Annotated in this window: 51 protein-coding genes, 2 tRNA genes and 1 pseudogene (1 of these 54 cut by a window edge); 18 read left to right on the forward strand and 36 right to left on the reverse strand. The window is 67.7% G+C overall.

Annotated elements, in window-relative coordinates; all coding sequences use genetic code 11:
* Positions 1–416: 416 nt before the first annotated feature.
* A complete protein-coding gene (locus ASE20_RS14065; protein ID WP_056895215.1) occupies positions 417–1,574 on the reverse strand; it encodes an acyl-CoA dehydrogenase family protein in 1,158 nt (385 codons plus the stop codon).
* Positions 1,575–1,790: 216 nt separating this feature from the next.
* On the opposite strand from ASE20_RS14065, the gene ASE20_RS14070 reads away from it, so the two are divergent.
* Both ASE20_RS14070 and ASE20_RS14075 read left to right on the forward strand, forming a co-directional pair.
* Positions 1,791–3,086: an oxygenase MpaB family protein gene (locus tag ASE20_RS14070; RefSeq protein WP_056895216.1), complete on the forward strand. Its 1,296-nt coding sequence runs from the start codon at positions 1,791–1,793 to the stop codon at positions 3,084–3,086.
* Positions 3,087–3,149: 63 nt separating this feature from the next.
* Complete coding sequence (locus ASE20_RS14075) at positions 3,150–4,595, forward strand: aldehyde dehydrogenase family protein (RefSeq protein WP_082612420.1); 1,446 nt, start codon at positions 3,150–3,152, stop codon at positions 4,593–4,595.
* A 215-nt stretch (positions 4,596–4,810) separates the two neighbouring features.
* On the opposite strand, the gene ASE20_RS14080 is transcribed toward ASE20_RS14075, so the two are convergent.
* Together ASE20_RS14080 and ASE20_RS14085 are read right to left on the reverse strand one after the other, a co-directional pair.
* Positions 4,811–5,767 (reverse strand): quinone oxidoreductase family protein, encoded by a 957-nt coding sequence (locus ASE20_RS14080; protein ID WP_056895217.1) that lies wholly within the window; start codon positions 5,765–5,767, stop codon positions 4,811–4,813.
* 31 nt (positions 5,768–5,798) lie between these two features.
* Entirely contained in the window at positions 5,799–7,451 is a 1,653-nt protein-coding gene (locus tag ASE20_RS14085) for a class I adenylate-forming enzyme family protein (protein ID WP_056895218.1), read from the reverse strand.
* Positions 7,452–7,696: 245 nt separating this feature from the next.
* Here ASE20_RS14085 and ASE20_RS14090 point away from each other — a divergent pair, with 245 nt between their 5' ends.
* Both ASE20_RS14090 and ASE20_RS14095 read left to right on the forward strand, forming a co-directional pair.
* Positions 7,697–8,299 carry a TetR/AcrR family transcriptional regulator gene (locus ASE20_RS14090; protein WP_082612421.1) on the forward strand — a complete coding sequence of 201 codons (603 nt, stop codon included), beginning with the start codon at positions 7,697–7,699 and terminating at the stop codon, positions 8,297–8,299.
* Between the two features lie 177 nt (positions 8,300–8,476).
* A complete protein-coding gene (locus ASE20_RS14095) occupies positions 8,477–9,058 on the forward strand; it encodes a TetR/AcrR family transcriptional regulator (protein WP_225869069.1) in 582 nt (193 codons plus the stop codon).
* Between the two features lie 117 nt (positions 9,059–9,175).
* Here ASE20_RS14095 and ASE20_RS14100 read toward each other — a convergent pair whose 3' ends face one another.
* From ASE20_RS14100 to ASE20_RS14180, 17 genes are all read right to left on the reverse strand, one after another.
* On the reverse strand, positions 9,176–10,252 hold the full coding sequence (locus ASE20_RS14100) for a peptidyl-prolyl cis-trans isomerase (protein ID WP_082612422.1): 1,077 nt from the start codon (positions 10,250–10,252) through the stop codon (positions 9,176–9,178).
* Positions 10,249–12,495, reverse strand: coding sequence for an MMPL family transporter (locus ASE20_RS14105; protein WP_056895222.1), 2,247 nt, complete (start codon positions 12,493–12,495; stop codon positions 10,249–10,251). Before ASE20_RS14105 ends, ASE20_RS14100 begins: the two co-directional genes overlap by 4 nt.
* A 108-nt stretch (positions 12,496–12,603) precedes the next feature.
* On the reverse strand, positions 12,604–13,944 hold the full coding sequence (locus ASE20_RS14110; RefSeq protein ID WP_082612423.1) for an MlaD family protein: 1,341 nt from the start codon (positions 13,942–13,944) through the stop codon (positions 12,604–12,606).
* Positions 13,941–15,158, reverse strand: a complete 1,218-nt coding sequence (locus tag ASE20_RS14115; protein WP_200952820.1) for an MlaD family protein — start codon at positions 15,156–15,158, stop codon at positions 13,941–13,943. Before ASE20_RS14115 ends, ASE20_RS14110 begins: the two co-directional genes overlap by 4 nt.
* A complete protein-coding gene (locus ASE20_RS14120; protein WP_082612425.1) occupies positions 15,155–16,558 on the reverse strand; it encodes an MlaD family protein in 1,404 nt (467 codons plus the stop codon). Before ASE20_RS14120 ends, ASE20_RS14115 begins: the two co-directional genes overlap by 4 nt.
* Complete coding sequence (locus tag ASE20_RS14125; RefSeq protein WP_162260997.1) at positions 16,558–17,841, reverse strand: MlaD family protein; 1,284 nt, start codon at positions 17,839–17,841, stop codon at positions 16,558–16,560. Before ASE20_RS14125 ends, ASE20_RS14120 begins: the two co-directional genes overlap by 1 nt.
* The gene (locus ASE20_RS14130; RefSeq protein ID WP_056895226.1) at positions 17,838–19,274 is read right to left on the reverse strand and encodes an MlaD family protein; all 1,437 of its coding nucleotides are present in this window, start codon (positions 19,272–19,274) and stop codon (positions 17,838–17,840) included. Before ASE20_RS14130 ends, ASE20_RS14125 begins: the two co-directional genes overlap by 4 nt.
* The gene (locus tag ASE20_RS14135) at positions 19,271–20,551 is read right to left on the reverse strand and encodes an MlaD family protein (RefSeq protein ID WP_157538441.1); all 1,281 of its coding nucleotides are present in this window, start codon (positions 20,549–20,551) and stop codon (positions 19,271–19,273) included. Before ASE20_RS14135 ends, ASE20_RS14130 begins: the two co-directional genes overlap by 4 nt.
* Positions 20,520–21,323: an ABC transporter ATP-binding protein gene (locus ASE20_RS14140; RefSeq protein WP_056895228.1), complete on the reverse strand. Its 804-nt coding sequence runs from the start codon at positions 21,321–21,323 to the stop codon at positions 20,520–20,522. Before ASE20_RS14140 ends, ASE20_RS14135 begins: the two co-directional genes overlap by 32 nt.
* A 430-nt stretch (positions 21,324–21,753) precedes the next feature.
* Positions 21,754–22,620: an ABC transporter permease gene (locus ASE20_RS14145; protein ID WP_082612427.1), complete on the reverse strand. Its 867-nt coding sequence runs from the start codon at positions 22,618–22,620 to the stop codon at positions 21,754–21,756.
* A complete protein-coding gene (locus ASE20_RS14150) occupies positions 22,617–23,501 on the reverse strand; it encodes an ABC transporter permease (RefSeq protein ID WP_056895229.1) in 885 nt (294 codons plus the stop codon). The genes ASE20_RS14145 and ASE20_RS14150 overlap by 4 nt, the downstream gene beginning before the upstream one ends.
* Positions 23,502–23,700: 199 nt before the next feature.
* Entirely contained in the window at positions 23,701–24,717 is a 1,017-nt protein-coding gene (locus tag ASE20_RS14155; RefSeq protein ID WP_157538442.1) for an acyl-CoA dehydrogenase family protein, read from the reverse strand.
* The gene (locus tag ASE20_RS14160; protein WP_056895231.1) at positions 24,717–25,856 is read right to left on the reverse strand and encodes an acyl-CoA dehydrogenase family protein; all 1,140 of its coding nucleotides are present in this window, start codon (positions 25,854–25,856) and stop codon (positions 24,717–24,719) included. Before ASE20_RS14160 ends, ASE20_RS14155 begins: the two co-directional genes overlap by 1 nt.
* Positions 25,857–25,863: 7 nt before the next feature.
* Positions 25,864–26,646 (reverse strand): enoyl-CoA hydratase/isomerase family protein, encoded by a 783-nt coding sequence (locus ASE20_RS14165; protein ID WP_056895232.1) that lies wholly within the window; start codon positions 26,644–26,646, stop codon positions 25,864–25,866.
* On the reverse strand, positions 26,639–27,460 hold the full coding sequence (locus ASE20_RS14170; RefSeq protein WP_082612428.1) for an enoyl-CoA hydratase/isomerase family protein: 822 nt from the start codon (positions 27,458–27,460) through the stop codon (positions 26,639–26,641). The genes ASE20_RS14165 and ASE20_RS14170 overlap by 8 nt, the downstream gene beginning before the upstream one ends.
* 2 nt (positions 27,461–27,462) lie before the next feature.
* Positions 27,463–28,221 carry an SDR family NAD(P)-dependent oxidoreductase gene (locus tag ASE20_RS14175; protein ID WP_056895233.1) on the reverse strand — a complete coding sequence of 253 codons (759 nt, stop codon included), beginning with the start codon at positions 28,219–28,221 and terminating at the stop codon, positions 27,463–27,465.
* 41 nt (positions 28,222–28,262) lie between these two features.
* Positions 28,263–29,456 (reverse strand): thiolase family protein, encoded by a 1,194-nt coding sequence (locus ASE20_RS14180; RefSeq protein ID WP_056895234.1) that lies wholly within the window; start codon positions 29,454–29,456, stop codon positions 28,263–28,265.
* Positions 29,457–29,665: 209 nt separating this feature from the next.
* On the opposite strand from ASE20_RS14180, the gene ASE20_RS14185 reads away from it, so the two are divergent.
* The 4 genes from ASE20_RS14185 to ASE20_RS14200 all read left to right on the forward strand — a co-directional run bounded on the left by ASE20_RS14185 (position 29,666) and on the right by ASE20_RS14200 (position 33,988).
* The gene (locus ASE20_RS14185; RefSeq protein WP_200952821.1) at positions 29,666–31,069 is read left to right on the forward strand and encodes an aldehyde dehydrogenase family protein; all 1,404 of its coding nucleotides are present in this window, start codon (positions 29,666–29,668) and stop codon (positions 31,067–31,069) included.
* A gap of 25 nt (positions 31,070–31,094) precedes the next feature.
* Complete coding sequence (locus ASE20_RS14190) at positions 31,095–31,904, forward strand: enoyl-CoA hydratase-related protein (RefSeq protein WP_082612429.1); 810 nt, start codon at positions 31,095–31,097, stop codon at positions 31,902–31,904.
* 90 nt (positions 31,905–31,994) lie between these two features.
* Positions 31,995–33,131 carry a CaiB/BaiF CoA transferase family protein gene (locus ASE20_RS14195; protein WP_225869049.1) on the forward strand — a complete coding sequence of 379 codons (1,137 nt, stop codon included), beginning with the start codon at positions 31,995–31,997 and terminating at the stop codon, positions 33,129–33,131.
* Positions 33,132–33,172: 41 nt separating this feature from the next.
* Positions 33,173–33,988, forward strand: a complete 816-nt coding sequence (locus tag ASE20_RS14200; protein WP_225869050.1) for a tyrosine-type recombinase/integrase — start codon at positions 33,173–33,175, stop codon at positions 33,986–33,988.
* A gap of 84 nt (positions 33,989–34,072) precedes the next feature.
* Here ASE20_RS14200 and ASE20_RS24760 read toward each other — a convergent pair.
* From ASE20_RS24760 to ASE20_RS14235, 8 genes are all read right to left on the reverse strand, one after another.
* Positions 34,073–34,127: transfer RNA gene (locus ASE20_RS24760), tRNA-OTHER, on the reverse strand.
* A gap of 58 nt (positions 34,128–34,185) precedes the next feature.
* Complete coding sequence (locus tag ASE20_RS14205; protein ID WP_157538443.1) at positions 34,186–34,578, reverse strand: hypothetical protein; 393 nt, start codon at positions 34,576–34,578, stop codon at positions 34,186–34,188.
* A 127-nt stretch (positions 34,579–34,705) separates the two neighbouring features.
* Entirely contained in the window at positions 34,706–35,551 is an 846-nt protein-coding gene (locus ASE20_RS14210) for a hypothetical protein (protein WP_056895236.1), read from the reverse strand.
* A 90-nt stretch (positions 35,552–35,641) separates the two neighbouring features.
* Positions 35,642–36,298, reverse strand: coding sequence for a GNAT family N-acetyltransferase (locus ASE20_RS14215; protein ID WP_225869051.1), 657 nt, complete (start codon positions 36,296–36,298; stop codon positions 35,642–35,644).
* On the reverse strand, positions 36,295–36,783 hold the full coding sequence (locus ASE20_RS14220; RefSeq protein ID WP_082612431.1) for a molybdenum cofactor biosynthesis protein B: 489 nt from the start codon (positions 36,781–36,783) through the stop codon (positions 36,295–36,297). Before ASE20_RS14220 ends, ASE20_RS14215 begins: the two co-directional genes overlap by 4 nt.
* Positions 36,780–37,250 (reverse strand): cyclic pyranopterin monophosphate synthase MoaC, encoded by a 471-nt coding sequence (moaC, locus tag ASE20_RS14225; RefSeq protein WP_056895238.1) that lies wholly within the window; start codon positions 37,248–37,250, stop codon positions 36,780–36,782. The genes ASE20_RS14220 and moaC overlap by 4 nt, the downstream gene beginning before the upstream one ends.
* A gap of 16 nt (positions 37,251–37,266) precedes the next feature.
* Positions 37,267–38,430: a gephyrin-like molybdotransferase Glp gene (glp, locus tag ASE20_RS14230; RefSeq protein ID WP_056895239.1), complete on the reverse strand. Its 1,164-nt coding sequence runs from the start codon at positions 38,428–38,430 to the stop codon at positions 37,267–37,269.
* Positions 38,423–39,811 carry a UTP--glucose-1-phosphate uridylyltransferase gene (locus tag ASE20_RS14235; protein WP_056895240.1) on the reverse strand — a complete coding sequence of 463 codons (1,389 nt, stop codon included), beginning with the start codon at positions 39,809–39,811 and terminating at the stop codon, positions 38,423–38,425. Before ASE20_RS14235 ends, glp begins: the two co-directional genes overlap by 8 nt.
* 29 nt (positions 39,812–39,840) lie before the next feature.
* On the opposite strand from ASE20_RS14235, the gene ASE20_RS14240 reads away from it, so the two are divergent.
* Positions 39,841–40,458, forward strand: a complete 618-nt coding sequence (locus ASE20_RS14240) for a 5-formyltetrahydrofolate cyclo-ligase (protein WP_225869052.1) — start codon at positions 39,841–39,843, stop codon at positions 40,456–40,458.
* On the opposite strand, the gene ASE20_RS14245 is transcribed toward ASE20_RS14240, so the two are convergent.
* Entirely contained in the window at positions 40,436–43,015 is a 2,580-nt protein-coding gene (locus ASE20_RS14245; RefSeq protein ID WP_056895241.1) for a penicillin acylase family protein, read from the reverse strand. The genes ASE20_RS14240 and ASE20_RS14245 overlap by 23 nt on opposite strands.
* 204 nt (positions 43,016–43,219) lie before the next feature.
* Between ASE20_RS14245 and ASE20_RS14250 the strand changes: the two genes are divergently transcribed.
* From ASE20_RS14250 to ASE20_RS14260, 3 genes are all read left to right on the forward strand, one after another.
* Positions 43,220–43,564: an FmdB family zinc ribbon protein gene (locus tag ASE20_RS14250; RefSeq protein WP_056895242.1), complete on the forward strand. Its 345-nt coding sequence runs from the start codon at positions 43,220–43,222 to the stop codon at positions 43,562–43,564.
* A gap of 71 nt (positions 43,565–43,635) precedes the next feature.
* Positions 43,636–44,271: an SAF domain-containing protein gene (locus ASE20_RS14255; protein ID WP_056895243.1), complete on the forward strand. Its 636-nt coding sequence runs from the start codon at positions 43,636–43,638 to the stop codon at positions 44,269–44,271.
* Between the two features lie 56 nt (positions 44,272–44,327).
* Positions 44,328–44,702, forward strand: a complete 375-nt coding sequence (locus ASE20_RS14260) for an MscL family protein (RefSeq protein ID WP_056895244.1) — start codon at positions 44,328–44,330, stop codon at positions 44,700–44,702.
* 298 nt (positions 44,703–45,000) lie between these two features.
* Here the strand turns inward: ASE20_RS14260 and ASE20_RS25165 are convergent, their stop codons facing one another.
* Positions 45,001–45,174 carry a hypothetical protein gene (locus ASE20_RS25165; protein WP_164483675.1) on the reverse strand — a complete coding sequence of 58 codons (174 nt, stop codon included), beginning with the start codon at positions 45,172–45,174 and terminating at the stop codon, positions 45,001–45,003.
* A 12-nt stretch (positions 45,175–45,186) separates the two neighbouring features.
* On the reverse strand, positions 45,187–46,458 hold the full coding sequence (locus ASE20_RS14265) for an LCP family protein (protein WP_056895245.1): 1,272 nt from the start codon (positions 46,456–46,458) through the stop codon (positions 45,187–45,189).
* A 305-nt stretch (positions 46,459–46,763) separates the two neighbouring features.
* Here ASE20_RS14265 and ASE20_RS14270 point away from each other — a divergent pair.
* Positions 46,764–46,839 (forward strand) — tRNA-Arg (locus ASE20_RS14270).
* Positions 46,840–47,227: 388 nt separating this feature from the next.
* Here ASE20_RS14270 and ASE20_RS14275 read toward each other — a convergent pair.
* Positions 47,228–48,404: pseudogene (locus tag ASE20_RS14275) on the reverse strand (IS3 family transposase).
* A gap of 661 nt (positions 48,405–49,065) precedes the next feature.
* Between ASE20_RS14275 and ASE20_RS14285 the strand changes: the two are divergent.
* The 3 genes from ASE20_RS14285 to ASE20_RS14290 all read left to right on the forward strand — a co-directional run bounded on the left by ASE20_RS14285 (position 49,066) and on the right by ASE20_RS14290 (position 51,683).
* Positions 49,066–50,142: a DUF3103 family protein gene (locus ASE20_RS14285; protein WP_082612433.1), complete on the forward strand. Its 1,077-nt coding sequence runs from the start codon at positions 49,066–49,068 to the stop codon at positions 50,140–50,142.
* A 198-nt stretch (positions 50,143–50,340) separates the two neighbouring features.
* Positions 50,341–50,910, forward strand: coding sequence for an RNA polymerase sigma factor (locus ASE20_RS24365; RefSeq protein WP_200952822.1), 570 nt, complete (start codon positions 50,341–50,343; stop codon positions 50,908–50,910).
* Positions 50,907–51,683: a hypothetical protein gene (locus ASE20_RS14290; protein ID WP_056895248.1), complete on the forward strand. Its 777-nt coding sequence runs from the start codon at positions 50,907–50,909 to the stop codon at positions 51,681–51,683. Before ASE20_RS24365 ends, ASE20_RS14290 begins: the two co-directional genes overlap by 4 nt.
* A gap of 273 nt (positions 51,684–51,956) precedes the next feature.
* On the opposite strand, the gene ASE20_RS14295 is transcribed toward ASE20_RS14290, so the two are convergent.
* Positions 51,957–52,640: a hypothetical protein gene (locus ASE20_RS14295; RefSeq protein ID WP_157538444.1), complete on the reverse strand. Its 684-nt coding sequence runs from the start codon at positions 52,638–52,640 to the stop codon at positions 51,957–51,959.
* A gap of 409 nt (positions 52,641–53,049) precedes the next feature.
* Between ASE20_RS14295 and ASE20_RS24765 the strand changes: the two genes are divergently transcribed.
* Positions 53,050–53,451, forward strand: a complete 402-nt coding sequence (locus tag ASE20_RS24765; RefSeq protein WP_157538445.1) for a hypothetical protein — start codon at positions 53,050–53,052, stop codon at positions 53,449–53,451.
* Here the strand turns inward: ASE20_RS24765 and ASE20_RS14305 are convergent.
* Together ASE20_RS14305 and ASE20_RS14310 are read right to left on the reverse strand one after the other, a co-directional pair.
* Positions 53,448–53,735 (reverse strand): hypothetical protein, encoded by a 288-nt coding sequence (locus ASE20_RS14305; RefSeq protein WP_056895251.1) that lies wholly within the window; start codon positions 53,733–53,735, stop codon positions 53,448–53,450. The two genes, ASE20_RS24765 and ASE20_RS14305, sit on opposite strands and share 4 nt — an antisense overlap.
* A gap of 109 nt (positions 53,736–53,844) precedes the next feature.
* On the reverse strand, positions 53,845–55,062 hold the full coding sequence (locus tag ASE20_RS14310) for an MFS transporter (RefSeq protein ID WP_056895252.1): 1,218 nt from the start codon (positions 55,060–55,062) through the stop codon (positions 53,845–53,847).
* A gap of 174 nt (positions 55,063–55,236) precedes the next feature.
* Between ASE20_RS14310 and ASE20_RS14315 the strand changes: the two genes are divergently transcribed.
* A complete protein-coding gene (locus tag ASE20_RS14315; protein ID WP_162260998.1) occupies positions 55,237–56,157 on the forward strand; it encodes a family 16 glycosylhydrolase in 921 nt (306 codons plus the stop codon).
* A gap of 166 nt (positions 56,158–56,323) precedes the next feature.
* Here ASE20_RS14315 and ASE20_RS14320 read toward each other — a convergent pair whose 3' ends face one another.
* Positions 56,324–57,271 carry the 3' portion of an MFS transporter gene (locus ASE20_RS14320; protein WP_056895254.1) on the reverse strand. It continues 525 nt past the right edge of the window, so only the last 948 of its 1,473 coding nucleotides appear in the window; its start codon lies beyond the right edge, outside the window; the stop codon is at positions 56,324–56,326.

Genomic DNA, 57,271 nt, shown 5'->3' on the forward strand with positions numbered 1-57,271 from the left:
GGTGCTGCCATGACTCTCATCCTCCATGGATTGAGAGCCTCCATCAGACCCGGGGCGATTCACATTGCGAATGGCTTTCTGGACTTTGGCTGGTCGGATTCACGCCTGCGCAGGCGTGGAATCAACGCATGAAACGGCAGTGATTGCACCGTGGGGGTACGCCGGGGGTAAGCGTCCAGCAGACGCGTCTCGTCGCATCCACCGAGGCGCGGACCGCTCGCCCGGCCCCAAATCGTGCGGCGAACCTGCCAAGCGTCACGACCGCCGTTGGGAAAGGGGTCCTCAGGAACGCAGCAGCATTTGCGTCGCTCGGTCGTCCCACTCTGATGCTCCCGGCGGAGCGGGCGTGCTCGATCGGGGGCACGGTGGCGGCACCCCTCTCCGCCGCCGCCACCGTCACCCGTTCAGGCAAGCGGCTACAGGCCCAGGTCCTTGGCGATGATCGTCTTCATGACCTCGCTGGTACCGCCGTAGATGCGAGTGACGCGGGAGTCCGCGTAGAGGCGCGCAATCGGGTACTCGGTGATGTAGCCGTAGCCGCCGTGGAGCTGAAGGCATTTGTCGATGACCCGTCCGGCCACTTCAGTGCAGAAGAGCTTGGCGCGGGCCGCGTCGGCGATGGAGAGAGTCCCTTCGTCGAGGGCGACGAGGGCGGCGTCAGCCATGAGCCGCGCCGCAGTCGCCTCCGCGGAACATTCAGCGAGCACGAACTTGGTGTTCTGGAACGAGGCCACGCTCTGGCCGAAGACCGTTCGATCCTGGGTGTAGGCCGTCGCGAAGGCGATTGCCGCCTCTGCCGTGGCCGCGCCGCCCAGCGCGATCGTCAGACGTTCCTGCGGAAGGTTGTGCCCCAGGTAGTAGAAGCCTCGCCCAGCCTCGCCGAGCACGTCCTCGACCGGAACTTTCACGTCAGCGAAGAACAGCTCGGCCGTGTCAGAAGCCTTCTGCCCGATCTTCGGAAGCTTCTTGCCGACAGCGAAGCCGTCGGACTTCGTGTCGACGCACAGGATGGTGAGTCCGGCCCGGCGATCATTCGGGTCGAAGGCCTGCGTGCGACACACCACCAGGACGACGTCAGCCTGTGCGCCACCAGTGATGAAGGTCTTGGCGCCGTTCAGGACGTAGTGCGTTCCATCGTCGGACAGAGTGGCCTTGGTAGCGATGTTCGCCAGGTCCGAACCGGTCCCGGGCTCGGTCATGGCAATCGCGAACATCTTCTCGCCAGTGGCGAAGCCCGGCAGCCATCGCTCCTTCTGCTCGTCGCTCGCCAGCTCCATGAGGTAGGGCAGGATCAGGTTGGTGTGCACCGAGTAGCCGCCGAAGGTGACCCCGGCCGCCGCTGCCTCCTCGATCACGATGGCGTTGTACTTGAAGCTCCGCTCGCCGCCGCCGCCGTACTCCTCGGGCACCTGCATTCCAAGGATTCCGAGTTCGCCGAGCCGGCCGTAGAAGTCGCGGGGTACCTGTCCCTGCGCCTCCCACGCATCGTGGTGCGGGGCGACCTCCTTGGCGATGAAGTCGGCGACCATCGATCGGAACGAATCATGGTCGTCGTCGTAGATCTTGCTTCGCATCCCGGCTCCTTCGAGAGTAGACAAATGACGCGATCTGTCATTCGTCGCCAGCGAGCGTAGCGTCTTTGCGCGCGGTGCGCCACAGGCCGCTCACGAGCCCCTGGCCGCCCAGTCGGCCTCGTCACATCGACCATTGCGCGACAGATTACAGAACCTGTAACCTATCCATTACACGAGACCTGTGACCTGGAGCACAGGCGACACTCGGAGGAACCCATGACTCTCATCTCGACCGAAGCCGTCACCGATGTTCCGGCCGATCTGCCGGCAGGACGAAACCTCGGTCGGACGGTCAACTACGAGCAGGCCGTCGGAAAGTTCGGCCGCGGGCCCGTCAATCACCTCACAGATCACTTCAACATCGGCGACGAGCTCGGCTACCGCGCCTTTGCCGCAATGAAGCGCGAAAGCCTCGGGCGAGACGCCTGGATGCAGGCGATCAACAAGGGCATCGACGCCGTCGACTCCGCACCCGATGAGCTCATCGAACTCTTCAACCATGTCGACGCCGTTCCGGACTGGGTCGACTGGAACCAGCTCCGGCGGGGAAGCACCGCGTACTGGCGTCCGGGCAAACTCGTGATCATGGCTCTGGCGTACGCCGCCATCGGTGCCGGCTTCCGGACCTACGGCGGATCGCGTGAACTCGTCCTCAGCCGCCGCCTCATCGATCGCGACCAGGTGGGCCGACGCCTCATCGAAACGCTGCGATGGGCAGCCAACGCCTCGAAGCCCGACGGCATGCGCCGCAACGGTGACGGATTCCGCATGACGATGGAGGTCAGGTACATCCACGCGGCCGTCCGGTACCACTGCAGCCGCGACAAGAACTGGGACTGGAACGACTGGGGCATCTCTGTCGACAACGGATCAGCCGTCTACACGATGGGCACACTCTTCAGCGAGTCGGTGATCAAGGCGCTGCAGAAGGTCGGGATCAAGTACACCGCACAGGAGATCGACGACATCGTCGCCCTGTGGCGTTACATCGGACACGTCATGGGCATCCCCGAAGACATCAACTTCACCGGCTGGTCTGACCTTCGCCGAAAGTCAGACATCATCCGGATGGTCGAGCATCCCGCCGACGACGGTTGCCGGACGCTCATGAAGTCGCTGTCGGATTACATGTGCGAGGAGACGATCGAGGGATACGAGGTCCTGCCCCCTTTCCTCGACAAGCGACTCAGCCCGGACCAGAAGCGACAGCTCACCTACGGCCTCATGCGGGGCTGGGCAGGTGACGAGATCTGCGAGCAGCTGGACATCCCGAACAACCGCCTGCGCGTCGCCGTCCCGATCATGCGTCCCATCGTCGGCACCTACGACTGGATCAACCGCCGGCGGCCTGGCTACGACCCCGAGCGAGCGGCGCTCGACGCGCTCGACGAGTTCGGCGTCGCGATCCAGCTGCATGACGGCGACACCGAGGTGGCGGCGGCCGACGACGTCGTTGCACGACTCGCCGCGAACTCGGACCGGTCGGCAGCGGCAATGCGCTCGCACCGCTGACCGGAGCCCGACAGAGATCTCGGCATTGCACCGCCGCACCCGAACCACAGGAAGTTGAGAACCATGTCCGCAGACCTCCCCGCGACCATGCGCCCTGCCGGGCAGGTGCTCGTCGACCCACCAGCGCCCGACCTGAGCGCGCAGGAACCACCGGCCAAGACGGTCGCGCGCCTCCGCGACACCTTCGCGACGGGCCGCACGCGTGGCTTCGCCTGGCGCGAGCGCCAGCTCAAGAGGTTCCTAGAGATGCTGGAGGCCGAAGAGGCCGCGATCGCCAAGGCACTGGCAGAGGACCTGGACCGCTTTCCGGGAGCTGCATGGTCGGCCGACGTCGCGACCACGCGTATCGAGGTTCGCGACTCGCTGAAGAACTTCCGGAAGTGGGCCCGTCGCGAGCGTCATCTCCTCCCCTTCGCGACGTGGCCGAGTCGCGGCTTCATCGAGCGCGAACCGCTCGGCACCGTGCTGGTGATCGGCGCCTGGAACTTCCCGTTCTACCTCACCCTCGGGCCGCTTGCCGGCGCCCTCGCTGCCGGCAACACCGTCGTCGTCAAGCCTTCCGAACTGGCGCCGGCATCCTCACGCACCATCAAGGAGCTCCTCGAGAAGTATCTCGATCCTGACGCCGTCGCCGTCGTCGAGGGAGGCGTCGAGGTGACCCAGGAGCTGCTTGCCCAAGGATTCGACCACTGCCTCTTCACCGGCTCTCCTCAGACGGGGAAGAAGATCATGGAAGCGGCGGCAGCCACCCTCACGCCGGTGACCCTCGAGCTCGGCGGCAAGTCCCCAGCGATCGTGACCGCCAACGCCGACCTCGATGTCGCAGCGAGGCGCATCGTCTGGTCGAAGCTCACCAATTCCGGACAGACCTGCATCACGACGGACTACGTCATCGTCGAACGTGCCGTTCAGAAGCCCTTCCTCGACAAGCTCCTGGCCACGGTGAAGTCGTTCACCGAGGATCGTCCCGACGGTCAACCCATCATCAACCGGCGACAGTACGAGCGCCTCGTGGGCCTGCTCCGCGACGATCACGGCGGGACTGTCGTGACCGGCGGCGGTACGGACGAGGAAAGGTGCCTGATCGACCAGACCGTCATTCTCGACCCGTCGGCGGAGTCGGCAGTCATGAGCGACGAGATCTTCGGCCCGATCCTGCCCGTGATCACCGTTGACTCGCTGAATGCTGCCATTGCCTACGTCAAGCGAGGACCCAAGCCACTCGCGGCGTACCTCTTCAGCGCGAGTCGCCACGACCACGAGCAGGTCGTGGAGCAGCTCAGCGCCGGGGGCATCGTCATCAACCACGCACTCCTCCACTGCCTGTCCCCGCAGCTGCCCTTCGGCGGCGTCGGCAACAGCGGGATGGGGTCCTACCACGGCAAGTGGGGCTTCGACACCTTCTCCCACCTCAAGCCCGTGGTGCGAACCTGGACCCGCCCCGACGTCCCGTTGCTCTACCCACCCCACACCGAGGCCAAGGCGCGCATCATCCGCAAGGTGCTCTGACCCTCACGTCACACCCGCTTGGGGCTCACACCGACCGTGTGAGCCCCAAGCCGATTTTCGGGGACCGCGCCGCCTCGGGCTTGGAGTCCAAGTCACAGCCGGCGGCCGGCCGGCAGTCTCGAGCTCGCTGACGAGACTCGTGCCAATGGAGACCGGGCCTCGCTCAGGAGGTCAGTCCTGAACGAGGCCCGGAGACGAGGGGCGAGCGGAGCTCGTCAGGGCTGAAGGACGACCTTGCCGTTGACGTCTCCGTCGATGACTGCCGCGAAGGCGCGGCGAGCGTCGCTGAGTGGATAGGAAGCGTGGATCTGCGGCTTCACGCCTTGGAGGTCGCAGAACGCCAGCAGCCGGCGAAAGTCGGGCATGGACCCCATCGCGGTGCCGACGATTCGCAGCCTGTTCGCGAAGATGCGCGCCAGCTCTGTTTGAGCCACGTAGCCGGACGTCGCACCCGCGACCACGACGGTGCCCTCGGGACGAACTGCTTTGAGCGAGTGCTCCCAGGTGGCCGCGCCGACCGACTCCATCACGGCGTCCACCTTCGCCGGTACGCGCTCTCCAGGCGCGAACGCAGCTGCGGCGCCTGAATGGACGGCATGTTCCCGTCCTGTTTCGGTTCGTCCGGTGGCCCACATCCTCAGGCCGGCCGCCGATCCCAGGGAGAGCAGTGCAGTCGACAGGCCGCCGCTGGCTCCCTGTACCAGCACGGTGTCTCCGGGCGACAGGTCAGCCTGCCGGAAGAGCATGTTGTACGCCGTCAGCCAGGCTGTGGGAAGACAGGCAGCTTCCGCGAACGAAAGGCCAGCGGGCTTGGGAACGAGATTCGCGATGGGCACCACCAGCGTCTCGGCAAAGGTGCCCTGGTGCCGCTCGGACAGAACGGACGCCCTACCAGGGGCCTTCGAACCGACCGGGTCTGCGACCACGGCGTGCACGACAACCTCCTCCCCGTCGGGAGTGACACCCGCCGCATCACAACCCAGGATCATCGGTAGCGACTCTGCACTGATGCCGACGCCCCGGAGCGACCAGACATCGTGGTGGTTGATCGATGCCGCCTTGACCTTGATGGTCGTCCAGCCGGGGGGCGGGGTCGGCTCGGGCCGCTCGCCGACGCGCAGAGCAAGGAGGGGGTCGCGAGGGTCGAACTCTTCGACGAAGGCAGCCAGCACAGGAAATCGTCTCTCTATCTCTCCGGAAATGTCAGGTGAGCTGGTCGCGGAGGTCGCGCTTCAGAACCTTGCCGGCAGCCGAGACAGGAATCTGGTCGACGACGACGACCTCCCGGATCCGCTTGTAGGGCAGCAGTTGCTCGTTGACAGCAGCGGTGACCTCCTCTGCGTCGAACTCTCCGTTGGGCACGACAAAGGCGACAGGGCGCTCACCAACCTCGGCATCTGGCCGACCGACGACAGCTGCGGCCCGCACGGACGGTTGCGCGATCAGCAGCTCCTCGATCTCGCGCGGGTACACGTTGTAGCCCTTGTAGATCAGCATGTCTTTGAGCCGATCGACGATCGTGAGGTAGCCGTCGCTGTCGAAGACGCCCATGTCGCCCGTGTGGAGCCACCCGTCCTTCAGGGTTTCGACCGTCTCTTGCGGGCGGTTGCGGTAGCCACGCATCACCTGAGGTCCGCGCACGCACACTTCACCAGCTCGGCCCGGCGCACTCGGTTCACCGGTCGTCGGATCAACGAGCCGGAGCTCGGTGTCGAAAACGGGTAGCCCGACAGTGCCCGGCTTCTGCGTTGCCGATCGGGCGGTGGGATTGGAGGCCACTCCCATCGTCGCCTCCGTCAAGCCGTATCCCTCACACACAACGACATCGGGGAAGCGCTCGGTCAGGAGTCGGAGGTGATCGTGCGGCAGGGGGCCCCCACCCGAGCTGAGCGCCCGAACCGAACCGAGGTCTCGCGTGATGAAGGTCGGCTCGGCGATGAGCGCTGCGAACATGGCAGGCGCACCGCTCATCGAGGAGACACGCCACCGCTCGGCATCCTCGAGATAGGCAGCCGGGTCGAAGCGGTCGTGAAGAACGATCGAGACCCCCGCGACGAGCGGCACGGTGAGCGATCCGATACAACCCATCGCGTGGAACCAGGGCGTGAGGTTGATGATCACCCCGGTTCCCAGGCGCACCGGCCAGTCAGCGGAATCACCGATCTGATCAACCGTCACCCGCCCGTCGACGGACACAAAAGGAACAGCGCCGTGATTCCAACCCACGTACTGAAGAACGTTGCTGACCACGTTGGCGTGAGTCAGCTCGACACCCTTGGAGAGGCCGGTGGTGCCACCGGTGTACGAGATGTGCGCGAGGTTCCCCGCGACGTCGAAGCCAACGGGCGGGGGCTCCGCTGCACTCTCTGCCACCATCGACTCGAAGGACACTTCTCCGGCGCTGGGCTCACCGTCCACGACGACAATGAGCCTGACGTGATCGTTGACCGCATCTCTCGCTGCGACAGCTGATCGAGCGTGCGTGACGACCGCTACGGTTCCGGCATCTGCCAACTGCTTGACGAGCGGCGCGCTCGGGAGCAGTGGGTTCGCCGGGGAGAAGGTCGCGCCGGACAGCAGCGTGCCGTAATAGGCGACCGCATACTCGAGACAGTTGGGCATGTGGAGGGTCACGGTGTCGCCGCGTCCGATCCCACGCGCGACCAGGGACTGAGCGAAGGCACACGCCTTCTCCCAGAGCTGCGTGTACGTCAGGCCGTCGTCCCCGTGGTGGAGCGCAGTTCGCTGGCCGTAACGAGAGCATGCGCCGCGCAGCAGTTCACCTACCGGCACGGCTGGGTAGTCAAGTGTGCGGGGCAGTCGTCCGGGCCACGCGTCCTGAAGCTCGGCGGTCATGCCGCGACGTCCTGGCGGCTGTAGCCGGTGGGGCGGACGTCGCGGATGGCGAGCATTCGGAGGTCTTGGAGGGGAGCGCCCACGGCGGCACCTTTCGTCACGATTGGCCTGACAGATGACGATACCTGTCTTGTGTCGCCTCTGTAAACCCATGAGAAGAGGGGCGGCGACCCGGTCCGCGCTCCACGTAGACTTGCGTCACACGGGAGTCAATCCCCCCGCTCGCAACAGCCGAAAGAGGAACGATGGCGAAGGCGCAAGTGACACGCGGTCGCTCTGACGTGGATACCCGCGCGCGCATCATGGAGGCCGCCGCGGAGCTTCTGCCGCGTTTCACGATCGCCAAGCTCTCCATGGAGGACGTGGCTCGCGCGACCGGCATTGCCCGCCAAACGGTCTACAAGCACTTCCGCAGCAAGGACGAGCTGGTGGCCGAGATCATCGCAGCGGAGCTGCGGGCCAAGCACGGACCCCTGATGCGCGACCTGGCTCGCCACAAGGCCACGAAGCGGCGACTTGTCGAGCTGTTCATGGCTCAGCTCGACGTCGGTCGCCAGTTCCCGTTGATCGATCCGGTGCTGGACCCACAGATTGCGCCCCGGATGGCTGAACTCATCTTCGGGATCCCCGTCATCCTGGAGGCGCTCGAGGAGATCTGGCTCCCCATCCTGGGCAAGTATGCGGACGCCGGGGTCCTTCGACCCGACCTCGACCACCGCCAGATCGTCCGCTGGATCACGTATCAACAGTTCTGGTTGATCACCCACCCCGAGGTCTTGGCAAAGAACGACGCCGAACTCGAGGTTTACGTCAGTCACTTCATGCTCAGCGGCATCCTCCAGGCCTGAGCACAGCCCTGAGCACAGCCGGTCGGCGACGACCACGGTCCGAGCCCAATCCCCAGCCCGGATCGCGCATGTTCTCAGCGTTCTCAGCAACGCTCAGGTCTGGCATACTTGGATGACAGACGACGAACGACGGAGTTTGTCAACCAAGAGCTTGAGTGACGAGATCGCCGGGTGACCATGAGCAGCAGCACAGCGACGCGTGAGCGCATCCTCGAGGTTGCGCCAGAGGTCCTCCGCCGCTTCACCTTGGCGAAATTCGGCATGGAGGACGTGGCTCGCGGAGCGGGTATCGCTCGGCAGACCGTCTACAAGCATTTCTCGAGCCGTGATGAATTGCTGATCGCCATGTACGTGCGGGAGATGCTGGAGAACCAGGCTCCCAGGATGGTCCCCGTCGTTGACCGGCCACCTTCGCCGGACAACCTTCTCGACGTGTTCATGACCGAGCTCGAGCTTGCCCGCCACTACCCGTGGTTCGACGAGTCCAGTGAGCAGAGCATGGCCCCTCGGCTGGCCGAGATGATCTTCCGTTCCGAGACGCTGATGCAGACTCGAGAAGCAATCTGGTTCCCGATCCTCGAACGGTACGAGGCCGCCGGCGTGCTGCGGCCCGATCTGGACTTCGCCGCAACTGTGCGCTGGCTGACCTACCAGAAGTTCTGGCTGCTGTTCCACCCTGACGTGCTGTGCCCCGACGACGAGGAGCGCCGCCTCTACGTGCGACGGTTCATCATCGCGGGTCTCGTCACCACGTCCTGAGCCTGTCGACGGCTGCGGGCACGATGGCCGGGTCGCCCAGCAGCTGTGACTGCTGCCGTGCTCCAGGAATCGCTCTCTTCGCCTCGATGGGCGAAGGGCCTGCGGGGTCCAGCCGAGTCAGTTGCTCGACGGCACTTCGGACGAGGATCCGTCGGATGGCACGGAGGTCGCTTCCGCTGGCGGCGCCGTCGGGTCATCCGGCATGAACGCTGCGGCGTACTCCACATCGCCACGAGCAAGTACGTCCTCGAGAAACTTCCGCCACGTCGTCAACTTGTCCTCGGCCGTGAGGCGCTCCCGAATCTCGTCAACCACGTCCTTGAAGGTGACCGGTCTGGACGGCACGATGTCGACCACCTGCCCGACGTTCCAACCAGAGGCCGTCTTCACCGGCCCGAAGACGTCACCCTTCTTCGCAGCGAAGGCGACCTTTGCGTAGTCACTCTCGAGCTGCGCCTCCGTGACGACTCCGAGCTTGCCGCCTGTGTCGCGGGTGCTGCCATCGAGGGACCAGGTGCGCACCAGAGGCCCCAGCTCTCCCCCGGCAGCAGCGAGACGCTGTACCCGATCTGCGTCTGATCGCGTCGCCACGACGACGTTGACGATGTCGCGGCCTTCCGGCGTCACCATCTCGTCGCGGTGTTCGTCATAGGTCTGTCGGGCATCTGCCTCTGTCGCCCGGGGCACGTCGGACGTCACGTCGTCGACCAGTCGCGACGTGGCGAGCTGCGCGCGAATCTCGTCGAGCACATCTCGTTCGGCAATGCCGCTGGTCGACAGGAAGTCCACGAAGGCGTCGCGGCCTCCGGTCAACTGCTGATCGATGAGCTTGTCGAGCTCGGTCTGGGCCTCCTTGTCCGACACGACGATGTCGCGCTCAGCAGCCTCGTCTGCCAGGAGCAGACTGACGACCATCGACTTGGCGGCATCTCGGTTGAACTCGTCCTCGGCCTTCGAGTTCTCGGGACGCTGCACGCCGTAGAGGGCCTCGAGCACCTGCAACCGGTCGTCCAACTCCCCCTTGGTCACCACCTGGTCCTTGTAGCGGAACGCGGCATCGTCAGGGAGGTCGTCAGCCCGCACCACCCACACAGCGGCCGCAGCTCCGACCGCGAGAGCGAGCACGGCAGCGGCCAGCAGACCTCGTCTGTGGCCCGTCACCCGACGAACCCGTGCTGTGAGCGACCCGGTCATGGCAGTTCCTCGTCCTTCGTTGCTGGTCCATCATGGTCGTCGCGAGAGCCCCCGTTTCCGCGCACCGCGAGGGCCATGGGTGCGCGTTGCGCTACCGGGCTCGTCCCCGGCGCACTGTCTCGCTCGTCTGCGCCGCCGCAGATTCCGTCGACGACGTAGGCGGCGGCAAAGGAGCAGACAACGCTCACGGCCAGCAGGAGGCCGAAGTCCCGGAGGACTGCCAGCTCGGACAGGGCCAGGGTGAGGTAGCCGACCGTGCCGGCAAGCGCCGCGGTGGCGACGGTGCGGGGGTCACGTCCACGGCGCAGCAGGATGGCGAACTCACTGCCCGTCGCCGTGACGAGAGAGCCAACCGCGACGGTGAGCGGGTTGAGCGAGCCGGCCGAAGCCGACGCGATCAATGCCACCCAACCGGTGGCCACAGCGATCGTCAGAACCGTTCGAGCTGCATCGCGCCGTGACCTGAGTCCCACGAGGATCACGAATCCGGCAGCACCGATCCCCGCGAGGTTGATCACCAACCGGCTCTCACTGACCAGTTCGAGGCCGCGGGCGGCTGACACGGGAAGCCCGACGGCCTGCACCGTGACCCCCTCCGGCGGCTCGACGAGCGCGGATCGCAAGTCATCAAGAAGCTCGCCCAGCTCGTCCACATCGTCGAACTCGACGCCGAGCACCAGCAGGGCCTCTGATCGGTCGGACTTGATCACTGCCGACGACAGGTACGGCGGAATGGCCGCCACAGCGGCGTCGACCTGATCCGCTGACGGGTGGTCGCCCACGAAGCGGAGCAGGTCGGCTGCGCTGAGCACGGGGTGGACGCGGTCACCCAGATCGGTGACGATCCTCTCCTGCACCTTCTTCGTCCATGCCAGGACATCAGGGTCGGTGACCTTGGCACTGGCCACGACCACACTGACCTCGCCGGACGAACCGAGAATCTCCTCTGCGTGAGCAGCGTCCTGCAGCTCCGGAAGACCAGCCGCGAGTCGGTCCGGTTGGGCTTCAACGTCCATCTGCGCGAGGGCGATCCAACCGATCACACCCGAGAGCGCCACGATGCATGCGGCACCGATACGGGCACGCGTCGACCAACGACCGCGCCGCGCCATGACCAAGGAGCGACCAGCTGGCCCGGGAACCGGACCGAACACCTTGCGCGCGAGGGCGGCAGCGGCGACCGTGAAGACGAGTCCGATCGCAAGGGCGACACCGAGTTCACGCACGAACGGCAGTGGTGACAGGGCCAGGGACGAGAAGCCCACAGCGGCAGCCGTCGCAGCGACGAGCACAGCTCGGTCGGCGATCCCCCGTGACCAATACAGCGGGAAGTCACTGCCGATGCCGATCAGGATGGGCAGGAAGGCCACCACGCCCAGCGACACGGTTTGACCAGCCCACCCGAAGGCCGCAAGCGTCGCCGCCGTACCGATGAGCGCGGACGCGATCGGGCGTAGAAGTGCCCGCCTGCGCTGTGTCCATCCGCTGAGGAAGAAGACGAGGCTGACCGCGGCGATGGCTACCGCGCCCAGGACAGGCAGCTCGGCTCGTCCGCGGTCAGCGAGACCGGCAGCGACAGCCGGCGAGCCGGTGATCGTGGTGCGTTCGATCTCGAGATCAGCCTCCTTGACGGTCCTGCGAACACCGTCGACCAGCTGGGAGGTCGCCTCCGCGTCGAGGCTGGCGCGCGGCCGGACAAGGATCGCGACCGTGGTTCCTCGGGGAGCCAGGAAGCGCCACTGCGGTCGGGCCTTCAGGGTCTCGGGATCAAAGAGGAGGGTCTGGACGAACCGCGGGTTCTTGACCGTGGGCAGTCCGGCCGGTAGCCCCTGGACCATGAGGCTTCCGTAGCGTTCATCGAACCTCGCCAGCGCAGCCTCGCCGAGCCTCTTGACCTGGGCATCGGTGAGCCCTTTTTTCCGCGCCGCCGCCATCACCTCGTTGCGGTAGCCGTCTCGTCGCCCGGAGATCTGCGCGAGCATGTCCTGCGCCGCACCCGCCGTCTGGTTGAGGACTGTTCCCGGTCCGTAGACCGCCGCGACATCAGGAAGGTCCGCGAGCTTCCCTTCGAGCCCGATCAACCGGACGAGTTGTTCCTGGTCCGTGAACAGGACCCGCGGCGCCTTCGTCTCCAGGAGGACGACCACGGGGTCCCCGCCGAAGTCATCAGACTTCGCTGCCAGGGCCTTCTCGACAGGATCGCCCGACGGCAGAAAGGATGCGGTGCTCGTGTCGAGCTCCACGCGGAGCAGTCCCCCCAGCAGTACTGCTCCGAGAAGAGTTGTCCCCAGCGCCAGCCCCCATGGCCAGGCTCGGCCCTTGCCCGCCTCAGTCCGGTCCATCACGCTCGCTCAGCGTGCGCTCTCGAGTCGGGGGTAGTCGCCGGTGCCGTAGGGCTTCGGACTGTCGACGTCGCCCGGAGACGGGTAGGGGTTGTTCCACATCAATCCTCCCCGGTCATGCCGGACCAGCTGTAGCGGATTCCCACGCACCGTACCGAGCCCTTCGGCAGTCGCCGTGAGGCGAATCGGGATGATGCCGTCCTCGGCGTACTCGTCGAACGACGCGCCGAAGTTGGCGAACAGGACGCCGAGGTCCAACCCGTAGGGCGCCAGATAGCTCAGCATGGGCTGGACATCCGCGAGGGTCGAGTCGGCCGCGGGCACCAGGTCCCGGACGGTCTCTCCAAAGGGAGCAACCTTGGTGAGCGTCGCGGGGGCCTTGTCGAGCACGCTGTTCAGGTCGGGCATCAAGGCACGGAGGTCACGCGTCGCAGGGCGCAGGTTCGCCAAGGCGTTGGACAGGAAGGGGGACGCCGCGCGGAGATCCGCAGCGATCGGGGTGAGCGGTCGGCTGAGCTCGCTGAGGCTGCTGGCGGCGGCGTCGAGGTTGCCGACGACGCTGGGTAGGACACGCACGGTCTGCTCGATCTTCTTCTGGTTGTCAGCCGTCACTTGAGTGAGTTGCTGCGCGTCCCCCACCAGGTCGACGATCTGTCCCTGACCGGCGTCGAGGGCGTCGAGAAGAAGGCGAGCTTCGACGCTCAGCTTCTGCAAGTCGCCGCTCTGCGCGGCCAGGGCGTCAACCACTGTGCGTCCTTCGGTGCCGACGTGTCCGAGCCCAGTCATGACCGCGTCGAGGTCCTTGCCACGTCCTTTGGTGGCGGAGCCGAGTGATTGGAGCGCTGAGCTGAGGTGGTTCCGGGTCGGTTCGTCGAGGGTGTTGAGCAACTCATCGACGTCGACCGCTGGCGTGACGGAAGCGCCATCCAGGTGAGTTCCGTCGGCCATCTCTTCGCCATCACCGTCGACCACCTCGACGAAGGAGGATCCGACGAGGGACTTCACGCCGATACGGACGTTGGCACCCTCATGGAGTGGCGACGCTTGGTCTTCGATGCTCAAGGTCACCTTGACCTTGTCACCGTCACGTTCGGTCGACTCGACACGACCGACGCGTACTCCCGCGATCCGCACCTCGCCGAATTCCTTGAGGTTCTTGATGTCGGCTGCTTCGAAGGTCAGACGGTAGTCGCCTCCACGATCGGCGATCAGCGGGATCTCGCCCCCGGACTTCACCCACAGGTAGCCGAAGCCGATCAGGCAGGCGAGGGTGAAGGACACGACCGTTCGAACGCGAGAATCGAACACGACGGACTTCACTCCGGCGCTCGCAGTTGCCTTGACGTTCATGACAGCCCTCCCAGCGGGTCGTAGAGCTTGACGACGACGTTGGCTCGACCGAGGCCTCCGTTGACGTCGCCCAGGCTGAAGGATGAGGAAGTGTTGTAGACGAAGGCACCGAGGTCGTCGAGCCATGGGACCAGCCGCTTGGTCGCCTGGGGCAGGTTCGCTGCCACGGGCCCCAGGTCCGAGACCGCGGAGTTCAGGTCACGTGCCAGCGGACGCAGGTCGTCGACCACCGGCACGGCTTTGCGAACCACTGGGCGCGCCTTCGCGACGAGCGATTGAGCACTGTCGACCGTCTTCGAAAGATCTCTGACCGCGGAGGGAAGCTCCTCCGAGGCAGCATGGAGCTTGCGGAGCACCGGGCTGAGTTCGTCGGTGAGCGACTTGGTCTCGGTCATCGCCTCGCGCAGGGACGTGGTGACGCCGGGCAGCGCGGCCAGTGAGGCAGACATCTCGGCGTCTCGACGGCTGACGACGGCGAGGGTGTCGGCCAGCGAGCTCACCAGGGTGTCGAGGCGCTCATCGTCGTGACCGGCGGCAGTCGCGATCTGGGAGAGCGATGTCACCAGGTGACGAAGGTTCGCACGTCGGCTCTGGAGCGCGTCCACCACGCCGGTGAAGCTGTGGGCAGCGTGGTCGGTGTCTGCGAGTCCCTTCGGGAGGGTGGCGGGCGCCGATGCCAGGGCGATGTCGGCCTGCGTGACGAGATCGGTGAGCGCGGCTCGTGCGCGGTCGTCCAGTTCGTCGAGGAGCTCGTAGGGCTGGACGACGCGCTCGGTCTGCGTGACCGGGATGACACCGTCCTCGGGTAGCCGACCGGCCGCGGGATCGCCGGGGTCCAACGCGATGTACATGACGTTGAGAGGGGTCTTGGACCGAAGGACCAGCCGCGCGTTCTTGTACACGGGATGGCCCTTGTCGACGGACAACATCACGCGGGCGTTGCCTCCGTCGGTGGGCTCGGCGCCCGTGATGCGGCCGACGGGGACACCAGCGATGCGGACCTCTTGGCGAGCCGCGAGCTGTACGGCGGGGGCCTCGTCGAACTCAGCCGCGAACTTGTACTTCGCGTCCCAGGGCTTGATGGTCTGGTAGTTGCCGACGATGGTCGAGGTGACGATGATGCCGACGATCAGCAGGCCCGCGACCAGCAGTGCATCGCCGGTCAGGCCTGGCGTGTTCCTGATCCGCTCAATGGCGGTCGAGTACTTGCTCACGGCACCAATCCCAGGTTCTTGAAGATGGACGATCGCAGTGCACCGGTGATGCCGGCCTGGTCGAGGGCGAGCGTCACGAGGCTCTCGAGGTCGAACGGCAGCCCCGAGAGCGAGCTCAGTCCGACTCCGGCCTGGAAGGCCAGGGTCGACCCGCGCTGGTCCTGCGACATGGAGGCCCGGTCGATGTTGGTCGCCATGTAGGCGAGCTCCTCGTAGAACTTGTGGTCTGCCATGTAGCCGCCGGCGCCGCCCTTGTAGGGCCCGGTGCCCTTCCATGGGTTGAGTACGAATTTGGAGACCGGGCCGGTGACCCGGTCAAGGACTGGGCCGCGGACGTTCGTGAGCACCTCGTCGAGGTTGCGGGCGGTCGGGACGAGCGCCTGGACCGCTGGGCGTGCGTCGCGAAGGAGCGGCTTGAGATCGCTCATGAGCGGCCGCATGTCGCGCAGCAGCGGATCGAGGCTGGAGACGAGGTTCGCGAGCTCGGGCGCCGACGGTCGAAGGGCCTTCGCGGTCGCCGTCAGTTCAGTGACACTGTCGTCGAGGCCACTCAGGCCGCCGCGCGTCGCGGAAAGGGTCTGCGGCAACTTCGCAAGGGTCTCGGCGAGTGCCCCCCGGTTGTCGGCAAGGACGCCGCTCGTGACCCGCAGGTCGCGAGCGATGCCGGCAAGTTGACCATCGCGCCGGGTGGCGACGTCGGCCGTCGCGTTCAGGTCGGTCACCAAGCCTGGGAGGTCCTTCGCCGGTCGGTCCCCTCGCACGGCGTTGAGAACGTCTGTTCCCGGATCAAGGACCGACGGCGCCGTCTTGAGAAGCCCGTTCAGCTCGTCGTCGGCCTCGCCCAGGGTTGCCGAGGTTGTGCCCACCAGCCCTTGCAGGGCTTCGCGAGACGACTTGGGGAGTGCCTCGACTATCTGATCGAGCTCGACCGGAGTTGAGGTGCGTTCGATCGGGATGACCCCGTCGAACTTGCCTTCTCCGCCACCGGCGTGCAGCTCGATTGCGTACCGACCGCCCAGGAGCGTGCGGGGCTCGATGCGAGCGATCGGGGCCGCCCCGAGAGTGTCGAGCGCCTCGTCGTCCACCTTCATCGTGACGATCGTGCTTCCCGTGTCGGTGCGGCGCAGGTCGGTCACGGTCCCGACCGTCAGTCCCGCCATCTTCACCGAGGAGTCGTGGGGCCGAAGCTTGTAGCTGTCGTCGAACTCCGCGGTGATGGTGCGCCCGTCGTAGAGGTAGGACTGGATCTCCGCCTTCGCCACCAGCAACACGAACAGCAGTGCCAGTCCGAGGTAGAACCACGTACCCAGCTTGAGGTGCCGCGCGTCGGCCACCCGGGCACGCGCCTCGGCTCCTCGAACCTGCGTCGCGGGCCTGTCGCTGCGAGTCTTCCGCATCATCAGTTCGCTCCCGACTTGCAGTTGGTGACGGTCGCCTTGTTCCAGGCCGTGCCAGGACAGGGGTAGTACTCGGCCCGGTAGAGCGGGTCAACCGCTCCGCCGATGCTGAACAGACCGACTCCGGTCAGCTGCGCGGCGAAGTAGTGCTGGTTCTGGTCGCCGTCGAGGATGCCGGACAGGAGATCGTTCTGGGAGAAGAACCGGCCGACGTCAGGGACGTAGGGCACGAACGGCTGGAGGAGGGTCGCGAGACTGTTCAGCGATCCCGAGAGTGGTCGGACCAGGGGGCGAGCGTCTTCGACAGTCGTGTCGAGTGCGCGCAGTGCGGGGTTGGCGGCGTCGGCGACGCCGGGCACCTTGTCCAGCGCCTCGGGGGACTCGCGGAGGAAGGCGCGCAGATCCGGGGTGGCGAGGCCCAGGTCGCGGGCGCCGGGATTCAGCTTGCGAAGCGCGACCTCTGCGTCGCCGAGAGGTCGGTAGAGGTCGTCGAGTGCCTTGCCTGTCGAATCGAGAGCGTCGGGCAGCTTTGCGAGCGTCTCTTCGAGCGGCCGGCCGTCGTCAACTCCGACGGCTTGGACTGTGCGGTCTACGTTCCGCACCAGGCCTTCGATCTGTGCGGTTCGGCCGTTGAAGCGGTTGACGAGGCGATCCGCGGTGACCAGAAGTGAGTCGATGTCTGTGGCGTCGCTGCCTGCGACCCTCATCACCGTCTTCAGATTCCTGAGCAGCTGGGGAGAGGCGTTCAGGACGACCTGCAGATCCTTGCTGTGGCCCGTCAACCCGGTCGCGAGTGAGCCAACGGCGCTGCGCAACGCGGCTCGGGTCTTGGGGTCGAGCGCGGACAGCACGTCTTCCAGGGAGGTGGAGCTCGTGGTCGCAGCAACGGGGATGGGCGAGTCGCCGAGAGGTCCCGCTTCTGCGGTGCCGGGGTCGAAGCCGACGTACTTCTTGCCCAGGGCAGAGAAGTTGCCGACGAAGGCGGAGGCGTCCTTGAACACCTCCACGTTCCCATCGAGCCGCAGTGTCACTTCGGCGATGCCGTCGACGATCTGGATGTCGCTGACAGTGCCGACCCTCAGGCCGTTCTGCTTGACCTCCTTGCCGGGCTTGAGGATGCCGACGTCCTCGAACTGTGCCTTGACTTCGGTGTAGCGCTTGCCCGGGAGCGCGCCCCCGGTCTGCACGATGCCGCCGACCCATGCGACGAGGACGAAGAGGGCGACCACGCCGATACCGACGATGATCTTGCGTGCTGCATCCCGATGAATTGGTCGGCGGCTCACTTGGTGCCTCCCAGGAGCTGGTTGAGCAGATCTTCTTCCTGCGCTGCCGACAGCCCCAACGCACTGGTCGGATCGGTTGCGGACTTGCTCGAGGCCTTGGGCGGCTGTTTGCCGAGCAGGCCGAGGAGTCCTCCCACGGTGTCGAGAAGGCCGTCGACTCCGCCGGTCAAGCCGGGCAGGACGTCGAGGTTGGGCAGGCCTCCGCCCTTCGAGCCCGTGGAGCCCTTGCTCGTCGCCGGTCCATTGTCTGTCAGGCCGGCCGGAATCAGGGACTGCGCCAGCGCCTTGAGGGTCGTCGGGGTTGCGTAGACGACTCCACGGAAGTAGTGGGAGAGGCCATCGCGTCCGTTGGTGCTGAGCGACCACTTGCGGACGAAGTCCATGACGTCCTGCAGGTGGACGTCGAGCAGCTCTCGGCTTGTCGGCTTGAGGGCCGCCGCCGACGACGCCAGGTCCGGGCCCGCCTGACGCAGTTGTGCCACCACGGGTGCCGCGGTGTCGAGCAACTTGTCTGCTTCGTCGAGAACTGGCTTGAGCGAGGCCAGTGCGGGATCGGCCGAGTCTGCGAAGTCGCGGAGCTCGTCCACGACGTCCTCGAGGTTGCCGGTGAGGGGGCGAAGCGCACGCAGCGTCGGCGTTCCGGCGCGCGCGGTGGCCCGGAAGCGCTCCAGCGTTCGCTGGGCGGAAGTGAGGGTTGCTGGCAGGTCGCTGATGGTCTGCTCGAGCGCGGTCTGCTGGTTGGCGAGTGCACGCAGCGTGTCTCGAGTTGACTCGATGAGGGAGTCGAGAGTCTTGCCGCCGTCAGCCGCGAGCGAGGCGACGACCGGGTCGGTCGCCTTGACGAGGCTCGTCAAGACATCGTTCTGCTCAGAGAGGATGTTGCCGACGCGAGCGGACTCCTGCATGGCCGGGCTGAGCACCTTGAGCGCTTTGGCGAGGTCCGCGCCGTTGTCGTCCAGGCCCTCCCCGAGTGTGGTGATGACCGAGGCGAGGCCGGCCGCGGTGGGGTCCTCGAACGTGTTCAGGACGTCTTGGAGGGTCACCTCGATGGATGTGCGTTCTTCCGGGATTACTGCGTTGTCCATGAACGGCGCGTCGTCGGATCCGGGATTGAGGTCCACGTAGCTCTCGCCAAGAAGGTTGACCGGCTTGAACTGGATCGATGCGTCATTGTGGAGCGGGAGTACTCCGTCCGCTAGGTCGAGCAGTAGGCGTGCCTTGTCTCCCTTGAGCTCGATGTCCGTCACTTCGCCGACCCGCACGCCGGAAACCCGGACGTCCGCACCGTTCTCGAGCTGTCCTGCATCGACGACGGTGACCTCGACGGTGTTGTCATCCACGTCGTTTCCCGACACGACGTTGACGCCGGCCGCGATGACGGCGAGGCCGGCAACGGCGATGCCGGCTCGTCGGAGCGCGCTGCTTGATGTCATCGGATTCCATCCCCGTTCGCGTCAGTCCACGGCTGGTTGATCAACGAGCCGGGCGCTGGCTCCTGCACCTGCGACATCCCGGGCGGCAGAATCCCCGGATTGCTGTTGAACGACGACGCCGAGACCGGGATCATGGCGCGGCCGAAGTGACCGGCTGCGTTCTTCGCGGAGAACAACGACGCCCAGTTGGTGAGGAAGCCGATGAGCTCCGGAGTGTAGGGGCGCAGAAAGCTGACCGCTGGTTGAAGCTGTGTCAGGGCTGTTTGTACGTCCGGGATCGTCTGCGTGGCGATCTTGAGCAGACCGGGAGTCTGCTCGAGCAGACGATCCACTGCGTTGAGCGTGGGACGCAGCTCGGCGACGACGGGGCGAAGGTCCTGAAGCACGGGGTCGAGTCGCCGGGCGACCGACGGAAGCTTCGCGACCGCCGGCTGCAGGTCCTCGAGCAGCGGGACGGTCTCGTCCACAGCGCCGGGGACCTTGCTCAGGAGGCTGTCGGCCGTCGTGAGGGTGGCCGGAACTTCGTCGAGCGCGGTGCGCAGCTGGTCGGCGTGGCGCACGGCAACCCCCACCAGGGCCCGAAGGTCGGTGACCGTGCCGGCAACGTCGGCATCGCGCGTCGAGAGCGCGGCGGTCACCTCGTGCAGGTTGGCGATCAGCGAGCGGATGGCGTCGCCGTCCTTGCCCACACCCTCGAGCACCTCTCCCAATCCCTTGACGAAGGGACCAGCCTGGTCGAGGGTCGTGTTCAGGTCCTGGTCGCTGCGTCGCAGAGTGGCGTCCAACTGTCCAACGAGCTGCTGCACCTTGGCTCGGGTCGGACCGTCCAGCATGGCGGCGATGTCGTCGAGTTCGACGCGTTCAGTCGTTCCGCGCACGAGCTTTCCCCGGGGAAGGACCGGGTTGTCCGTCGGCCCCGGTTCCACGTCGACGTACCGACGGCCGACAACGGAGTTCCAGCGCACGTGGACGTCGGTTCCTGCGTGGAGTGGACCGCTGTCGGGATTGATCTCGAGTCGAAGTCTCGCCTGGTCGCCCTCCACCCGGATGTCGGCGACCTTGCCCACGTCTTGACCGCCGATGCGCACGACACTGCCCGTCACCAACCCGTCAGCGGCGGGCGTCAGCGCGTCGATCACATACGGCTCGTCATCGGCAGCGAACCGGAAGGCCGCGATCGCCAGGAGCATGACCAGCCCGCCGACCAGCCACGGCCTGCTGCGATTGCGAAGGTGGGTTGCCACGTCAGTCCATTCCCAGAGGGCCTTCAGCAGCACCAGCGAGGAACTGGCGCACGAAGGGGTTGTCGGAGTTGAAGGCGCCGTCGGCGTCGCCGTAGTGAACGACCTTGCCCTTCCAGATCACGGCGACGTAGTCACTCACCGTGCGCGCAGTGGGGATGTCGTGGGTGATCACGATGTAGGTGCCCCCGTGCTCTGCGTGAACCTTCTGGATCAGGTGGGAGAGCAGCTTCGTGCGCACCGGGTCGAGACCGGAGTCAGGCTCGTCGAAGAGCACGACGTCGGGCTTGAGCACCAGCGCCCGGGCGAAACCAGCGCGCTTGCGCATGCCACCGGAGATCTCGTTGGGCGCCTTGTGGATCGCCTTCTCCAGACCGACCTCGATCATGTTCGACATGACGATCTCGCGGATGTCCGACTCGGGCATGTCGGTGTGCCGGCGCAGCGGGAAGGCGACGTTGTCGTAGAGGTTCATGGAACCGAACAGCGCACCATCCTGGAAGAGGACCCCGAAACGCTTGCGCAGCTCGAAGCGCTCCTCTTCGGAGACACCCCAGATGTCGGTGCCGAAGACCCGCACCTCGCCGGCGTCCGGCTCGAGGAGCCCGACGATGTGCTTGAGCAGCACGCTCTTCCCGGTTCCTGACGGACCGAGCACGGTCGTGATGGCGTCATCCTGGAAGTCCAGCGAGAGTCCGTTGAGGATGTGCGAGGACCCGAAGCTCTTGTAGACGTCCCGAACCTGGATGGTGTGCTGGGGTCCAGCAGACTGGGCAGCCTGCTCTGCGTGAGGGAGTACGGCGGTCATGTGGTCTCCTGGTGAGAGCGAGGACGGATGCTGGCCGCCAAGGCGGCGGGACGGGCGGCGCCTGAGGAATCCGAGGGAAGCCAAGACTCGGAAAGGATCGTCGGCCCGGGCGCCGCACCCCGTGCCCTCCGGTGCGCTCCCCTGCGAATCGGGTGCATCTCGCTCCTCGCTGTCCCTCTGGTGTCTTGTTGTCTGGATGAACGTCGCGTCCGGGCGAGGCGTGGCCCCCGTCACACAGGTGACAGATTACGCATGATGTCGCTTGTGTGCCAGCGTTTGGATCAGAAAGTTCCGGCGGAATGCAGCCCGTCAGACCTGCTTCGTTCGCGACGTCGGACCTCGCCGCACAACCCTCGGCCGACGCTGCCCGGACGACATCTGGTCGCTAGCCACGCTGCGCCTGCGGGCCGGCGCCGACTCGCTCGGACACTCAGGTGCCGAAGGCGGCGCCGTAGTCATTCGCATAGAACAACTGCGCCAGCATCAGGGCGATCAGGCTGATCAGCACCAGGTTGACCAGCATCGACTGCGCGGTGTTCCTCCCCACCCCGACAGGGCCGCCGGAGGCGTTGTATCCGTAGAACGTCGCCACGACGGTGATCACGAACCCGATGACGGTTCCGGAGATGGTCGCGAAAGCCAGTTCAGCCGGCCCCTGGAGCAGGAACAGCACATCGGTGTAGCCGCCCGCCGACACCGCCTCCAGCAGGTCGACGTAGAACAGCCCGCACGCCATGAAGAAGATCTGGAGGGCGATGACGAACATCGCAGGAATGACGATGATCGCGGCGACGACCTTGGTTCCGACGAGGTAGGGAAGCGATCGCACGCCCATCACGTCCATGGCGTCGATCTCTTCGCTGATTCGCATGGCGCCTAGCTCGGCCACGATGCCACAGCCGTACTTGGAGGCCAGGACCCACCCGAATACGATGACGAGCACTCCTCGCATCATCGGCACGGCGGGGATCGCTCCTGCGTAGCTCTCGAGCCCGATGCCTTCGAAGAGGAAGGTGGTCGTGATCCCGACGAGCGCACCCATCATGAAGATCATGAAGAGGATGACCAGCATGTTGCCGCGGATCAGGACGGCACTCTGCCGGACCACCTCTGCGGGATAGAGCCTGATGGCCGCCGGGATGGACCTGATGACGTCGACTCCAAAGCCGACGAGTCCGCCGGACTGTCGTACAGGATGGGCGAGTGGCCCCAGCAACGATTCCGGTTCCGAGGTCCTGCCGGAGCGCTGCGCGGCAGCGTCGTCTGTCACAGCGTCGCGCGGAGTGGTGTCGGTCATCGCAGGGCCCCCAGCCCCGGGAAGAATCCCAGGATCAGTGCGTTGTAGCCGAGCTGCATCACGAAGAGCGCCATGAACGCCGAGACCACAGCCTGGTTGACGGCCTTGCCGAGGCCGATGGCACCGCCGGAGGCCGACAGGCCCTTGTAGGCACAGACTGCACCGATCAGTAGGCCGGCAAGGAAGCAGTTCAGCACCAACGCACCGATCTCCACCGTGCTCATCGTGGTCCAGACGAATGCACCGTAGAAGTCAGCCGGCGGGATGCCGGCGATGAGCGTGGATCCGAGCTGCGATGACAGCACTGTGATCAGCTCAGCCGGAATCGCCAGCAGCGTGGTCAGCAGCGTGATCGACACGATGCGGGGCACGACCAGCGCGCGCACCGGGTCGATGCCCATGACCTCCATGGCATCCAGCTCCTCGCGAACCTTTCGCGATCCCAGCTCCGCCGTGCAGGCCGCGCCGACGACGCCCGCGACGAGCAGGGTCGCGACCCAGACCGTGAAGCTTCGCGTGGACTGGACGAGCAACAGTGGACCGTACAGCTCTGAGACGCCAGCGTTCTGGATCCACGTCACCGAGGGGACCGCGAGGGTCATCAGGAAGCCCGCGAGCGCTATCGAGATCGACAGCCAGGATCGCTTGATGGTGTAGCTCATGTCGTCCAGCACATCGCCCCAGTAGCCACGGGGATGGCGGACAGCGCTCCACAGGACCTTGCCCAGGAGGACAGCCGTCCCGCCAGCTTCGAGCGCTACCGATCGGACCGGGCCGGGGAGATAGGCGACAGCACTGGAGAGGCGGCCGCCGTACGGTCCGTCCGGCTCGATCGGCGGACCGTCGTAGGAAGCGGCGTCGGCTTCAAGTTCCTGGGTCATCGTGCTTCCTTGAGAAGGGCGTCATGCGATTCGTGGGCGGCGCAGGTCGGTTCGGTCGCCGAGCTTGGCCACGCACCTGAGCGTGCCGTGGGTCACATGGATGACAGATTACGCATACTGTCGCCTGAATGACAAGGACTCGGACTTCATCTCGACCCGTCGCTGGCTTGTCTGCCGTCGGGCTGCAAGAGCTCGAGGTCTACGGCGACGTGAGGACGTCCCACACGGCGTCCTCGCCGAGGCCGGCGGCTGCCCCGCCCAGCGACGTTGCCCATTGGTGCTCGGACCCTGCTTCATCCCGCCACGCCCAGAGCCTGGAGGTGTAGAGGTGCAGTGGATACTCGGCGGTGATACCCATCCCGCCGTGCAGCTGGTGCGCCAGCCGGGCTGCGACGGTGGCTGCTCGCGCGGCGGTAACACGTGCCGCTGCCACTGCGGCGGTTGTCTCAGCGGAATCCAACCGGTGCAGGGCATGGTCTTTTGCGCGCTGCAGCCCGGCCTCGACCTGGACCAGCTCTGCCTTGACGGTCGCGAGGAGTCCGGCGACTGCCGGGATCCTGACCAGCGGCGCACCGAACTGCTCTCGTCCGTTGACGTAGTCCCGCGTCAGGCCGTAGGCACTCTCGATCGTGCCCGCCAGCACCGCCGCCCAGAGGAGGGCAAGGCGGTTCCGGATCGCCGCAACACTGGGCGCCGAGGCGACCACGACGGCGGCATCACAGTTAAAGGTGACATCATCACGCTCTTCGCCCGCCTCGTTGACACGCGGTACGATCCGCACGGACTCACGCCTCAAGTCCACGAGGTGAACGCCAGAGGCGCTCACCACCAGCAGTACTGCTGCGTGTCGTGCCCAAGGCACCTCGAAGAGGTCCACCGTCCCGCCGCCCAGGTTCAGTACGACGTCCGGAGCCAGCATCGACACGGTGCAGACACCCGGAGGCGCAGGCACGTTGGCCTCCCCCAGCGCCCACCGCGCGATCCCGTTCTCCAGGAGAGGGCTGCTGACCACGTGCCGACCGACGGACTCTGCGAGGGCGATCAGGTCCGTCAGATCCCCTCCCGACCCACCCACGTCCTCGGCGAGCCCCACCCCGGCGAGCCCGAGATCTTCGAGAGAAGTCCAGATCGCCGGCAGATCGCCTGCCGGCGGCTCCTGAGCTCCCTTTGCCAGGTCGGCGATGAGCGAGTCGACCGCTGCAGAGGTTTCGTCCATCACTTCACTTCCTGACGTGCGATCAGCGAGAGCAGCACCTCTGCCGCTCCCCCCCGGATGCTGTACCCGGGCGAAGCGAGGAGTGCTTGTCGGAACCCGTCGTTCCGCAGTCGCCCGGGTCGCAGGCCCGAGTCTGAATAGGCCTTGCGGGCGACTTCCAGGACGTCGTGCTCAAAGGCGTTGCCGAGGTACTTCAACGTCGCCGCTTGCTGGACCGGCGCCTCTCCGGCATCCAGCGCACGTGCGACCTGCCACGCGAGCTGGCGCAAGGTGGCCAGCCTGGCGACGAGATGCCCGAGGTCGGCACGGACGTCGATCACGCCGTCGCGAGCCACATCGAGGAGCTCTGCGAAGACCGGGTAGGTGCTCAGGAATCGTTCGGGCCCGCCCCGTTCGAACGACAGCTGTTCGACGACCTGCGCCCAGCCGTTGTCGATCGACCCCAGCACTCTGCCATCAGGAACGAAGGCATCCTCGAACAGGACCTCGTTGAAATGGTGCTCGCCCGCCAGGTCGACGATCGGCGAGACACTGATTCCTGATGTGTCCATGTCGAGGATGAACTCGGTCAGTCCCGACTGCTTCTTCTCGCCGCGACTGGTGCGCGCCAGCAGGTACATGTGGGTCGCGTGATGAGCACCGCTGGTCCAGATCTTGCGGCCCTTGATCACCCAGCCGCCGTCGACCTTGGTCGCGGTCGTTCGAAGTGAGGCGAGGTCGGAGCCGGCTTCAGGCTCGCTCATGCCGAGGCAGAACACGTAGTCGGCAGCCACGATCCCGGGCAGGATCTCCTTGCGTAGTGTTTCGCTGCCGTGCCGGATGATCGCCGGACCGATCTGCCGGTCCCCGACCCAGTGGGCCGCGACCGGAGCTCCCGCGCGCAGAAGCTCCTCGGTCACCGCAAGGCGTGCCGTGTTCGACAAGCCCCGACCCCCCACGTCGGTCGGCCAGGTGATCCCGATGAGGCCGCGCCGCGCCAGCTCCTTGCTGAAAGCCGGATCGAAGCCTCGGAGCCAGCTGTCGCTACGAGGCTGGTAGCGGCCCTGCTGCCTCCACGTCTCGACGAGAGCCCGGACTTCACGGCGCAAGTTCACGTGCTCGTCGCGCGGCGCCGCTCCGACTGCGTTCGAACTGGACATCGGTCAGTCACTTTCCGGTGAAGGTGCCTTGGCGACGATCCCTGAAGGCCGACATTGCCTCGTTGGCGTCGTCTGTCGAGGTCACCACGGCGAAGTGGGAGGAGATCAGGTCGAGCGCCGTACGCAGATCGCTGCGTAGGCCCGAGTACACCGCCCGCTTGATCATCTGGACGGCAACGGGAGGTTGCGCTGCCAGGGTGACCGCGAGTTGACGGACCTGCTCGTCGAGTTGGTCGTCCGGACAGACCTCATCGACGATGCCGAGAGCCAGCGCCCGATCTGCGTCGATGAACTCTCCGGTCCACAGCAGCCGAAGCGCAGTTCCGAGGCCCGCAACACGCGGCAGGTAGAAGCACCCTCCATCGCCCGGCACCAGCCCAGCGCGGATATAGCCCTCCGACATGCGCGCCGACGATGCCGCCAGGCGGATGTCGGCCATGAGCGCCATGTCCATACCGGCTCCGATGGCGAAGCCGTTGATTGCCGCCAGATAGGGCTTCGAGAGTGCCTCGGCGGCATGCGCCACGTGATGTACCCGCTTGGCGAGCATGTCCTTCTCCGCCAGCGGCGTGCGCTCTCGCTCACCGAAGATGCTCAGGTCGACCCCGGTGCAGAAGGAGTCACCGGATCCGGTGAGCACGACGACCCGAACGTCCGGGTCGGACTCGGCGCTCCGAAGCGCGTCGGCCCACTGGTCGACGATCTCGAGAGTGAAGGAGTTCTTCTTCTCGGGCCGGTTGATCCGAATGGTCGCGATGTGGTCCGAGACCGTGTACTCGAAGTCAGCCATCGTTCTCCCCTGTGACATCGAAGGTGGTGTTGGCGCCCGCGGTAGCACTGGCCTCGCCGTTCGAGGCCGTGGCTGACCTGAAGCCCGCCACGGCCTCGGCGAAGTCGTCGCTCGCGACGTTGATCGCCTGAGCACGCGCCTCGTTCTGCATGGCCTGCTCGAGAGTCAGTGACATTGCCTCATCGATGAGACGCTTCGTCTGAACCAGCGCCAGCCGAGGACTTGCCACCAGGCGTTCGACGAGATGCTCGACCTCCGTCTCGAGGTCGAACGACGGTACGACCTTGGTGACGAGCCCGAAGTCGAGCGCCTCCTCCGCCGAGATGGTCTCGGCCAAGAGGCACAGCAACTTGGCGCGGCGCACACCCACGAGCCGTGGGAGTATCCAGCTCCCCCCGCCGTCGACCGAGAGCGCCCGCTTGACGAAGATCTCCGAGAATCGAGCGCGGTCCGACGCAATTACGAAGTCGCAACCGATGGCCAGGTTCATTCCGACACCGAAGGCGACGCCGTCGACCTGTGCGACGGTCGGAATGGGCAGGCGGTGGAGGGCGAGGATCACTTGGTTGAACCACTCCATTCGCTCGAGCTGCGTGCGATGGCTCGGTGCACCTCCAGAGATGTCGGCGCCGGCGGAGAAGTTCGCTCCGGCTCCGGTGATCACCAAGGCACGGACGTCGGGATCGTTCGCGACGGCGGCCAGTCTCTCCTGCAGCTGTGACCACGTCGCCGTGTCGATCGCGTTCTTTCGCTCCGGCCGGTTGAGAACGAGCCGCGCACACCCGTCCGCCTGCCTCCATTCGACTTCGCTCATGGTCAGCGAGGCGCCATGCGGATCGCGCCGTCGAGACGAATGGTCTCGCCGTTCAGCATCGGGTTGTCGATGATGTGGGCGGCGAGCGAGGCGTACTCGTCGGGAGTTCCGAGACGCTTGGGGTGCGGGACCGACGCACCGAGCGAGTCTCGAACCTCCTGGGAGAGCCTGCCCAGCAGGGGGGTCTCGAAGATGCCGGGCGCGATCGTGCACACACGGATCTCCTTGCCCGCGAGGTCGCGCGCGGCGACGAGCGTCATTCCGACGACGCCAGCCTTCGAGGACGCGTAGGGGATCTGGCCGATCTGACCCTCGAACGCGGCGACCGACGCCGTCATGATGATGACGCCGCGCTCGCCGTCGACCGACTCCGTGCGAGCCAGGCGGGCGGCGGCCAGGCGCAGGACGTTGAAGGAACCGACAAGGTTGATGTTGATGACCTTCGTGTAGTGCTCCAGAGGCGCCGGATTGCCTTGCTTGTCGAGGATCCGCAGCGTGTGACCGGAGCCGGCACAGTGGACGACGGCACGGATCGTGCCTGCCTTCTCCGCTGCGTCCAGCGCCTCGTTGACCGAGTGCTCGTCACGGACGTCGCCACCAACGAAGTGTCCGCCGAGCTGGTCGGCGACGGCCTGTCCGTCAGAAGTTGGCAGGTCGAGGATGGTGACCGTGGCTCCGGACTTCGCGAGGATGCGAGCTGTTGCGAGCCCGAGTCCCGATGCACCGCCGGTGACCAGGACTGAGGTGTTTTCGATCTTCATCGGTGTTCCTTTCGGAGGTTTGGTCTGAGCTGGAGGCCGGCTCAGAGCCGCTCGATCAGGGTTGCGTTGGCCATGCCGCCGGCCTCGCACATGGACTGCAGGCCGAAGCGACCGTTGGTGTCCTCGAGCGCGTGGAGCATCGTGGTCATCAGGCGGGCGCCCGATCCTCCGAGCGGGTGCCCCAGCGCGATGGCTCCGCCTGCGGGGTTCAGCCTGGCCGGGTCGGCGTCGAACTCGGACTGCCATGCAAGGGGCACTGGTGCGAATGCTTCGTTGATCTCGTAGTGATCGATGTCATCGATGCCGATACCCGCCTTGGCGAGCAGCTTGTGGGTGGCCGGAATCGGTCCCGTGAGCATCAGGATCGGATCGTCGGCAGCGACTGCGAAGCTGTGGAATCGCGCGCGGGGGGTGAGGCCGAGCTGCTCGGCCCGAGTGGCGCTCATGACCAGCATGGCGCTGGCGCCGTCGGTGATCTGCGACGAGTTGCCCGCGGTGACCGACCAGTCGATCTCCGGGAATCGCTCCAGGTGCGCGGGATTCTCGAAGGCCGGCTTCAGCTCGGCCAGCTTTGCCGGGGTGGTCGACGGGCGAATCGTCTCGTCCCTGTCGACGACGACTTCATTCCCTGCCTCGTCGGTCACGACGATCGGCACGATCTCGCGCTGGAATCCGCCATCGGCCTGACGGGCGGCGGCGCGAGCGTGTGAGTTCGAAGCGTAGGCATCCTGCTGCTCGCGCGACAGCTTCCACTTCGCAGCGATGAGTTCGGCGGAGATGCCCTGCGGGATGAGTCCGGGCGCGAAGCGCTGCGCGACAGACGGTCCGTAGGGGTCCATCCCGATCGCGCTGGCACCCATGGGGATACGACTCATGGACTCGACGCCAGCGACGACGGCGATGTCGTACGCGCCCGCCATCACTCCCTGCGCCGCGAAGTGAGCTGCCTGCTGGCTGGAGCCGCACTTGCGCTCGACCGTGGTCGACGGGACGTGGATGGGCAGGCCAGCTGCGAGCCACGCCATCCGGCCGACGTTCCCCGCCTGCTCGCCCACCTGGCTGACGCATCCGGTCAGCACGTCGTCGACCTGTCCCGGGTCGATTCCGACCCGGTCCAGCAGGCCCTTGACGGTCTGGGCCAGCAGCTCGACCGGGTGGAGGCTCGAGAGCGCGCCGCCTGCCTTGCCCTTCGCCATGGGCGACCTGACCGCATCAACGATCACCGCATCGATCATCTGAGTTCTCCTCGACCTGCATGGGAGTCAAGCGTCCGCGTCCCCTGCGACTCTGCTTGCTCGAACCGTTATCTTGGGCGACAGATTACAGATGCTGTCGCATGTTGCCAATACCCTTCAGTGCTCTGCGCTTCCAGTGACGGCAACTCGTTGACCAGCGACAGATGACAATGTATGTTGATCGTCACCTTGTCGAGAGGATCAACGTAGTGGAGTTCCAGCTCTCGGTCGACGGGCACGGAGTCGACAGCGCGGCTCGGTTCCCCGTGGAGAATCCGGCCACCGGTCAGGTCTTCGCGTACGCTCCCGATTCCTCGGCGAGCACCGTCGACAGTGTCATGGCGTCTGCCTCCAACGCCTTCGCACGCTGGAGATCCGGCGATGGCGCTCGATGCGAGGCGCTGGCACGATGCGCTGCCGCGATCATGTCCGCAGCCGACGAGCTCGCCGCACTGCTGACGGCCGAGCAGGGAAAGCCTCTCGCCGACGCGATGTCCGAGGTTCGTGCCACCGCCGGGTGGTTCAGCCACTTCTCGAAGTTCACCGCGCCGAGCGAGATTCTCCAGGATGACGCCACAGCGCTCGTCGATGTGAAGCGGAGTCCTCTGGGGGTGGTCCTGGCCATCACCCCTTGGAACTACCCGTTGCTCCTCGCTGGCTTCAAGCTCGCCCCTGCACTGCGCGCAGGCAACACCGTGGTCCTGAAGCCGTCTCCGTACACACCTCTATCCAGCCTCGCTCTCGGCGAGATCCTGTCCGCAGTCCTGCCCTCAGGTGTCGTGCAGGTCATCACGGGTCTCGACAGCCTGGGGCCCGTCCTCACCAGACATCCGCAGGTGCGAAAGATCAGTTTCACCGGCTCGACCACGACCGGACGGCTGGTCGCGGAGAGCGCCGCACGCGGCTTGAAGCACGTCACGTTGGAGCTCGGGGGCAACGACGCGGCCATCATGCTCGACGACCTCACGCCGCGGGATGTGGTGGATCGGATCTTCTGGTCCGCCTTCGCGAACAACGGGCAGACGTGTATTGCGATCAAGCGGTTGTACGTGCCCCGATCGAGCTACGAGGAGACCGTCGACCTCTTGGCTGAGTGCGCCAACCAGGTCGCCGTGGGAGCTGGCGACCAGGAGGGCATCCGCCTCGGTCCGTTGAACAACGCGCTCCAGCTCGAGACCGTTTCGAGCATGGTCGACGCCGCGGTGCGGGCGGGTGCCGACGCGGTCACCGGCGGCAGGCTGATCGACCGCCCCGGCTACTTCTACGAACCCACCATCGTCACAGGTGCCGCTGACGACTCCGACCTGGTGGCCCGCGAGCAGTTCGGCCCGGCGCTCCCGGTCCTCGTCTACGACGACCTGGACGAGGCCGTGGAGCGGGCCAATGCCACCGACTTCGGCCTTGGCGGTTCCGTGTGGGGGACGGACCGCGAACGCGCAGCGAGCGTGGCATCGCGCCTCGACTGCGGCAACGCGTGGGTCAACACCCACATGACCTTGTCGCCGAACCTGCCGTTTGCGGCCACCAAGAGCAGCGGCCTCGGCGTCGAGAACGGCCTACTCGGCTACCTGAGCTTCACCGAGCTGCAAACCCGGCACATCCCCAAGGGATGAACCGAACAACCGATCTGGAGACACTGTGACTGAAACCGTCATCGAAGCGCCCGCGCTCCTCGTCGAGCGCCAGGGCCACGTGCTGATCCTGACCATCAACCGCCCGTCGGCGCGCAACGCGATCGATGTCGACGTGACCGAGGCTCTCGGTGACGCGATGGAAACGGCAGATGCGGACCCGGAGGTACGTGTCGTCGTGCTCACGGGCGCGGGCGACAAGTCGTTCTGCGCCGGCGCGGACCTGAAGGCGATCGCGCGCGGAGACAACCTCCTGCCGACCACCGGCAAGCGGGCGAAGTGGGGGTTTGCGGGCTACGCGAGCCACCACATCTCCAAGCCCACCATCGCTGCCGTCAACGGGGCCGCTCTCGGAGGCGGAACGGAGCTGGTGCTCGCCAGCGACATCGTCGTTGCCGCCGAGACCGCCGTGTTCGGCCTCCCCGAGGTCAAGCGCGGCATCATCGCCGGAGCCGGCGGCGTCTTCCGCCTTCCACAGCAGGTCTCGCCCAAGATCGCGAACGAGCTGATCTTCACCGGCGAGCCGGTGACTGCTGCTCGGGCGCTCGAGCTGGGCCTGGTGAATCGGGTCGTGGCTGCCGACGAGGTGATGGCGACCGCACTGGGCCTGGCCGACCTCATTGCGGCGAATGCTCCGCTGGCCGTGCAGGCCAGCAAGCGCGTCTCGCAGCAACTCATCGACGGCGTAGCGGTCACAGAGGAGCACCGGTGGGAGATCTCGGCCGCCGAGCGTGCCGGCGTTCGCGAGTCGGAGGACGCGAAGGAGGGTCCCCGCGCCTTCGCAGAGAAGCGCCCGCCCGTGTGGCGGGCACGCTGACCCACGGCCGAGCTCCCTGAACCTCGACGAACGGACCTACCCCTCGTGCCCATCGAGAACGACCACGCTTCGGCCCCACCCTCTGGCCCGTTGACCTCGCTCCGCGTCATCGAGCTCGCCGGCATCGGGCCCGGGCCCTTCGCCGCGATGATGCTTGCCGACATGGGCGCCACGGTGATTCGGATCGACCGCGCTGACGCGGTTCCCGCAACCAGGCCAACGGGGGCGCACCCGGACGTGCTCAACCGTGGGCGCCGGTCGATCGCCGTCGACCTCAAGTCCGATGCCGGTCGAGATCTCGTCCTGGACCTGGTCGAGACCGCGGACATCCTGATCGAGGGATATCGGCCGGGCGTGACCGAGAGGCTCGGCCTCGGCCCCGCCGACTGCCTCGCCCGGAACGCGAGGCTGGTCTACGGACGCATGACCGGCTGGGGACAGACCGGCCCGATGTCGCAGTTCGCCGGTCACGACATCAACTACATCGCGCTCACCGGTGCCCTGCATGCCGTGGGACGGGCGGGTGAACGTCCGGTGCCTCCGCTGAACCTGGTCGGCGACTTCGGTGGCGGTGGTCTGATGCTCGCCTTCGGCATGGTCTCCGCCGTTCTCGAGGCGCGCTTGTCAGGTCGCGGACAGGTCGTCGACGCCGCGATGGTCGACGGCGCGAGTGTGCTGACGACCGCGATCCACGGCCTGCGCAACCGCGGGATCTGGGGTCGCCCTCACGGTGAGAACCTCCTGGACACCGGTGCGCCCTTCTACGAGGTCTACGAGTGCGCCGACGGCAAGTACGTGGCTGTTGGTGCGATCGAGCCCCAGTTCTACGCCGAGCTCGTGCGGCTCACCGGATTCGAGGGAGACCCCGACGACGCGGACCGGATGAACTCCGGATCGTGGCAATCCGCCAAGAAGCAATGGGCCGATCTCTTCGCCACGCGGACTCGCGACGAGTGGATCGAGCTCGGCGGATCATCCGACGCCTGCCTTGCACCAGTACTGGACTGGGACGAGGCGCCGAATCATCCGCACCTCGCAGCGCGCGAGACCTACGTCGAGCATGCCGGAGTCGTACAACCAGCACCGGCACCCCGGTTCGCAGAGACGCCCGGCCGAATCCAGCGTCCAGCCCCGTACCCGGGCGACCACACGGACGAGATCCTGCAGGAGGCGGGTCTGGGCGACGAAGCCGTGCGCCGGCTGCGCCAGGCTGGGACCGTTCGCTAGGCCTTGGGGGCCTGATCCAGCGTGGTCTCAGCGAGCGCTCGGTGGTCCGGTACCGCGCCAGCCTGTCGACGTTCTTCGCCTGGTGCGTGCGGGAGAAGGCGGTCGTGCGCAATCCGGTGACCGCGACGAAGGTCCCGAGGTCTTCGGAGGAGCCGACGGAGATGCGGCCGTGGACCGAGGCCGAGCTCGAGGCCACCTACGACCGCTGGAAGGCACGGGACCCGCACCTGGCTGACGTGCTCCTCGTGCTCGGCTGGACTGGGATGCGATGGGGCGAGGCGCGCTCCGTGCTGGTCGAGGACGTGGTCGACGTACCCACGCCCGGGCTGCTGGTGCGGCGCTCGCAGACCGAGGGTGGCGCGATCAAGGCCACGAAGGGTCGCCGCGGGCGTCGGGTGCCGGTTGCTGATCGCGTCCTGCCGATCGTCCAGCGCATGGCGGAGGGCAAGGAGCCGACCGACCTGCTGATCACCACGGGCGGAGGAGCTCAGCTCCATCGCACCGCTGTGCTGCGCACGGTCAAGTGGGACCAGACCGCGGGTGGCCGGCGCATCCACGACCTGCGGCACACGGCTGCGTGCCTGTGGCTGGCACGTGGCGTGGACCCCGGCACCGTGCAGGCGTGGATGGGGCACGAGTCGATCGCGACCACGAACCGCTACCTGCACTTCCTCGGCACGTCGGCGGCCCAGGCCGGGCTTGATCGGTTGAACGACCCGAGCCGCGGCCCCGCCGTGAGACCCGACCTCGAGACCGAGGCGTCAGACCGCCTCGGTCGGAGCACCCGGGAGGCGCTGCGCGGCACGCCCACCGGCCGGGGGTACGCCGGGGGTAAGCGGGACGGCCCAGCGCGGTGAACCCCGTCCATGGAAGTCCCAACCCAATAGACCCGAAAACGCGAGAACCGGCAGGTCAGAGGCGACCTGCCGGTTCTTGCTTGCTGGTGGAGGTGAGGGGATTNCGAACGAGACGCGCTACCAACTGCGCCACACCCCCAAGCGAGGGGAAACGTTAGCACCACGCCCGCAGCCGGAACGAATCCGGGGTGGGACGCTCAGCCCTCCGCGTTGCGGGCCCGAGCCTCGTGGATGACGTCGGCGCCGGACACGTCGTCGGCCTCCGGCGCGTACCGGCTCGTCGAGGGATCGACGTCCTGGTCGGGGTTGCGGTCCTCGTCCGCGGTGCCGGGCGGAGCCTGGCCCTCGTCGTCGGCCGACTGGCCGCGTGAGGAGAGGCCATCGGTGTCGCCGAGGTCCTCGGCGGCGCCGGGATCGCTGCGCTGGGTGTCGGGCGAGACGGCGGTACCGGAGTCGCCGTACTCCAGCTCCTCGCGCCGGGCCTGCTCCTCGTCGGCCTCGCCGACAGGCTGACCGCCGGTCAGGCGCTGGTCGTCGGCGTCCTGGGGCTGCGGCTCGTTGCCGCCGCTGTCCTGAATCATCTGGATCAACTCCCGAAGCCTGGTGGCCGGGAAGGTCCCGACCGGGCCCGCGAACGACGGGTGCGTGACGCTGCGCCGCGGGATCACGAGATACCCGCAGACCCGCGGGCGAGACGGGGCTCGCCGAGAAATCGTGTCAGCTGCCGGAGGCGCGGCGCTCGACGTCGGCGTCCGCCTCGGCCTGGGCGCGCTGGGCGTCGGCCTCGCGGGCGAGCTGGGAGTCGGCCTCGTTGCGGCCCGAGCTCCAGACGCCGGTGGAGTCGAGGTCGATGGTGCGGACCGTGCGGCCGGCGGGCGCCTTGGCGACGTACGTCGGCAGCGGGACGGGGACCGGGGTCCAACCGTCGGCGGCGGGCTCCTCGGTGAGGACCTCGGCGGTGACGGCCGGGATCTCGTCGGTGTCGTCGGTGATCGCGTCGAACGGCGAGATCGCGGAGACCTCGGCGTCCTCGGCCTCGATCACCTCGTCGGCCAGGGTACGACGCCGGCGGCGCGCCGAGGCGGCACGGGCGGCCTGCTCGCGGCGCACCATCAGCCGGCAGGCGACCAGCCAGGCGACCAGCAGCGTGAGGGGAGCGGCGAGCCAGACGAGGCCGATGACCTTGCCGATGCCGAGGCCACCCACGAGGAGGTTCATCAGCACGAGCAGGTTGAAGACCCGGCGGCGGCGCTCGGCCGCGCGACGGGCGGCGAGGCGCTGCTGCAGCGGCGGGCGCGACGGACGCGAGGGGGCCGGGGTGGAAGCACGCGGCGCAGGGGTGGGCGCCGCGGGCTCCTCGACAGCCCGGTCGTCGGGAGCGGTGACCAGCTCGGCGGCGGTGGCGGAGACGGCCTCGCGTCGGGCCAGCACCCGCAGCCGGTCGGAGAAGCCGTCGACAGAGCGGCTGTCGGTCTCCTCCTCGTGGCTCCTGAGCGCCTTGGGAACGAGGTAGACCGCCCACGCCACGAACAAGGCGACGAAGATCAGGCTGCTCAGGTCCACACGGAGAGGTTAGGAGCGTTAGCGCAGGGTGGGGCGCATGTCCATCGGTGTGTCACAGATTGATTGGTGTGACGGATGTGATGCGAGGGTTCACCCGGTCGCCGGCGCGTCCAGGCGCACCAGCACGCCGCGCGGCGCCTCCTCGCGGGTGACCGCGAAGATGCGGTGGTCGCGCCACTCGCCGTCGATGTGCAGGAACAGCGGCGCGTAGCCGATCTCGCGGATCTCCAGCTTCTCCACGACCCGCAGCGAGTTGGTGTTCTCGGGACGGATGCAGATCTCGATCCGGTGCAGCCCCGCGGTGAAGAAGCAGTGGTCGATCACCATCGCGACCGCGCGCGGGATCACGCCGCGGCCGGCGAACTCCTGGTCGATCCAGTACCCCACCGACGCGAACTGCGCGGACCCGCGAACGATGTTGTTCACACTGACCTGCCCGGCGAAGCGGCCGTCGACCTCCACCACGAAGGGGTACGTCGTCCCCTGCCGCGCGGACTTGCGAAGCCGCTTCACCAGCGCCCGGAAGGACATCGGCCGCGCGTCGGCACCCGGCGGCGCCGTGGCGTCCCAGCGGGCCAGCCAGAGCGCGTTGCGGCGCCGGGCCGAGCGCCAGGCGCGGGCGTCTCGCAGGCTGATCGGCCGCAGCCGGACGACCGGGTCGGTGCCGGAGATCAGCTCGTTGGGCCACGCGCGCCCTGGGACCCCGACGACCATCCGCTCCCGAGGAGCGGACGCGGAGCCGCTCAATGGTCGCTCCCCACGATCTGCTCGACGGCGTGCACGATCACCGGGTCCAGTACGGCGAGCGCGTCCTTCACGCCACCACGCGACCCCGGCAGGTTGACCACCAGCGCCCGCCCGGCGACGCCGGCGAGTCCTCGCGACAGCACCGCCGTCGGGACCCCCTTCGCCACCCCGGCAGCGCGGATCGCCTCGGCGAGACCGGGCACCTCGCGGTCCAGCAGCGGGCGGGTCACCTCGGGCGTGCGGTCGGTCGGCGTGAGGCCGGTACCACCGGTGGTCAGGACCACCCGCGCTCCCCCGTCGACCGCGGCGGCGATCGCGAGCCCGACCGGCTCACCGTCGGGGCACACGACGGGAGCGCCGACCGAGAACCCCCACCCCTCCAGGGCGGCGACGATCAGGGGGCCGGTCGTGTCGTCGTAGACCCCTGCTGCGGCGCGGTTCGAGGCCACGACCACGACGGCCGGCAGTCCGGCCACGGAACTCATCGGGCCCAGTCCCCCGACTTGCCCCCGGACTTCGCCTCGACCCGCACGTCGGTGATCACCGCGCCCTTGTCGACCGCCTTGACCATGTCGATGACCGTGAGCGCCGCGACCGTGACGGCGGTCAGCGCCTCCATCTCCACTCCGGTGCGGTCGGTTGTCTTCACCGTCGCCGCGATCTCGACGGCGTCGTCGGCGACCGCGAGGTCGACGGTGACACCGGAGATCGCGAGCGGGTGGCACAGCGGGATCAGCGCGGGGGTCTGCTTGGCGCCCATGATCCCCGCGATCCGGGCGACGGCGAGCGCGTCGCCCTTCGGCACGCCCTCGCCGCGCAGCAGCGCGATCACCTCGGTCGACACGAGCACCCGCCCGGACGCCCGCGCGACGCGCGTGGTGACGTCCTTGGCGGACACGTCGACCATCCGTGCCGCGCCCGTCTCGTCGACGTGGGTCAGCCGGTCAGCCATCACAGCTCCTTGGGTTTCACAGGAAGAGCACCTCGATCGCGCCTCCCGCCGGGATCTCCTGCTCGTGCGGGGGCACGACCAGCAACACCTCGGCCTGCGCGAGCAGCCGCTGCGAGTGGCCGGCGTGCCCCGGCAACGGGACGACGTGGTCATTCTCGTCGTAGACCCCCGGGAGGAGAACGGTGCGGTCCCCCGCCTGGACAGGAACGGCCAGCCGGGCGAGGCGGACCTCGATCCGATCGGGGTCGGCGAGGGCGGCCACGGCCCCGCTGCCGTAGAGCAGGAAGGAGGCGTACGCCGCGACGGGCGTGCCGGGCAGGCAGAGCACGGGGACCTGCCGGCCGTCGACGTCGAGGACCCCGAAGCCCTGGGGACGGCCGGGCTTCATCGCCACCGGACCGAACCAGAAGCCGGGCAGGTCGCGCAGCGCCGCCTTGACCACGTCGTGGTCCCCCGCGGAGACCCCGCCGGTCGTGACGACCAGGTCGGAGGCCGCGGCCGCCTCGCGCAGCTGGACGAGGAAGCCGTCGGGGTCGTCCGGGGCCGGCCCGAAGCAGGCGACGTCGGCATCGAGGTCGGCGGCCGCGGCCGCAAGGGTGGCGGAGTTGCTGTCGGGCACGTGGCCGTTCACCAGCTCGGCGCCCGTCGACACGATGCCCACGCGGGGACGGGCGCGAACCGGGACGGTGGTCCGGCCGATCGAGGTGAGCAGGCCGAGCTGCGCGGGACCGAGGAGGGTTCCGGCCGTCAGGGCGATGTCGCCGGCGGCGACGTCCTCGCCCTGCCGCCGGATGTGGCGGCCGGCGGCGGCGGTCTGCAGCACGCGGACGGGGTCGGTTCCCGACGTCCACTCGAACGGGACGACGAGGTCCGCGCCCGGCGGCACCTCGGCCCCGGTCATGATGCGGATCGCCGTACCGGCCTTGAGCGGGGTCACCGGATCGCCGGCGGCGACGACCCCCGCCACCGGCAGCTCCACGGGCACCTCGACGACGTCCTCGGCGCGGACGGCGAAGCCGTCCATGGCCGAGTGGTCGAAGGGAGGCACCGACAGCACCGCGGTCACGTCGGCGGCCAGCACGCGGTTGCGTGCCCGCGCGAGCGGGACGTCGACCGGCGGGAGCGGCGTGATCGCCGTCCGGATGCGGTTCCGGTGCTCGGTGACCGAGGGGTCACTCATTCCCGGACAGCACCTCGCCGGCCGCGATCCGCTGGGCGCCCTTGCCGGCCAGCTCGACGTCGCCGACGACCTGCACGCCGTGGCCGAAGGTCCAGTCGCCCTCGACCTTCAGCGACGAGGCCTTGGCCAGCGACGGAGCGCCCTCGGGGAAGCGCTTGTCGAACTCGCCGACGACCTTGTAGTGGTCGTCGTCGAGCTCGACGTACGGCACGTCGGTGGCGACCTGGGTCAGCGCGAAGTCGGTGCCGATCTCGTAGACGTCGGAGCGCAGCACCAGCAGGTCGTTGGTGGTCTTGACGGGGATGAACCGGTCGCGGCCGACCTCGATCAGCCGCGCGCCCGCGAACACCTCGATCGCCGCACCCATGGCCGTCTCGACCTGGATCACCTTCGGGCTGTCGGGGTCGGCCGGGTCGACGGTCTTCTCGTTGCGGATGAGCGGGAGTCCCAGCACACCGTCGCGCTCGTCGAGCTTGTCCTTCATGGCCTGCAGGTCGAACCACAGGTTGTTGGTCGAGCAGAAGCGGTGCCGGCTGAGGTCGGCCAGCGCCTCGATGTCCTCGGGAAGGGTCTGCGCGGTCTCGCGCAGCACGATCCGGCCGTCGGCCTTGCGGCGGGCGAAGTGGCCGCCCTTCTTGTCCGAGGCGGTACGACGCACGGCCTCGATCGCGAACGGCGCACCCGAGGCGGCGAACCACCCGGCGACCCGCGGCGCGGGCACCGCACCGAGGTTGTCGGAGTTGGAGACGAAGGCGTAGCGGTAGCCCTCGGCGATCAGCTTGTCGAGCAGGCCGGTGCCCCGCAGCGCGGTGTAGATGTCACCGTGCCCGGGCGGACACCACTCGAGGTCGGGGTCCTTGGGCCACTCGACCGGCTTGAGCCCGTCGGCGAGCAGCTTGGGCTCCTTGTTCTGGAGGAACTCGATCGGCAGGTCGCCGACGGCGAGCTCGTCGTAGCGGCCCAGGGCGTGCAGCGTGTCGCCCGACGTGCGGAACGAGTTCATGAAGATCAGCGGCAGCCGGGCGTCGTACGCCGAGCGCAGGTGCAGCGCCTGGCGCGCGATGATGTCGAGGAACGACAGCCCGCGCCGCACGCACAGCAGCGACTTGGCGCGCTCCATGCCCATCGAGGTGCCGAGGCCGCCGTTGAGCTTGATGGCGACGGTCCTCCCGATCGCGTCGGCAGCCACGTCGTCGGGCACCTCGGCGTCGGCCAGGCTCTCGATGTCGACCGGGTCGATGCTCGCCTCGGGGATCATTCCGGTCTCGCCGTGCTCGAGGAGCCGGTAGTAGTGCGCGAACGTGTCGATCGCCACCGGATCGACCCCGGCGGCGGCCATCTTCGCCCGCGCCATCTCCAGGCCGCTGCTCCGACCACTCATACCCATGTTTCCGATCGTAGGCTCGTCCCGTGACTGATGGGCAAACCAGCCACGGTGCGATCAGGAAACTGGCACTCCGTGACCAGCTCCTCACCGCCCGGAAGCGCCGTCCGCTGGCCGAGGTGGGCGAGGCGGCGCGCTCCATCGCCGACGTCCTGCTGGCCGCCGAGGAGGTACGACGGGCCGCCACCGTGGCCTGCTACGTCTCGGTCGGCGCAGAGCCCGGTACGACCGCGCTGCTCGACCGCCTCGTCGACGCGGGCAAGCGCGTGATCCTGCCGGTGCTGCTGCCCGACAACGACCTCGACTGGGCGCCGTTCACGGGGCCGGCGTCGCTCGCCCCCGCCCGGCGCGGCCTGCTGGAGCCGCTGTCCCCGGCCGTCGGCGTGGACGCGATCGCCGGCGCCGACGCGGTCCTCGTGCCCGGCCTCGCGGTGGGTGCCGACGGCGTGCGGATGGGGCGCGGGGGCGGCTCCTACGACCGTGCGCTGGGCCGGGTGCCGGTCGGCACCTTCACCTGCATCCTGCTCTACGACGACGAGCTGCTGCCCGACGTACCCGCCGAGCCGCACGACCGCCCGGTCACGGCGGCGGCGAGCCCGTCCGGGCTCACCCGCTTCCCGCTCAACCAGCAGAGCCGTCGGTGAGGACCAGCACGTCGTCGGCGGCGTCCTCGACCGCGTCGGCGGAGAACGCCCACGGCAGCGTCTCGCCCCTGGCCCAGAGGTCGGTCTGGTCGGTGTAGTGCGGGTTGAAGGCGTGGCCCGAGGCACCGGTGAGGTTGATCCAGCGGGCCGCGTCGAGGTCGTCCATCGGGACGACCATCCGCATCGACGGGGCGGTCGTGACGTCGTAGCCCTCGCGGGCGTCCCACGCGGTGGCGTCGACCAGCGAGCCACCGCCACCGACCTCCCAGGGGCCGCGGTTGAAGAGCCACTCGACCGGGCCGATGCCCGACTCGCCCAGGGTCGCGGAGCGCAGCTCCAGTTCGTGCAGCGCACCCCAGGTCCACTCGTCGGCGTTCGGCGACTCGCGCGCGGTGAGCTCGTCACGGGCGGCGATCATGGCCTCGCGGAGCACGTCGTCGCGGTCCTCGACCTGGTCGTCGGTCTCGACGTCGTCCCACCAGTGGTTCGCCGTGCGGGGCAGGATCGACGCGACGACGGCGAACCAGCGGTCGCTGCCGTCGGGCTCCAGGACGTCGGGCAGCTCGTCGGCGAAGGTGCGCTCGAGCACCTCGCGCCACACGACGTTGAAGTACGCCGCGGCGGCGCTGTCCGCCCCCTGCCGGTGGTTCCAGGAGCGGAGCAGGCGCTGGCCGTCGGAGTAGTAGCCGTGCGGCAGCCCCACCTTCAGCAGGTACGGCGTCAGCACCTCCGCGATCGCACTCCAGTCGTCGAGCTGGATCGAGCCCATCTGGTCGACGCTGAGCTCGTCGTCGGCCGCCAGGAGCTGGTTGATCCGCGTCGAGCGGTAGCCCTGGTCCCAGTCCTCGGTGAGGAACGGCGGGTAGCGGCGCGGGTCGATCACCGCCTGGTTGGCGGTGGCGATGATCCCGGACGCGGGGTCGAGCACGTTGGGGAGCGCGTCGTAGGGGACGTGGCGGCCGGTCCAGCCGGTGTCCGCGCGCCAGCCGGCGGCCGGGGTGCGGCCGTCGTTGCCGGCCCTGCGGATCGGGACCAGCCCGGTGGCCTGGTAGCCGATGTGGCCCTGGGTGTCGGCGTACACGACGTTCTGGCCGGGGGCGGCGAAGCTGCGCAGCGCGGCCCGGAAGGACGGCCAGTCGTCGGCCGTGTCGAGCGCCAGCAGGGCATCCGCGGTCGGGTGCGGCTCGAGCGCCGTCCACGCGAGCGAGACGCCGGTCTCCCAGGCGCTGTCGGTGTCCTCCTCCGCGTCCCCCACCTGGTCGACCTCGTCGACGAGCCCGTCGGTGGTGAGGTCGACCTCGTCGAGGCGCTCGTCCACCGCGGTCAGGTCGGACAGCAGCGGGCCGTGGTCGGTGGAGCGCACGGTGATGTCGACGGGGTCGCCGTCGCGGACCTCGATCCGCTCGTCGCGGACGTCGAGCGCGCGGGTCCTCCCGTCGTACTGCCACGTGTCGTCGGCGACCCGCTCGACGTAGAGGTCGGTGACGTCCGCGCCGAGGTTGGTGAACCCCCAGGCGATGTCGGCGTTGTGGCCGATCACGACGCCCGGGACGCCGGAGAAGCTGAAGCCGGACACGTCCATCGGGCAGTCCGGGGTGACCTCGCGGCAGTGCAGGCCGACCTGCGCCCACACGCCCGGCAGCGAGATGCCCAGGTGCGGGTCGTTGGCGAGGATCGGCCACCCGGTGCTGGTGTGGTCGCCGTCGACGACCCAGCTGTTGCTGCCGATGCCGTCGCCCTTGCCGAGCAGGGCCGGTACGCCGGCCAGCACGTCGCGCACGCCGGCCAGGGCCGCGACGGCCCGGTGCCCGCCCGGCGCCGGGCGCTGCAGCGGCCCCCCGTCGCCCGAGGTGGCGTCCTGGTCGAACTCCTCGCCGCGCAGGCCGCCCTGGTCGACGATCGGCGGGTGCTCCCCGAACGGGTACGACGGGTAGAGCTCCTCGGTCGCCCGCGCCCCGACCGTGGCGGTGGTCAAGGCCCGGCCGATCTCCTCGTCGAGGTTGCCGCGCAGGTCCCACGCCATCGCCTTGAGCCAGGCGATCGAGTCGACGGCGCTCCACTTCTCGGGCGTGTAGTCGAGGCCGCTGATCCCGAGCAGGCTGTACTCGAGGGCCATCTCCGAGGTGGAGCGGCCCGCGAGGTAGGCGTTGACGCCCTCCGCGTAGGCGTCGAGCGCGCTGCGCGTCGCCGGGCGCAGCATGGTCAGCTCCTGCTCGGCGACCCGCCGCCACCCGAGGGTGCGCACCACGAGGTCGCTCTCGAGGCCGTCCTCGCCGAACAGCTCGGACAGCCGGCCGGCGGTGGCGTGCCGGCGCACGTCCATCTCGAAGAAGCGGTCCTGGGCGTGCACGAAGCCCTGGGCCAGCATCAGGTCGTGCATCGAGTCGGCGTAGACCTGTGGGATGCCGGCGTCGTCGCGAACCACGCGCACCTCGCCCTCGAGGCCGGACAGCTCGAGCTCGCCGCTGGTCTCCGGCCACGGGCGGCGGACCATCACGACGGCCGTCACCACGCCCGCGACCAGCGCCAGCACGAGCAGCACGGCGATGCCGGCCATCCAGCGCAGGGCCCCTGACCAGGCACGGAATCCTCGCCGCGTCCGGTGATGCGGTGCCGCTCCGGGCATGTCCTCCGTGCTGCTGCCTGCCTCCACCATGGTGGGCGCCATTGTGCCGGGTCCCGGCCGCCGGATTGAGCGACGCCCCCACCCGTGACGTATCCTTGGCACTCGACAGTCGAGAGTGCCAACACGGAGTTCACGATGCCCACCTACCAGTACCGCTGCAGCGAGTGCGGCCACGCGTTCGAGCAGGTCCAGAGCTTCAGCGACGACGCGCTGACCGTCTGCCCCGAGTGCAACGGCGTGCTGCGCAAGGTGTTCAACTCCGTCGGCGTGGTGTTCAAGGGCTCGGGCTTCTACAAGACCGACAGCCGCTCGTCGACGACGGCCACGACGCCGGCCGCGAGCTCGACCTCCTCGGACGCGGGCTCGTCCAGCTCCAGCTCGTCGACCTCCTCCTCGGACTCGTCCTCGAAGAGCTCGTCCGGCTCGTCCAGCAGCTCCAGCTCGTCGACGTCGTCCGGCGCGGCCGCCTCTCCCGCCTGATCCCCGAGCTCGTCCCGGGCGCCTGTGGATGAGCGCCGCGGGCGGTGCTCGCGCCGCCTAGCGTCGCGGGCATGGACTCCCCCGGGCGCCGCATCGCCGACACCCTGACCGAGGTACGACGCCGCGTCCTGCGCCGGCGCCGGCCGATCGCCGCCCTGCTCGTCGCCGGGGCGGTGGCCGCGACGCTGCACACCCTCGCGCCGCCACCGCCGGCCACCACCGCCGTGCGGGTGGCCGGACGCGACCTGCCCGCCGGCCACGTGCTCGCCGCGGGCGACCTGGTCGACGCGGCAGTGCCGTCGGGCGTCGTACCGGACGGGGTGGTGGGCACCCCGGAGGGACGGGTGCTGGCGGCTCCGCTGCGCGCGGGCGAGGCGGTGACCGACGTACGACTGGTGGGGGCCGGGCTCGCCGCGGCACAGCCCCCGGGGACGGTCGCGCTGCCGGTCCGGCTCGCCGACGCCGGCCAGGCGACGCTGCTCACCGTGGGCGACCGGCTCGACCTGGTCGCCACCGACCCACGGGCCAGGACGGCCGAGCCGTTGGCGTCGGATGTGGTCGTGCTGGCGCTGCCCGACGGGCGGCACGCCGGGGACGATGCCCTCCCGGGACGCCTGGTCGTGGTGGGCTTGCACTCGTCGGACGTGTACCGAGTCACGGCCGCAGCCGTCGCTGCCTACGTGACTTATACATGGCGTCGCAGTTAGATTCTCGGGCTGGAAGCACCTCGCCCACCCCACCGTCTCGGAACAGAGGAGAAAAGATGGACGGCTTCAAGAAGTTCATTCTCAAGGGCAACCTGGTCGACCTGGCCGTTGCCTTCATCATCGGCACCGCGTTCGCCGCCGTCGTGAAGACCTTCACCGACGTCCTGATGGGCTTCGTCTCCCGCGTCTTCGGCGGCAGCCCGAACTTCGACAACGTGACGATCTGGAAGGACGAGGCCGGCGTCGGCATCCCGATCGGCACCTTCATCACCGCCGTGATCTCGTTCCTGATCCTGGCCGCGATCCTCTACTTCCTCGTGGTCCTGCCCTACACCAAGGCCAAGGAGCGCTTCTTCCCCGACGCCCCCGAGGCGCCGGCCCCGGAGGTCGAGCTGCTCACCCAGATCCGCGACTCGCTGGCCGCGCGCTGATCTGCTGACACCGCCACCGAAGGGCCGACAGGGCGACCTGTCGGCCCTTCGCGTTTCCTGGGCTCTGCTGACGCTCCGGTCGGATCGCGCTCCGGGATCGTCGGCGCGATGGTGCGGCTGGTCGGTGGTGGCGTTCGCAAGCAACAGCGACGGGACGCGTCGGGTGGAGGGTCGGGTCGGCGGCCGGGTTGCGGCCGGGCGGTGGTCGGCTACCGCGCGGCCGCCCCAGGAGCCACCCCGCCGAGATCCCGAAAGAAGAGTCGGGGACGCGTCAGAGGCGCCGTTCCCGAGCCCCGGCTCAGCCGTGGTGCGGAGGCACCTGCTCCTTGAGCCACTTCTCCGACGCGGACTCGCCCTTGCTGGGCGCCGGACGGTCGTCCTTCTCGTCCCGGGTGACCGACGGCAGCACGTCGCCGAAGATCTCGGCCAGACGCTGCTTGCGCTTCCAGTCCGGCTCGTCCGAGGTCGTCACGTGCCCTCCCGGTCAGCAGAGGCCGGCCGCGGCGCGGCCCTCGCTGGAGAGGCCCGACGAGCCGTCCGTCGTACCGTTGGTGGCCGGGTCGGTCGCCTTGTCGGTCGCTTCGTCGCTCGCCTTGTCCGTGGCCGTGCTGGATGCTCCGCCCGTCGAGCTGCTGCCGGTGCCGCCGGCCGACGGGGTGCCGTCGGGGCTGTCGCCGGCGCTGAGGGCGTCCTTGAGGAACTCGGCGGTCAGCGGCTTGTCCTTGCGGACCAGGCGCCACAGCTTCTGCACCTCCGGCGTCCACTCGATGCCGGCGCTGACCTTGTCGGAGTAGACCCACGGCGTGGTGACGAACTTGATGTTGTCGGCGCCGATGCCCTTGGCGGTCGCGGCGATGTCGACCATCTGCGCGATGCCGTCGAAGTCGGTCTGCAGCGAGGACGTCGCCGCGTTCATGAAGCGGATCAGGCGGTCCGGGCGGGCGAGCATCCCGGCGGTCAGCGCCTTGTTGATCATCGAGCCGATGAAGGCCTGCTGGCGGCGGGTGCGGTTCGGGTCGGTGCCGTCACCGATGCGGTAGCGGGCGCGGACGTAGGTCAGCGCCTCCTTGCCGTGGATCTCGCGCGTGCCGGCCTTCAGGTGCACCTGGTGGTTCGGGTCGTCGATGTCCTCGGGGATGCAGACCTCGACCCCGTCGAGGGCGTTGACCATGTCCTTGAACTGGTTGAAGTCGACGACGACGTAGTTGTCGATGCGGATCCCGCTCAGCTGCTCCAGCTGCCGCCAGGTGCACGCCGGGCCGCCGGCCGCGAAGGCCTCGTTCCACTTGACGTAGCCGGAGGTGCCGGCGATCTCGCTGCCGTCCTCCTTGTAGCAGGTGGGCCGCATGACCGCGCTGTCGCGCGGGATGGAGATGCCGTACGCGAACTTCCGGTTGGCCGAGAGATGGAACAGGATCGTGGTGTCGGACAGGCCGCCGCCCGACTCGCCGTCGATGCCGTTGCCCTTGCCCGCGCGGCTGTCCGACCCCATGACGAGGACGTTCAGCGGCTCCTGGGGACCCGCGACCTTCTCCTTCGCCGGACGGTCGTTGCCGAGCTGGGCGGCGATCTCCTTGTGGTCGATGTTGCCGTTCAGGTTGTTGTAGAGGACGACGACGCCGATCCCGGTCAGCAGGCCGAGGCTGAGCAGGCTCGAGGCGATGACCTTGAAGACGGTCTTGCCGGGCTGCGGCGCCTTGCGGCGGCCCCGGGCGCGCGAGCCCCGGCTGCGTCGTACCTCACGAGAGGTCGACACGCGGCGAGCCCGGCTTCCCGGCTCGCTGGGGCCACCCGGTCGGGACCGGGGAGGGGCTACCTGCGTCATCAATCACCTGGTCGTGCGGCCGCCTCGGGGCGGAACTGTGGTTCTGAACTGCCAACGCGCTGCCGAGTCAGCTGCCGACGGCGCCCAAGGGCGCGGCACCCACCGTACGGTCCGGGAGCAAGCCGGGCTGTGCTATGGGCACCCCCATTGTCACCGCTGGGCCGCCTGCGGCCCAATCGACCGCGCGCCGCCCCGACTCGGCCGGACCGGCGTCGCCCTGACAAGATGGGACCCACGCCCCAGTAGCTCAGTGGATAGAGCAGCCGCCTCCTAAGCGAAAGGTCGCAAGTTCGACTCTTGCCTGGGGCACCAAACTGCTATCACTCAAACCTGCGCCATACCGACAAAGCGCAGGTTTGTTCGTTCTTGACCCCCGTCCGCGTCGTCGGAGTGCGGCATCGAGCTGCGCCGTGAAGCGGCCATGCTCGGTCTGTCTTCCCTCATCGCTCCGACGCTCGGCGGACACGTCTTTGGCTTCGACCGCCACCAACTCGTCGTAGATCGTCCTGAACGGCTCTGCGAACACGGCACGGACTCGGTCGTCCTCAACGTATAGCCGCTCGAACAGCGCCTGATTCATCGCTCGACGCACCGAGTCCGGCGGCTCGGCGTACGCCCGCCCACAGTCTCCCGCCAGGTCGAGCGCCTGCTGCGCGTTGTCGACGACGGGGTCTGCTGCACCAACAGGTGACAGTTGGGGTTAGGCAGCCTGGGTGGCGGCGGGCTTCATGATCAGCTCGTATTCGACCGGGGTCAATCGGCCGAGACCGGCTTGTCGTCGGCGTCGGTGGTAGGTCCTCTCGATCCAGGTCACGATCGCGATCCGCAGCTCTTCGCGGGTGTTCCACGTCCGCCGGTCGAGGACGTTCTTCTGCAGCAGCGAGAAGAACGACTCCATCGCGGCGTTATCGCCAGCCGCACCGACGCGGCCCATCGATCCGACCATGTCGTGCCGGTTGAGTCGGTGAACCAGCTTTCTGGACCTGAATTGCGACCCGCGGTCGGTGTGCAGGACACAGCCGGCCACGTCCACGCCTTCGGCGTTGCGGCGCGCGACAGCGTTGTCGAGCGCAGCGACGGCGATCCGCGACTTCATCCGTGAGTCGATCGAGTAGCCCACGATCCGATTGGAGTAGGCGTCCTTGATCGCGCAGAGGTAGAGGTTGCCTTCGCGTGTCCAGTGCTCGGTGATGTCACTGAGCCAGAGCCGGTTCGGAGCATCAGCGGTGAAGTCCCGCCCGACCAGGTCGTCGTGAACGGGTGGCCCCGGCTTCTTGCCGTTGCGGCCGCGCTTCTTGCCGAAGGCGCTCCACCAGCCGAGCTCGGAGCAGATCCGCCATGCCGTCCGTTCGGCCATCGGTTCGCCGGCGTCGCGGCCTCGTCGACCAAGAACCGGTAGCCGAACTCGGGGTCGTCGCGGTGGGCATCGAACAGAGCGTTGGCGCGGTAGGCGGCGGTCAGCTCAGCGTCGGTCACCGGGCACGCGAGCCATCGGTAGTAGGGCTGGCGGGCCAGCTTCAGCACCCGACACGTCACCGCAATAGGGATCCCATCAGCGGCCAGCTCGCGGACGAGCGGGTACATCATTTTCCCGGCAGGTGCGCCTGGGAAAGATAGGCCGCGGCGCGGCGCAGCACCTCGTTCTCCTGCTCGAGGAGCTTGATTCGCTTGTTCGCCTCACGAAGCGCGTCGGACTCGTTCGCGGCACGCGCAGCATGCGATGGCGTCGCGGACCTGCGGTCGTCGATGGTGATCCATCGCTTGAGGCACGACGGCGAGATGCCGAAGTCCTTCGCGACCTGGGCGAGTGAGGCATCGGAGTCGCGGTAGACCCGGATCACGTCCTCGCGGAACTCCTCGGGGAACGCCTTCGGCATGGTGCACATCCTTCCAGCGCCGACGCACATCGACGCAGATCAGATGTCACCTATCCGTGCAGCAGACCCGAATCGGGGCGCGATTCGCTGCGTTCGTTGTTGGGCTGGCCGCAGTGCTCGCCTACATCGCGTGGTACGCCCGTACAACTCGTGCCTGAGGAGGCTTGGTTGTAACGCCCGACCCCTCATCCAGTCAACCGCGTCTGCGGAACTTCTCTCAGACCCGCAGACGACTCTGCGCCTTTGCGACATCGTCCTGGCTGAAGTACTTCCGCCGACGTGTCACGCCGTGTTCGTTGAGCAACTTGAGTACGGATCCCTTGCTCAACCCGAAACTCGGGCATCAGCTTGCCGCGTTGAAGCGCCGTCGACATAGGCCTGCACGAGCCGCCACACGTCGCTGTCGGACAATCGATCATGCACACGCGCCCACTTTGGCTGCGATTTGGGTACTCGCCCTACTGGCTCCACGACCGGCAGCCGCAGCAGGGGAGGCCGCTTGGCATGTAGGGAGTAAGGGACTAGAAGTTCCACCTCAGATGCCTCGCAATGACACCGGCGTTGCCAAGAACCTTGGTAAAATCTTCCAAACTCTGACTTGCGAACCGGGTCACGGGCATACGGTCCACTGCGTCCATACCCCTCTTTCTCGGAGTTGCCCATGCTTCGCAAGAAGAACTTCCTGCTCGCCTCAACACTGCTGCTTGCGCCACTGGTCGCGGCGCCGTCAGTAATGGCGACCCCGGACGTGTCGGCAGACAGCACCCTGCAGGCGGAAGCCGTCGGCCAGGCGCCGGAGATCTCGGCCGCCGACGCACGTACCAACCGCGTCCTTGACGACTTGGCTCGACAGTTGGCGGCTGGCGTCTCCGATGCCGGGGTCCGAAAGTCCGTTCATGCGGCCGTCGGAAAGCGGTTCGACGGTGACGAGGACGCGCTTTGGAGTGCCGTGGCCGAAGGATCGACGTTCAACGCGAAGGTCGCCGCAGCGGCCAACCGGACGCAGACCAGTCGGACCACGAGCGAGGACATTGCTGCCGCCGCTCGCGCCTATCCCCGGCTTCAGATCGCGGTACCGGTGAACTTCGACTCGTGGAATCCGTCCGACTACACCCCCCTGGTTGCGATCCGCCCCCAAGGGGTCGACGACACCACACTCGACACGGTCACTGCCTACGACGCGAAGGGCAACACCGTGCTGCTCGACGGCCAGACGCCGCCGAAGAACCCCGTGATCGTGGTTGGTCTGAACGAGCGAACCGACGAGACCGGCAAGCTCAAGAACGAGGAGTCGGTCGATCGCAGCGCCAAGCCGGTCGCGGACACCTCACTTGCAGCCGCTGTGACCTCCTACGAGGTTCGCATGGAGGTGATCTACCTCGAGGATGACAAGGAAGGCTGGACCGGGGGCGACGCCGAGATCAACATGGAGTCGAAGGGCGACGGCTGCGGCTTCGTCTACGACGACTACAACTGGGAAGAGCTCAACAACGACGGCGACGGGTGGCAGAAGTCGCGCTACCTAGGCCGCACCACCTGCGCCGTGGTCTTCTACTGGTGGGAAGACGACGGCGGGAGCTTCGACTATTCCCTCGAGTGGAAGGGCTTCAAGTTCGGTGTCCAGATGGACAATGACGACGACAAGATCGGCGGCGGCCGAGTCCCTTACTCGGACTTTGCAGGCGCCAACGACTGGGACCAGTTGTCCTGGACGGCGCTTTGGCAGATGACCAGTTAGCCGTTCCAATCGTCGTTGTGACTGTGGTCCGCCCCCCGTGAGCGTTTGCTCGCGGGGGGCGGACCATGTTCGCACCAACAGAACTGCAACTTCCCGGATCTCGCGGCACGTGGGCGTCGGACTCGACGGGCGACGCAAGCCAAGAAGATTTTTCGGATTCTGATGACACACTCGTACCAGTCTCGACAGGAACAGAGTATGGAACCCTCAAGCTCGCCCACTCGGGTGCGTGAGCAACGCTTTCGGGAGCTCTACGACGCGAGCTACGGCGATCTCTTGCGGTTCGTGGCACGCAGAGTGCACCGAAGCCATGCCGAAGACATCGTTGGCGACGTGATGCTGGTCGCGTGGCGCCGCCTCGATGATGTGCCGGCTGAGCTCTCAGATGCACGGGCCTGGCTTCACGGAGTGGCCCGTAAGACGCTGCAGAACAGCCGGCGCCGCGAGGAGCGGCACGACGCCGTCGCCGTGCGTCTCGGCGAGGTTCATCGCGGGGAAGAGCACGACCGAACCGACGCAGAGTTGGTCATGTCGCGGGTCGACGTTTCTGCCGCATGGCGTCGGCTGCCCGCAACCGACCAAGAGGCCCTCGCACTGTCAGTCCTGGACGGACTCACGGCGCCCGAGGCGGCAAGAGTCCTCGGCATCTCATCGGCGGCGTTTCGACTACGACTGTCCCGCGCGCGGCGCGCCCTACGGCGCCACCTCAATGCCACTCCTTTCGACCATCTCCCCTCCCATCCTGCCCCTGAAAGGAGCGCCCAATGACCCGGAACAAGGACGACGTTTTGATCACGGCTGCCGTGCGGGACCTCGACCCGGCGCCGGCCGCCGCACTGACCACGGCCGAGTGCGAGCGCGCTGAGGCCACTTTTGCTCGAATCGTGGCAACGCCCATTGACGGTCCGGTGCCAGTGGAACCGTCCCGCCCGCGACCGCGTCGCCGGCGACTGCTCGTGGCTACCGGTTTGGCTGGCGCCGCGGGCATCACGATCCCGGCGGTGCTGCTCGGCGGAGGCAGCGCATACGCCTCGTGGACGCCGAAGCCCGAGGCGCTTATCGGCGCCGAGGCCGACAACGCCGGTGCCACGTGCACGGACTTCTTTGGTACGAAGGACCGGGGCGAGCGCGTGACGATCGCCGAGAGCCGGGGCGACTGGACCTTCGTCCTTCTCGCTGGCAATGAGTCCGAGGCCGTTTGCCTGATGCCCGACAAGGCGGTAGGAAGCGAGACTGTCGGCAGGGAGGACGTCTTCGGCTCTCACACCGGCGGTGCCGCCGCTCTGCCGACGCCCGGCGCTGACACCATCAGCGAGGGTACGGCCATGAGCAGCACGACCAGTGAAGGCTGGTTCACGTGGGCAACCGGAGTTGTCGGCAAGGACGTCATCGGGGTAACCGTGCACAGTTCATCAGGCCTCGACATCGAGGCGTCTGTCGCCAGCGGCAGGTTTGTCGCGTGGTGGCCGGACGACGGTACGTCGTGGTCGTACACCGTGCACCTCACAGACGGGAGCGACCGACCGGCCCGCCTCCCCTAGGCCCAGCGCAAGGCTCTGCCGTCGCGCACTTCTACTGGCAGCGGCCCCTGGCGAAATGGCATTTTTCACCTCAGAGACCCCGGCGACCCGAGACGCCGGGGTCTCTGCCATTTGCGCTTCAAGGAAGGCCCCAGGGCACAGCAGGTCAAGGCGCAAGGTCTGGTGCCAGCTCCCGCAACCAAGCGCGGTCAAAGTCTGGGTGGTCGCGGTACGCCAGCAGCATGTGCACCACGGGCTTGGGGAAGCGCCTCGAATCCGCGTTGCTGAGGCGCCTCAGGTCCCTCTCTGGCACGACGCGAGCCACTCGAGTGATTCCTTGGTTTCCCTGAACTCGCGACGGTCCAGGACCAGCCCGTCCTCATCAACGCCCACCACGCCCGTGTTCTGTTCGAGTCGCCGACGGGCTGCAGCGCGAGTTGTTCGGTCCGCTGCTCGTTGCTCCTTGAACTCACGCACCGCAGCGCGTGCGCCGGCGAAGGAATTTGACTCCACCGCGCGTCGTGCCGCCATGCCGCGGAAGCCGGCGACATCCACCAGAGACCCTCGAAGTTCTACCGCCGCGCCAAGACCGACTCTCAACGGAACCCGTTGGCGATCGTTCCAAATCTTGAAGTTGATCATCAGAGACTCGTAGCCGGCCCAGAGAGCCACGGCGTACACGTAGGGCACCGCGCCGATGGTGAGCCACATTGGCAGGAGGAACTGGTTGAGTACGTCGCGTCCATCCAGGTTCGCCTTGTTATCAACGAGGCCTTCGATCGACACGAACAGAAGCGTGACACCGATCAGCACCAGCACAATGCTGGTCAATCGCGCCGCAGGTTTTAACTCGTCGTGGTTCTTAGCAAAGGCATCGAGCATCGCCACGAAAGCTGTAAACACCAGCAGCGGGAACTCGAGGTATAGCGGCAGAACCTCAAGACTCACGAAACATTCCAGGAAGGCGCCGAGTCCCACCGCCTCGACCATGCGCCGCTTTAGGAAGTCCGGGTCCTTGCCCGCTTCACCGATGTGAAGGAACCAGACGAATCCTACGAACAGGAACCAAAGCAGAGTGCTGCCCGTGAGCGAGTTTGTCCAGATTCAAACTTGGCCGCCAGCCAAACCAGAGCGGTGGTCCAAGCGCCAAAGGCGAGTAGGGGGACAGCGATCTTCCAGTTGAAGAAGCTCTTCGCCGCGCCGAGTGCGGACGGGCGAGTAGAGCGTGCAGACAGCGCGAGCACTACCGCCAGCCCAAGCAATATGAAAGTGGCGAGCTCTCGGCTATTCATCACTGTGACCAACTCTGAGCATAATAGCCCGATTATCTCACGCAAAGACGCGGCTGCCTAAGGATGAACTCAGGAATAAACGCGACAATGGTCTAGTGCCCCGCCTCACCAACCCCGACTACCTCAACCAACGCCAACAGCTCATGCGGCTCTACCGCGATGACCAAGGCGCCTTCTCGCACCTGCCACTGCAGGCGCAACATGACTTGCACGTCTTCTTCCAGACGACCAATCTCGGCACCGACGCAGAGCTGCTCGAAGAACGAGCACGGCACACAGCCGAAGATCCCTCGCTCCCCCAACGTGCTGGCAGGGCATTCACCGCGCTCGACATGACCAGGCGGGTACGCCCACCGACTCGTGTCCCGAGTAGTAGCCGGCGCATCTACGTCCGCGGCGTCATGAGACCAGACCCTGATGCGACGCAGCTCGCCCGGGCACTACTCAAGCTCGCCGATGAGCCGAACCGTAGTGACACCGAAGACCGAGCCGCCTAACGCTCAGCCACTGACGGCCGCATCACCACGCCAGCACGCAGCAGCTCCTGCCGCATTGACTGGTACTTCTGATGGAAGCGTTCTGCCACCTGCTGAATCGAGACGCCGCTCTCGTACATCTGAACGGCGGCAGCCACATCGTCCAGGATCCGCCGTGCCGTCTGATGATGCACCCCGAACTCCCGCGCTATCCCTCGCACCGTCCCACCAGCCTTGTACCGGGACACCAGCTCACCGCACTCTTCGGCATCCAGCCGCTTGTTCGACTGACGGAGCTGCTGCACCTCATCGGGCTCCCGAGCAGCCTGACACCGCTTCGGTGCAGTCGTCAGCTCAGGAAGCTTCAGGTTTGAAAGTGATTGCCATAGGAGCACCACCGACGTCGTCCCGCAACTACGTCGACAGCTCGTCCTCGACGAGGGACGGCCGGGCCGCCACCAGCCCCAGCAGGTACTGCGGGACGCACAGCGCCAGCAGCACCACGATCGGGACCGTCCAGCCACCGCTGACCGCGTGCAGCACGCCGACCCCGAACGGGCCGACGGCCGAGATCAGGTAGCCGGCCGACTGGGTGAAGGCCGACAGCGCCGCCGTGCCCGCCGGCGTCCGCGCCTTCAGCGCGATGAGCGTCAGGATGAAGGGAAAGGTGCAGGTGCCGGCTCCCAGGGCGAGCGCCCAGAGCGGCGCACCGGTCGACGGGGAGACGAGCAGGCCGACGTACCCGATCGGGTAGCACGCCATGATCGCGGTCAGCAGCAGGCCCTTGCGCTCGACCCGCGCGGTCAGCCAGGGGATCACGAGGGAGAGCGGGATGCTGATCCCCGTGACGAGGCCGAGCAGGAGGCCGGCCTCGTGGGCGCTGGACCCCGCGTCGCGGTAGATCGTGGCCATCCACCCGAAGATCGAGTACGCCTGCAGCGACTGGAGCCCGAAGAAGACGGCCATCACCCAGCCCAGCCGGGTCCGCGCGACGGCTCCCGCGCCGAGGGAGCGGTCGGGCTCCTCGGCGTGCGCGTCGTGGCGCGCCAGCGCCAACCACGGCACGACCGCGACGGCAGCGGTGAGCGCCCACGCCAGCAGGCCGCGCCGCCAGTCGAGCTCGGCGCCCGCCTCGGCGATCGGGACGGTCAGCACCGAGGAGCTGGTGATGCCGACCGCCAGCGCGGTCGAGTAGAGCGAGGTCATCAGCCCGACGCGGTGCGGGAAGTGCAGCTTGACCAGCGACGGCAGCAGCACGTTGGCGACGGCCATCCCACCCAGGGCGAGGAAGGACAGCAGCAGGAAGAGGACTCCGCTCGCCACGGTCGTCCGGAGCCAGAGGCCGACGACGACCAGGACCAGTGCGGCGAGGGTGCTGCGGTGCAGCCCGGCCGCGCGAGCGATGCGCGGCGCCAGGGCGCCGAGGGTCGCGAAGCTGAGCACCGGGAGCGTGGTGAGCAGGGCGGTTTCCGCCGCTCCCATCCCCAGCCCGGTCGACACCTCGTCCAGCAGCGGCCCGACGCTGATGGCGGCCGGCCGGAGGTTGAAGGCGAGCACGACGATGCCGACGACGACCAGCGCCCGCTCGAGCGGACGGGTTCGGTCGGGGGCGCCGGCCGCTTCGGAGGACATCGGATCGATCCAACCACGCCGTGCGCACCGGCACCTTTTCAGAGGCCTTGTGCGAACGGCCGTGACCGCTAACATGACGCCCGTTCGTCTTTTCCGGGACGGACGCCGGCAGATCCCCGGGCTGGGGGCTGCATCCGGGAACGGCTGCTCCGCCGAACTGCCATGGGGGAAACCTTGCTCCGACCGCGCCATGCCCTGATCGCCGCCCTGCTGGCTGCCCTGGTCGCCCTGCCCGCGATCGGCGCACCCGACGGCGCCACCGGCCCGGCGGTCGCCGATGCGACCGCCCGCGTGGCGGCGACGGCCCCGACCGACGCCTGCGGGGTGCGGCCCAAGCGGCCCGACGGCACCTACTACGCCTGCTCCTTCATCGACGGCTTCGGCGGCACGGCGCTCGACCGCCGGAAGTGGGCCGTGACCGAGACCAAGGTCAGCGCCATGTCGGGCGGGAGCCTGAGCTGCTACGTCGACAACAGCCGCACCATCGCGGTTAGCAACGGCGTGCTGCGGCTGACGTCGACGTACCTGCCGACCTCGTTCCGCTGCAAGTCACCCGGCACCACGTGGGCGACCCGCGCGGAGGCGGCCACCATCACCACCCGGTCGCTGTTCACGCAGACCAACGGCCGGTTCGAGGCACGGATCAAGATGCCCGCCGAGGCCGGCATCGCCGGGTCGCACTCCGCGTTCTGGCTCTACCCCCAGGAGCTCACCTACGGCCGCTGGCCGGCCTCGGGCGAGGTCGACATCGCGGAGTGGTTCTCCGCCAAGGCCGACCACGTCTACCCGTCCGTGCACTACGGCGGCGAGATCCGCTCGAAGAGCACCGGCTACGACTGCGCGATGCCGACGTCGTCCACCGCCTTCCACACCTACGCCGTGGAGTGGAACAAGAGCGAGATGAAGTTCTCGTTCGACGGCAAGGTCTGCTTCACCCATGCCTGGAAGCCGTTCCTGCTGCGCTCGCCCAAGCCGTTCGACAAGCCGTTCTACATGGTCCTCACCCAGGTGTGGGGCAAGGCGTGGAACACCCGCGTCTCGGCGATGCCGAGCAAGTCCACGATGCAGGTCGACTGGGTGAAGGTCTGGAAGTGACCCTCGGCTGAGAGCCCGGCCGGGCGCGGAGGCAACCGAACCGGCCCCCAGCGCGTCTTTCTCCACGTGACGATGATGTGGACAGCCGCGTTCGTGATGTGGGCCTTCGTGCTGGTGGTCGCCGTGGTGGCGATCGCTCGCCGCTGACCCCACCTCCACCTGCGCATCACTCCGGCTCGGCGGGGTGCTCCTCGGTCGAGCGCGAGTCGGTGAGCGTGAGCGCTCCCACGACCGCGACCAGGCCGACGACGGCGGCGAGGACGGCGTAGGTGATCCGCTCGCCGTGGAAGAAGGACTGCACGAGAGCGCTGCTCCACGTCCCGGCCGGCAGCTGGGTGGTGACCAGTGCGGCGATCATGGTGCCGACGACCGCCGTACCGACGCTGGTGCCGATCTCCTGCGCCGTGTCGTTGAGGGCGGCGCCCATCGAGGTCCGGTTCGCGGGCATGGCGTCGACGAGGGCGATGGCGCAGATGGTCATGACGATGCGCAGGCCGACGGTCATCACGACCATGGCGGCGGCGATCGCGGGGTAGCCGTGCTCGACTCCCCAGGCCAGGCCGGCCAGCGACCCGGCCAGCGCGAGCGCGCCGACCAGGCAGGCGATCCGGTGGCCGAAGCGGGCGGCGAGGCCCTCGGACAGCGGGCTCGCGACGATCATCGTGACGATGATCGGCAGGTTGGCGAGGCCGGCGCGCACCGGGCTCCAGCCGTAGGCGAACTGGAAGTGCAGGATCAGCCCGAACATCACGCTGGCCATCGCGATCGACGTACCGACCTGCGCGATGGCCGCGCCGCGGACGGTGCCGTCGGAGAACAGTCCCAGGTCCAGCATCGGGGAGTCGGTACGACGCTCGCGCCACACGAACCCGAGCCCGGCGACCACGGCGCCGACCGCCGAGGCGAGGGTGAGCGCGGAGAGCCAGCCGTTCTCGACGCCGCTGGTGAGCGACCAGCAGGCCAGGCCGATGGCGGTGACGCTGAACAGGGTGCCGGGGACGTCGAGCCGGTCCTTGGTCAGGCCCTCGGGGTCGTCGGCGGGGACGCCGAGCCGGACGCCGACGAAGGCGACCAGCGCGATCGGCGCGTTGACCAGCAGCAGCCACTCCCAGCG

This window comes from Nocardioides sp. Root240 (assembly GCF_001428825.1).
In the GTDB taxonomy this organism is placed as follows: Bacteria; Actinomycetota; Actinomycetes; order Propionibacteriales; family Nocardioidaceae; genus Nocardioides.

What these genes read in the sequence shown, in the direction of transcription:
- ASE20_RS14065 (WP_056895215.1), bottom strand. Translation starts at nt 1,574, where the DNA reads ATGCGAAGCAAGATCTACGACGACGACCATGATTCGTTCCGATCGATG.
- ASE20_RS14070 (WP_056895216.1), top strand. Translation starts at nt 1,791, where the DNA reads ATGACTCTCATCTCGACCGAAGCCGTCACCGATGTTCCGGCCGATCTG.
- ASE20_RS14075 (WP_082612420.1), top strand. Translation starts at nt 3,150, where the DNA reads ATGTCCGCAGACCTCCCCGCGACCATGCGCCCTGCCGGGCAGGTGCTC.
- ASE20_RS14085 (WP_056895218.1), bottom strand. Translation starts at nt 7,451, where the DNA reads ATGACCGCCGAGCTTCAGGACGCGTGGCCCGGACGACTGCCCCGCACA.
- ASE20_RS14090 (WP_082612421.1), top strand. Translation starts at nt 7,697, where the DNA reads ATGGCGAAGGCGCAAGTGACACGCGGTCGCTCTGACGTGGATACCCGC.
- ASE20_RS14095 (WP_225869069.1), top strand. Translation starts at nt 8,477, where the DNA reads ATGAGCAGCAGCACAGCGACGCGTGAGCGCATCCTCGAGGTTGCGCCA.
- ASE20_RS14100 (WP_082612422.1), bottom strand. Translation starts at nt 10,252, where the DNA reads ATGACCGGGTCGCTCACAGCACGGGTTCGTCGGGTGACGGGCCACAGA.
- ASE20_RS14110 (WP_082612423.1), bottom strand. Translation starts at nt 13,944, where the DNA reads ATGAACGTCAAGGCAACTGCGAGCGCCGGAGTGAAGTCCGTCGTGTTC.
- ASE20_RS14120 (WP_082612425.1), bottom strand. Translation starts at nt 16,558, where the DNA reads ATGATGCGGAAGACTCGCAGCGACAGGCCCGCGACGCAGGTTCGAGGA.
- ASE20_RS14130 (WP_056895226.1), bottom strand. Translation starts at nt 19,274, where the DNA reads ATGACATCAAGCAGCGCGCTCCGACGAGCCGGCATCGCCGTTGCCGGC.
- ASE20_RS14140 (WP_056895228.1), bottom strand. Translation starts at nt 21,323, where the DNA reads ATGACCGCCGTACTCCCTCACGCAGAGCAGGCTGCCCAGTCTGCTGGA.
- ASE20_RS14145 (WP_082612427.1), bottom strand. Translation starts at nt 22,620, where the DNA reads ATGACCGACACCACTCCGCGCGACGCTGTGACAGACGACGCTGCCGCG.
- ASE20_RS14150 (WP_056895229.1), bottom strand. Translation starts at nt 23,501, where the DNA reads ATGACCCAGGAACTTGAAGCCGACGCCGCTTCCTACGACGGTCCGCCG.
- ASE20_RS14155 (WP_157538442.1), bottom strand. Translation starts at nt 24,717, where the DNA reads ATGGACGAAACCTCTGCAGCGGTCGACTCGCTCATCGCCGACCTGGCA.
- ASE20_RS14160 (WP_056895231.1), bottom strand. Translation starts at nt 25,856, where the DNA reads ATGTCCAGTTCGAACGCAGTCGGAGCGGCGCCGCGCGACGAGCACGTG.
- ASE20_RS14165 (WP_056895232.1), bottom strand. Translation starts at nt 26,646, where the DNA reads ATGGCTGACTTCGAGTACACGGTCTCGGACCACATCGCGACCATTCGG.
- ASE20_RS14170 (WP_082612428.1), bottom strand. Translation starts at nt 27,460, where the DNA reads ATGAGCGAAGTCGAATGGAGGCAGGCGGACGGGTGTGCGCGGCTCGTT.
- ASE20_RS14175 (WP_056895233.1), bottom strand. Translation starts at nt 28,221, where the DNA reads ATGAAGATCGAAAACACCTCAGTCCTGGTCACCGGCGGTGCATCGGGA.
- ASE20_RS14180 (WP_056895234.1), bottom strand. Translation starts at nt 29,456, where the DNA reads ATGATCGATGCGGTGATCGTTGATGCGGTCAGGTCGCCCATGGCGAAG.
- ASE20_RS14220 (WP_082612431.1), bottom strand. Translation starts at nt 36,783, where the DNA reads ATGAGTTCCGTGGCCGGACTGCCGGCCGTCGTGGTCGTGGCCTCGAAC.
- moaC (WP_056895238.1), bottom strand. Translation starts at nt 37,250, where the DNA reads ATGGCTGACCGGCTGACCCACGTCGACGAGACGGGCGCGGCACGGATG.
- glp (WP_056895239.1), bottom strand. Translation starts at nt 38,430, where the DNA reads ATGAGTGACCCCTCGGTCACCGAGCACCGGAACCGCATCCGGACGGCG.
- ASE20_RS14235 (WP_056895240.1), bottom strand. Translation starts at nt 39,811, where the DNA reads ATGAGTGGTCGGAGCAGCGGCCTGGAGATGGCGCGGGCGAAGATGGCC.
- ASE20_RS14245 (WP_056895241.1), bottom strand. Translation starts at nt 43,015, where the DNA reads ATGGCCGGCATCGCCGTGCTGCTCGTGCTGGCGCTGGTCGCGGGCGTG.
- ASE20_RS14250 (WP_056895242.1), top strand. Translation starts at nt 43,220, where the DNA reads ATGCCCACCTACCAGTACCGCTGCAGCGAGTGCGGCCACGCGTTCGAG.
- ASE20_RS14255 (WP_056895243.1), top strand. Translation starts at nt 43,636, where the DNA reads ATGGACTCCCCCGGGCGCCGCATCGCCGACACCCTGACCGAGGTACGA.
- ASE20_RS14260 (WP_056895244.1), top strand. Translation starts at nt 44,328, where the DNA reads ATGGACGGCTTCAAGAAGTTCATTCTCAAGGGCAACCTGGTCGACCTG.
- ASE20_RS14285 (WP_082612433.1), top strand. Translation starts at nt 49,066, where the DNA reads ATGCTTCGCAAGAAGAACTTCCTGCTCGCCTCAACACTGCTGCTTGCG.
- ASE20_RS24365 (WP_200952822.1), top strand. Translation starts at nt 50,341, where the DNA reads ATGGAACCCTCAAGCTCGCCCACTCGGGTGCGTGAGCAACGCTTTCGG.
- ASE20_RS14290 (WP_056895248.1), top strand. Translation starts at nt 50,907, where the DNA reads ATGACCCGGAACAAGGACGACGTTTTGATCACGGCTGCCGTGCGGGAC.
- ASE20_RS14310 (WP_056895252.1), bottom strand. Translation starts at nt 55,062, where the DNA reads ATGTCCTCCGAAGCGGCCGGCGCCCCCGACCGAACCCGTCCGCTCGAG.